Source organism: Falsihalocynthiibacter sp. S25ZX9, from assembly GCF_041205405.1.
Classification (GTDB): Bacteria; Pseudomonadota; Alphaproteobacteria; order Rhodobacterales; family Rhodobacteraceae; genus Falsihalocynthiibacter; species Falsihalocynthiibacter arcticus.
Window position 1 is genome coordinate 1 of sequence record NZ_JBGFCD010000019.1, and the last position, 56707, is coordinate 56707.

Here is a 56707-nt window from a genome sequence, read left to right on the forward strand (position 1 = left end):
TCACTGCCAGGCGGATGATCTGCGGGCTCGTCTTGAAGTACTTGAATGGGTCGCGTTTTGTCATCCTGCGACGCTAGGCGTTCACCCTGCCCGCCTCAACCGGTTTTCTTCTGACAGTGCCGCGCAATCCATTGTTTAAAGTCCGTCGTATCCGTATGTGGCCAGGAATTTCGCATGACGCTTAATATCGCTTCGTGTGATCCCAATTTGCGCCAGTTCTTCGTCTGACATTGCGCGGAGGACGGATTCCATTCTTCCAATCTGTAGAATGGCCACGAACCTCGCCAGGCAATAGTATACTGTGGATGCGCTACCTGCGAAGAACGAAGCGAAACCGCCTGCAGCGTGTCGCAGTTGCGGCCAGAGGTTCGGAATGCCTGCGGTGCTCACGTTGTTTTTCATTGGGTTAGTCCTTTTTCGGTTTTAGAGTGCCCGCTTGGAATTACCCAAGTGAGACACGCCTATGACTGCCGGTTTACCGCCCGCGAACGCGTATGGCCGTATGCGGCCTCGTATGCAATTTCCTTGATCGACAGCCGAGAGATGCCGATGTCGGCAAGCTCGCGGTCGGACGAGCATTGAAGTTCGCGCAGTGTCCGAACGTACACACTGTGCTGCGCACGGCGCACTGCTGCTGCTTTTCTGCTGGCTTCAAGCCAGTCGCGAAGCCGAATTCCGGAATGAAAAAGGTCTGCTGTATGGGTCATCTCTCATGCTCCTGTACTCAGTGGTGCGTTTGGTGCGCTGTTGGTAGCGCTATCGTCACCGTTCAATTGGAAGGTAGTGAAATGCTGCGCATGCACAATAACTCATTACAACATGCTGCTATGCAGCAATAGCATAGGTGCGTGCGGCGCAAACTTAGGCGGTTTGCTAGTGAGGCAGGCAGTCGAAACCTTGGGCCGACGCCGTTGCTCGAAAATTGACAGCGGTTGCCGAAAATCTGGGCGAGTAATGTATATCAGATCGATAAAGATCCAAAATTCGTCAACCCTTACGGAGATTTGTTTTGGCAACGGAGGTAGTTCGATCACACGGGTCACGATCTGAGAGGGCCCTTGAGTAAGCCATAGAGTGAGGCCTTTACTGAAATCGTACTGTTGCTCGTGAAAACGCAGAACTACAAATACCCCACCGGCAGGTCGCCCTCGCTTCCTACGGCTAAAATCCTCCCCCCAACTGGGGACGATGGTTAAAGACAAATTCGAACACGTCTCAGCGGGGCCAGTACTGCTGCCCTTTTATGCCGCACAAAGTCCCCGCCACTCGGCGAGAGCGGCGGCGCGCGCAAGCTTGAAATGGTCTCTTTGGGAAATGCTGCGACCCTGATTGAAGTTGTTACAAACGGAAGCATGTACGGCTACGAATTTCTGCAAACTTCGCATACGACGAAAGCGGTGCATGGCACGTTCTCGTCGTCGAAAAGGTAGGTGTGAATTCTTGGCTCGGTTATTCTTCCAACGCCCCGTTTCCTGTCTACTGGCATTTCCGATGACCTTCATCGCGGCACCATAGGAACGTAACTTGTCAATGACGATGACTTTCGGTTGGCCGTACCGTTTCATCACTTTCTTCATGAATTTAAGGACCGCAGCCCTATCTCGACGTTTGCTCACATAACTTTCCAACACCTCACCTTCGTGGTCGACAGCCCGCCAAAGATAATGTCGCTCACCGTCAATCTTGACCAAAACTTCGTCCAAGTGCCATTGCCAGTTTGAATAAGAGCGTAGTTGTTGGACCCGCCGACAGCGGATTTCTGTAGCGAACATGGGACCGAAACGGTTCCACCAAAACCGAACTGTTTCGTGGCTCACATCGATCCCTCGTTCGTGGAGTAAATCTTCCACGTTTCGAAGTGAGAGTGGAAATCTGACGTACAACATCACCGCAAGACGGATAATCTCAGGGCTCGTTTTGAAATAGCGAAAAGGAGAGCGTTTTTTTTCATGACACAACGCTAATTGGTAGCCCTGCCCTTCTCAAGCCAGTTTCCTCTGACACCGCCTGTTAGAGACTAGGGGGCGTTCAAATGCTCAAACAGTCGCGCCACAGCTTCTGCGCCGGGATCTATATGACCTTGTAGCTGTTCGGCATTAATGTAAGCCGCGCGTCCTGCCTTTGCTTTCACAATCGTCGATGTGTGAATTGCCCCTTTGCGGGCGGCTTCAGCCGCTGGTGCAATACCGACTGAAAGCGCGTCCAAAGCTGGCTTAAGCGCATCGACCATTGTCCGGTCACCCACTTGTGCCCCCCCGATATGCTGCATCCGTTTAAGTCCCTCTTTCAAAGCCTCAACCATGGGCAATCCGCTCGAAACGGCATCGCCCGCCGCTGTAAAGAAAATTGCGAGTAGCACTCCCGACGAGCCGCCCATCGTTTGACTGAGTTCTTGTCCGATTGCCCGATAAAGCTGTGTGTGATCGGCAAGTGGCAGACGATCTAGAGCTCCAATGAGTGCGCGAGCGGCTCCCGAAAGTGTGGACCCTGTGTCGCCATCTCCAGATTTTGCATCCAGTGCGTTCAGATCGGCCTCGGCTGAAATCAGTGTCTCACAACACTTTGTTAAAAATTCGGCTGTTTCATCGTGCTTGGAGGGAACCGGTTGGATCGGCGTTAGACCATCCGGCAATTCGATCAAAGGAATTTGCTTCAATTCCATACATCCGGGCCACGCGGCAGGGGTGCAAGGAGCCTTCAACAATTCTTCCTCCTCAGGACTAACCGGATAGACGGAAACCGAGAACCCGCGCATGTCTAGAGAAGTCATCATTGACGCCGGGCCCACGATAAACTTCAGTTTTTTGGAAATTGAGCAATTCGCTAATTCATTTGCCAGAACCGACATCTCAAGAACAGAAGAACCACCTAGATTGTTAAGCAAAACCACATGGGGTTTGTTCTCCAAAAGGGGTGCTAACTTTTCGATAATTGCGGCAACGGATTGCTTAGCATCAACGTATGAAATTTGTTCAACACCCGCTTCTCCGTGGATACCCAGACCCAATTCAACCTTACCCAATGGAATTCGATCTTCTTTTGGGGAGCCTGGAACAGTGCATGTGTCTAACGACATTCCGAGCGATTTAGTGCCTGCAACCACGCGTTCGGCCGCTTTAGTTATAGTCTCCAAAGGCTGACCTGATTCGGCCAACGCACCAGCAATTTTGTGGACAAACAGCGTCCCTGCCACACCACGGGGCTGCGCCAAATCCGGTAGTGCAATATCATCATCGACGATGACCATATTCACTTTGAGGCCAAATGCGCGGGCTCTTTCTGCTGCTAATCCGAAGTTTAAGCGATCACCAGTGTAGTTTTTGACAATAAGTAGACAGCCCGCGGGGCCCGTCACGGCGAGTATTCCTGCGAGCACAGCATCAACTGAGGGTGATGCAAAAACGTCGCCACAGACCGCCGCCGTAAGCATCCCCCGTCCTACAAATCCTGCATGCGCTGGTTCATGCCCTGAGCCGCCCCCCGAAACCAATGCGACCTTTGATTTTCCCCAGTCGTTCCGAATAACAACCCGAATATGTGGATACCCATCCAACCGTGCTAAAGCACCGCCAGAACTCCGGATCACACCGTCGATCGCATCCGTGACCGCGTTTTCCCTTTGGTTGATAAATTGAGCCATGGTTTTCTCCCTCAAGCAACCCGAGCGCCATTGGCGTCGAAGTAAAATGGTTTGTTAGGGCTAATTTTTACAATATCGCCATTCTTTAAGTCTGTGTGAGCATCGGTTACCGTGATCAGCGCGTGGTTCTTGAATGCCAGATGCAATCGCGTCTGATCACCTAAGTGTTCAACCCGCTGAACGAAGCTTTCTTCGCCATCGCCTTGCGTGATCTGCTCTGGGCGCAAGCCAATCGTCACTGCATTTTCCGGAGCGCCACCGAAGACATCGGCTGGCAACACATTGATCCGAGGCTGGCCCAAACGACTGGCCGCATATACGCTCACTGGGTTCTCGTAAATTTCTCTTGGTGATCCGAACTGCACCAACTTTCCCGCATCCAATACGCCAACATGGGTGGCCATGGTCATCGCTTCGATTTGGTCATGTGTCACATATAAAAAAGTCGCTCCAGAATTTGCCTGAATGCTCTTCAACTCAATACGTAAATCTGACCTTAACTTTGCATCCAACGAACTGAGTGGTTCATCCATCAAGTAGACCGAAGGATTTCGGACAAGAGCGCGGCCAATCGAAACCCGCTGCATCTCTCCGCCGGACAAGGCCGTTGCTTTGTTGTCTAGCTTGTGAGAAATCTGCAAAACTTCCGCCACTTCTCCGACCTTGCGGTCAATCTCCTCGGCCGTGAGGTTCATGAGAGGCGACTTCAGAGGAAACGCCAAGTTCTGTTTGACGGTAAGATGAGGATACAACGAGTATTGTTGAAAGACCATTGCCACATCGCGTTGCGCGGGCGTCAAGCCAGTCATCGAATGGCCTCCAATACTGATGAATCCACTGTCTGGCGCATCAAGCCCTGAAACCATACGAAGTGTCGTCGTTTTTCCTGCACCCGTTGGCCCCAGTAAAACGACGAACGATCCATCTGGAACCGTCATATCGACGTTGTCTAATGCGACATCATCCCCGAAACTCTTTGATACATTCGTGAGTTGAACTTCAGCCATGATTCAGCACCTTTTCATTTGCCTGTGATTTGAGGGCACGGCCTGTTTCAGCATCAAAAATTGTGATTGTGCGCGCATCAAAATTCAGGCCGGTGGTTTGACCAACTGAGATTTTTTCAGTGCTGGCAACACGCGCTTTCACCATACCATTGGCTGTAGCGAGACTCACAATTTGTGTGGTCCCCAAATATTCGGTGGCCACAACGCGGCCTCTGTACTCAGCGTTGTCATTCAATTTTACATGCTCTGGACGCACGCCCAGTGTCAGGTTCCCCACGGCACCATCAATTTGCTTGGGTATTTGAAATAGTGTGTCGCCCAGAGAGACTTGATTGGCATTTGAGCCAACCATACCGCTAAAATCGAGGAAATTCATTGACGGTGATCCGAGGAATTGCGCGACAAATTTGGTAGCGGGCCAATCGTAGATTTGCTGGGGCACGCCAAATTGTTCCACGACTCCGTGATTCATAACAACGATTTTATCACCCATTTGCATGGCTTCCAATTGGTCGTGGGTCACATACACAGTCGTCGCATTCATGCGATCATGCAGCGCGCGCAACTCCTCTGACATATGTTCCCGAAACTCAGCGTCCAGAGCTCCCAGAGGCTCGTCCATGAAGAATGCTTTTGGATCGCGAACAATTGCCCGTCCAAGAGCAACCCGCTGACGGTCTCCGCCAGACAAGCCGCCCACCGGACGCTTTAGGATGTCGGTAATGCCGAGGATTTCTGCGACCTCGCCAACTTTCCTTTTAACGGCCGCTTTTGGCATGCCTTGCGATAACAGCGGGTAGCTTATGTTCTTGCCGACATTCATGTGCGGATACAAAGCGAACATCTGGAACACAAAGGCGATATCTCGTTGGCTGGCAGGTTTCATGCCCACCTCTTCACCGTCGATATAAATCTCGCCAGATGTAGGAAGTTCAAGACCAGCCATCATACGGAGCGTTGTCGTCTTGCCGCAACCAGACGGGCCAAGCAGCATGAAGAACTCACCGTCTTCGATGGTGAAGGTTGAGGATTTCACGGCGTTAAACGACCCGAAGTCTTTGCGCACGTGTTCAATACGTATTTGTGCCATAGGTTACTCCGGAAAATGACTGACGACGATGAACATCACCGTGCCGATAAGCGTGACAATGAAGGAGTACGTGAAGAGCCAGAGGTAAACCGGCTGCATCAACATCACGACCCCTACCGCGATTAAGATAGATGCGAGCATCTCCCAAGGTCCCCGACGGAACCCCATAAGTCCCTTGATGAAGTTGCTCATTTGCGAACTGCTCCGAATGTAATGCCACGCAACAAGTGCTTACGCAGAAGGATTGTGAAAATCATCACGGGGATCAGGAACACGGTGGCGCCAGCGGCGACAGCAGGCCAGTCTTTACCACTCACCCCGATAATAGTTGGGATAAAGGGCGGTGCCGTTTGGGCGGTACCGGACGTTAACAAGACCGCAAAAGCGTATTCGTTCCATGCGAAGATCAGGCAAAAGATCGCTGTCGATGCAATGCCAGTTGCCGCTTGTGGAAGAACCACTTTGTAAAAAGCTTGAAACCGAGTGTATCCGTCAATCAGCGCAGCTTCCTCATATTCGATCGGAATCTCATCGATAAACCCCTTGAGAAGCCAAACAGAGAGCGACAGGTTCACTGCCGTATAGAGCAGGATCATTCCAAGGTGCGTGTCATTTAAGCCAAGATTACGGAACATCAGAAAGATCGGAATAGCGACGGCGATTGGCGGCATCATCCGTGTTGATAGGATGAAGAACAGCAAATCATCCTTGAACGGGACCCTAAAGCGGCTGAATGCATAGGCTGCAGCCGTTCCGAGGATCATACATAGGGCGGTAGACCCAAACCCAATAATGACCGAATTCATAAACCGCTGTCCATAACGCGACGGTCCAGAGATTACTGACCCCCGATCACGCGCAATTTGCTCGTACCAGTTTTTCGGTTCACCGGCCTCTTCCAACATACCTGCCGTAGCACGCGTACGTTCGGTGAATAAATTCACATACCCTTCCAGCGTTGGTTCAGAGAAAACCTTTGGTGGATAAGAAATTGAATCCGCCGGTGACTTAAAGCCTGTTGCAATGATCCAAAGCAGCGGCATGAGAGTGATAATGGCATAGCCAACGACCAATGCGCCCGCGAACCATTTCGTCCTCGAGGACGGTTCTGTTACAGAAAAACTCATCTGTCTTTTACCTTATTGAGCGCTTTCACGTAGATCGAAGCGAGGCCGAACACGGTGACAAACAGGATGACGGCATAAGCCGAGGAATAGCCGGTGCGCCATTTTTCAAAGGCCTCTCGTTTGAGGTCGATGGACGTCAACGTCGTGACATTACCTGGACCACCGCCTGTGAGCTGCACCACAAGGTCGAACATTTTGAAGTTTTCGATCCCTCGGAACAAGACGGCCAACATGAGGAACGGCAGCACCATTGGAATGGTGATCGTCCAGAACTGGCGCCATTTGCTGGCGCGATCACATTCAGCCGCCTCATAGATGCTATCTGGGATGGATCGCAGTCCGGCCAAACAAATCAGCATAACAAAAGGCGTCCACATCCAAGTATCCGCTATGATGATAGACCAAGGGGCAAGATGCACGTCTCCGATCATTGAGAAACTCGCGGGGTCACCACCAGTGAAGAAAGTGACAACATAGTTGAACAGTCCAATTTGAGGTTGGTATAAAAACGTCCAGAAGTTACCGACGACAGCGGGCGACAACATCATGGGAAAAACAATGATCGTCGTCCACATATCGTTGCCCCTGAATTTTTTGTTGATCAAGAAGGCTAAGAAGAAGCCAATCAGGACCTGTAGAACGATTGTCCAAAGCAAGAAGTGGGCCGTAGCTTGCATCGTGTTCCATACATCGCTGTCACTGAGAATGCGCTGGTAATTGCGCAACCCGACCCATTCAACGTCATTGTTAGGACGATTCACGCGAAAGTTTGTGAAGCTGAGACGGATCGTCCAAATGAGCGGAAAAATATTGACCGCTAGAAGGAGGAAGATTGTGGGAGCGACAAAAATCCAGGCAATAGTGCGATCAGATAAGCCTCTTATCTTTCTCGCAACCGTATCAGGCGTGACCTGTGCCGCTCTTTCGATCGGTGAGTGTGTCATTTGAATATCATCCTTCATCGCGGTTTTCAGAGCCGTTTCATTCAGTTCTACCGCCGATGTGTGGTTTTAAGTAATGTTTCCCTAGCCAAGGACCTGTCGATGGCCCAAAGACGGACCTATGGCTAGGGAAGCGTCAGGCCAGAAGGCCCGACAGGGAGTTAACCTAGAGCTTACCTTCGTCTTCGAAGGTTTCTGTCCAGTCTTTGACAAGACCATCAAGTGCTTCTTGTGCTGAACCTTCGCCAGCGATGACGTAGTTGTGCAAGCGCGCCTGCATAGCAAGCAACAATTCAGCATATGCTGGTTCAGCCCAGAAGTCCTTCACGATAGCCATCGAGTCTAGGAACGTCTGCGCGTAGGGCTGACTATCCGCAAAACCTGGATCTTCAACAACTGCCTTCAAAGCAGAGTAGCCACCGAGCTCCCACCATTTCGCCTGAACTTCAGGCTGGGCGAACCATTGAATGTACTCAAGGGCTGCGTCTTGCCTATCAGAATACGCTACAACCGAAATCCCTTGGCCGCCCAGCTGAGCGAATTGACCTGCGGGACCAGCTGGATTCGGGAAATAACCGGACCGGCCGCCACCAACATTGGGATCAGCTTCTACACCGGGCCAAACGAAGGCAAAACCCATAGACATTGCAACCTGACCCGAACGATAAGCATCAATGTTTTCACCCATATACCAGTTTGAGGCGCCTGGAGGTGTTCCCACGTCGTATAGCTCTTTGTAGAATTCCAGCCCTTCAACGGCACCTGCAGAGTTCACAAAACCTTCAAGCTCATAAGGGGACTCTGGATTCTCGTATTGGAAACCATAATTGTAAAGCGCGTTAGTCGCACCCATTGTGATGCCTTCAGACCCACGCTCTGTGTAAAGCGCGGCTCCATAAACTGTGGTGCCGTCAATATCGCGCCCCTGAAAAAATTCAGCAATATCTTTTAACTGCTCAAGAGTGGCTGGAGCGTCAAGCTTGTAGCCATTTTTCTCCATAAATTCGGCTTGAAGCTCTGGACGTTCAAACCAATCTTTGCGGTAGGACCACCCAACAACGTCACCAAATGCTGGCAGAGCGTAATAGTTTGGCGTGCCTTTTGGCCACTCAGAGTAGCCCGTCACGGTTGCGGGAATAAAATCATCCATCGTGATGCCGCTTGCATCAAAAAAATCGTTCAGCTTGATGTAGTGCCCATTCTCAGCACCGCCGCCGATCCATTGACTGTCTCCGATCATGAGATCGCAAAGCTTTCCGCCAGAGTTCAGCTCATTGAGCATGCGGTCAGCGAAATTTGGCCAAGGCACAAATTCAAAATTCATTTCGTGGCCGGAAGCCTTCTCAAAATCTTTACTAAGCTCGATCAAAGAGTTTGCTGGATCCCATGCAGCCCAACAAAGGGTCAGATCCTCGGCAAACGCTGCTGACGACATTGTACCAGCGATGATTGCGGATACAGCCGTAGTGGTGAATTGCTTTCTCATTTTTGAATTTCCTCCCATTAGTGTGGTCGCAACCCCCTCGTCACGACTCAACGTCCACAATCCCTAATGAGGTGCGCACCTCAAGTAAAGACATTTTTGAGGTTCGTACCTCAAAGAGCTTGATTATCGGGCAACACCACGCGTATATCTGCAAAGAATACAGAAATACGGAGCAAGTTCTTCATGCGACCAACAACCAAAGATCTTGCCGCTGAAGCGGGTGTCAGCCTTGCAACTGTTGACCGAGTATTGAATGCGAGGTCGGGTGTTAGAAAAAAGACCATCGACGCCGTCAACGAAGCGATCAAGCGTATAGGGTTTGAGCGAAACCAGTTGGCCGCAACACTTGCCAGAAAACGAGGATACAGGTTTGGTTTCGTATTACCAAAAGACGGTGATGAATTCCTCAAAGAAATTGTGGACCGAATAACAGAAATCAACGAAGCCTTCCGAGCGGAAATGATCGAGGTTAAGGCGCTTCGGGTGGATGAAAAAGATCCGCATAAAACGGCTAGGTCCCTGTCTCGGTTAAAACCTGAAGACTACGACGGTGTTGCTATTATGGCCCCTGAATTCCCCCAAATTCGCGATGCTATACGACGCATGCGAGAGCGTGGAATTCAAACGATTCCATTCATATCAAACCAGAATAACGAAGAAAAAGAGGACTTTGTTGGCATTGATAACCGAGCAGCCGGTGCGACGGCTGGTCGTCTAATGGGGCGCTTTTTATCGGGAAAAAGCGGAGCAATCGCTGTTGTCACTGACACCATGCAATCGCGTGATAGCTTAGAGCGCCGCCTGGGCTTTGATGCTGTGATCAACAGAGATTACGCGTCGTTCAAAGTTCTTCCTTCATTAGAAACGCACAGTGATCCAGCCCGCATTCATAATGTTATCGAAACAATTTTCACCGCGCATTCCGACCTCGTCGGTCTATACATCATGGGCTCAGAAGCCAGAGAAGTGCTCGAAGCTGCTCAGATATATGGACGGGGGAAAGGGCATCTTCAGATTGCACACGAACGGACCCCGTCGACAGTAAACGCCTTAGTGAACGGTACATTGGATGCTGTGGTCACGCAGGATCCGGGACATCTGGTACGGAGCGCGGTACGCATCCTGCGTGCGAACTGCGAAAACCGAACAACCCTCGCATCACAAGAGAAAATTAGAATTGAAATTCTATTGGCCGACAATCTTTAGGTGAAGCGGTGTTGTCAGACAAACTTGAGCACGCCGCAAAAGGCACATCAAGCCAATCATCATGCGGCACAGAAATTGAACCCCTCCGTGAGAGCTGTTGCACGTTTTGGTTGAAGGATTGCCTGCTTTCGAGATGCCTTTGGTGGTAGAAGTGGTTATAGATTGGACTGTGATAACTGCCGCTAAAAGTTGTGTGGTTCCCCTAAAGAGCCTGCCAACGACTGGATCAAGCGATGAGCGTTGGTATCTGCTGGCGACAATAGTCATGGATCTCTCCGCTTTTAGTCAGCCAAATTTGATCTCGTTGGGACGCAACATGGAGAAGTGCCCGTCGTAAATGCCGTAAGCGAAACGGCTGACCGACGAGGTATGGATGTAGAGCAATACCCATCACAAGGGGTTGATGTGTTGACTGTTCTAACATCTCATCAAAGTTATCAATGATCATATCGGCGAAATCAGCCGCGCTATCTTTACGCGCCACAATGGACGGGATGTCGTTGATTTCTTGCGGGTAGGGAATCGACAAAAGGCGCCCGTTTGAGGTTTGCATCCAAATCGGTTGATCATCCATGGACCAGTTGAGCGTGTATCCATACCCCGCCTCCACCAACAGCTCCGGCGTATCGTGACTTTCGGAGATCCAAGGTGACAGCCAACCTTTAGGACATGTACCTTCGCCCTTTTTCAGTATCGCAGTGGCCTCTGAAATTAGCGCGGCCTCACCCTTGTGACCAAGAGTATTTTGACGTTCAGAATTCGTGCGCCCATGCCCGACGACCTCATCTCCACGCTCGCGAAACGCCGTCATGAGATCAGGCGCGTACCCATACATAGCGCTGTTCGCAATCACGGTGGCAGGCAAGTCCAACGCATTGAACATGTCAAGTATCCGCCAAGCACCGACGCGGTTTCCGTAATCACGCCACGCGTAATTCAGGACGGCAGGCTGAGGACCACCGGGCGCCAGTTCGGCACCAAGACCCTCTCCGAAAGCAAAATGTTCAAGGTTAAGCCCAATATAAACAGCAAGCCGTTTACCATCTGGCCAGCTATAGTCCGCGCGTTTGGGAATTGGGGAGTAAGAGTAGCGCCCGTGATCTTTCAACATTATTTAAAGTTCCGCTTCCGCGAGGCCAGCTTTGTGCAGCAATATTTCGGCGCTGTCATTCCAAACATTCGTGCTCACAATTTTTCCGTCGCGAACAACAAACTTGTCCATGTACCGATTGGTCTCAAACGATGTTCCATCTTTCCATTCACCAAAAAGATACCCCGTGTTGTAGACGTGGACGTCTCCCGTCTCCGCATCTAACGCTGCATCAGTACGCAAGAACCGCTTTTTAACCCATGCGTACCGTTTGGCATTAAAAGCAGTGCTTTCAACTGGCCCAGAAAAATTACGCCCTCCCGTGAAAACCAAATGAAAGTCATCGCTGACATAGGCCGCCGCCCCCTTGGGATCGGGTATCATCGAGCGCTCAAGGTAGTTTTCCACGATGGTTTTGGCAGCAGCTATTACATCAACTTTAATATCCATGTCGTCCTCCTTTTGAAATTTAGGGCACCAAGGGCTTTACCCCCGCAACGGTGCTGCCGGATAAATTTGAATATGCCTCTATTCGGGTAAATCGTCTTCTCGACTAAATGAGTATACGCGCTATTTTTGTTGCAGCGACGACTCCATCCACCAATCGGACTGGGCTATCTTCACCAAAAATCGCAGGAATTCCCACCATTCCCGCACATCCAAGAACCACGCTTTGAACACGGTCTTCGCTCACGGCGCGGTTAATTTCGGCAATAACCTTTGGGTTGGCCGTCTCAGGGTCGGTTTCCAAATCGAGCACAGGAACACCACTGGCGCGCACTTTTGCAAGGTGCCCCGTGAGGCCATAACTTTGTATATTGCTTTCAAGCACCGGCACCGACACATCTAGAGTTGTGACAACAGAAAACCGCTCCCCCGCAAGGGCGGCAAGGTGATACGCAGCTTGACCAATGCCAATGACCGGACAGGCGGCGATTTTGCGAGCTTGAGAGAGGCCGGTATCATCAAAACAACCGATGATAATCGCTTGCGCGCCTTTTGCCACGGCCAGACGTACAAGTTTTAGCAAGGGAGGAATGCTGGCTTCCCCGTCTCTCGGGCCTTGAATAGCGGGAGGTCCGTCATGGGACGTCCAGCCTTCAATTGCCACGTCTAGAGTTGCGGAACGCGCTATATCCACCATCGCGTCGGTCATGGTTTCAGTGCTGTTTGGGTTAATAATAACGATCATACCATTCCCTTGCCCGCGTCGGTTCCCGCTTTTGCGCGCCTCCGCTTCCCAAGGAGCGCAAGGCCAAGGAATACTCCAATTATGGCGAGCGAAAACAGGGTTGTTAACGTGCCCAACGCATAGAGAACAGGGGAGGTGACATTCGTTGTCATCCCGTAGATTTCCAACGGCAAAGTGTTGTAGCTCCCTGCGGTAAGCAAAGTGCGCGCGAACTCATCATAACTTAGCGTGAAGCCAAAGAGAGCCACGCCGATCAAAGACGGCGCGATAATTGGCAGCACCACGTGTTGGATCGTTTGCCATGGGGTTGCGCCCAGATCGCGCGCGGCTTCCTCATAGCTTTTATCAAAGCGATTGAAGACCGCGAACATGATCAGCAGTCCAAAGGGCAGTGTCCACGTGAGCTGAGATCCAAATCCAGACGTCGCCCAATGCACCGTTAAGCCGGATTGAGAAAACAGCAACCCGACCCCAAGCGAAATAAGGATAGACGGGATCACGAGGGATGTAATGATGAGATAGAAGAGAATAGACGACCCGGGGAAGCGCTTGCGAAACGCCAGTCCTCCCATCACCGAAACAACCACAGTTGTCACCATAACCATCATCCCAAGGGCAATACTGCGGCGAAAACTACCCCAGATATCACCGACGGATTGTTGCTCAAAAAGATCTCGGAACCAATAAAGCGAAACCCCGCGCATTGGAAAAGTGAGACCACCACCTTTCCCCTGAAAGGACAAAATTCCGATGGTCATTGTTGGGCCGTAAAGGAACGCGAGAAACAGTATAAAAAACGCTGTTAGCACGTAGAAAGAGCGGGAACGCGGTTCCATTTAGAGCTCCTTTCTGATGTCGACAAAGCGCAACATTATGCCAATCACTATGAGAACGGTGAGCAGCAGAACAATTGCGGTTGCCGATGCGGATGGATATTGCAGAAGCGAAATATCGTTTGAGATCAGACGGCCGACGTTGGCCGACTGGCTGCCGGACATAAACCGGACCGTGATGAAATCTCCCATGACTAGGGTCACAACGAAGATCGTGCCGATCATAATACCAGGCTTGGTAAGAGGGAGGATGACGTTCCAAAGGATCTGCGCACCATTTGCGCCTCCGTCCCTCGCCGCCTCGATCAAAGACTTATCTATGCGCATCATCGTGTTGAAAATTGGCACGACCATGAACAGGGTATAGAGGTGGATAAAGGCGAGGATCACGGCAAAGTCGCTAAACAATAACCAATCGACCGGCTCATCAATCACACCCCAAGACATGAGCGCCGAGTTTGCGATTCCATTGCGCCCAAGAAAGGGAATCCAACTTATCATCCGAATAATATTGCTGGTCCAGAATGGAATCGTGCATATTAAAAACAAGGCTATTTGCCACGTAAGCGTTCGAATGTGGAACGCCAGATAGTAAGCAACTGTAAATCCGATACTGAATGTGAAGATCCAGGTAATCAGCGCGTATTTAAAGGTGTTGAAAAATACGCGATATGTGACGGACGAGCCAAATAGGAACTCATAATTTTCAAAGTCAAAAGCTGGGATAATTGAAAATTCGGTCGCGCGCCAAAAGCTAACGATTGCGATCATAATAATCGGAGCCACAAGAAATACCAGCAAGATGAGCACCAAGGGAGACACCATAAGCCATCCCGTTAAGGCCTTGCTTTCGCGCAATTTTAACATAATTCTCCAAATTTCGCAGAGATGGGTTGCGCAACGAAATTACCGCGCAACCCAGTTATTTTAGGCCGCGATGAACTCATTCCATTTGCGCACCATGTATTGATTTTCGTCCATTACGGAGTTCCAACAAGCCACGGCACCCATCCGTTCTGTGAACGATCCGCCATCACGTATGGCGCCTGCATCAGCCAATGTGTCCCCGAATGGCGATGTAATGATGTCGGTAGATTTTTTACCTTCGAACCAATAGCCCCACTCATTTTCAGACATAAATTGCTTGGAGGTTTCAGGAACAGCGGAGTAGTAACCTTGGCGCATCAAGAAGCCGCCAACCCAACCGGAGAGGTACCAGTTGATGTATTCGTAAGCCGCTTCCAATTCCAAGCCGGAAAGTGCGGCAGAAATACCCAAACCACCGCCCCAGCTGCGATAGCCTTCTTCGAGCGGTTGATAAACGCAATCAATGCCCTTGGATTTTACAGCTGTAATCGCCGGAGACCACATGGATTGAATAACGACCTCGCCAGACGCCATTAGATTTACACTCTCGTCAAACGATTTCCAAAAGGCGCGGAACTGGCCGTTTTTCTTGGCTTCCGTGAAGATAGCGAAAGTAAGGTCGATCTCTTCTTTGGTCATGTTGCCTTTGTCGGGGTATGTATATTCACCCATGGATTCCACAACCATCGCCATATCCATAATACCGATGGAGGAGATGTCGAGGATGGACGCCTTGCCCTTGAATTCAGGGTTGAGCAACTCAGACCAATTATTGATTGGACGATTGATCAAATCTGGGCGGATGCCAAGTGTGTCGGCATTGTAAATAGTAGGGATCAAAGTCATCCAACCGGATTCTTCTTGCACAAAATCGGTACCGTTTTGGCCGGAGGTAAAGCCAACGGTATGCGGCGCGGTTCCTTGGGCGATCACGCTTTCGGGTGTCAACTTACCCGAGCGGAACGTGCCAACGATCTTGTCGTAATTCGCAAGTTTTGACGTGTCCATGGCCTGCAAATTGCCGGCAGCCCAGACCTTTTTACAGATGAAATACTCGATATCTGCAATGTCAAAGCTGTTGGGCTGCGTCGCGGCGCGTTGAGTTACGCTGTCCGTATCAAGAGCTGTCATTTCAAGAGTGAAGCCGAGGTCTTCTTTGACCTTTGTGGCCACTTCATTGAGGTTGGAAACCCCTGTACCAAACTGACGTATTGTGACGTCTTTGATGTTTTGAGCCCAAACCATAGGTGCGCCCATTGTTGCGGCACCCGCGGCGATTGCTGTTGAGGCGGCGCCCTTTAGCAGGGTACGGCGGCTCAGGCCGGATCGTTTCGTGAAGTTTGTCATATTGCTCTCCTAGTCGATAAAAATACTGTGTTAAGCTGTCAATTTATGTAGGTTGTTTTTGTCCCATGTCAGACCAATTTGATCGCCGGGATTTTGCGGGTTCTCGAAGAAATCACCCTCGGCCACAAGAGCTGTAACTTCTTGATCTCCAGCAATTTTTGCCATGATAGACACGTGGGCACCTTGATACTCAACCGCCATCACATTGGCAGATAGAGTCCCCTTTTCGGCCGTTGTTACCGCAACTTCATCTGTGCGAATTGAATAGCGGCCTTCGGGAAGTGCGATAACGTTGTGTCCGCCGATAAACTGCGCAACAAAACTGGTTTTTGGGGCTTTAAATACTTCACGCGCGGGTCCGGCCTGCTCGATAACGGCGTTATTCATCACGACGATTTCATCCGCCAACGCCAGTGCTTCATCTTGGCCGTGGGTGACATGAACAAAGCTAATACCAAGTTCTTTTTGGAGCCTTTTTAACTCAGTGCGCATTCGAACTCGCAGGAAGGGGTCTAGTGCCGACAATGGCTCGTCTAGGAGCAAAGCCTGAGGCCGAGTGATCAAAGCCCGCGCTAGGGCGACGCGCTGTTGCTGGCCACCAGAAAGCTGATCAGGAAGTCGATCACTAAGCACACTGAGATCAACTAACTCAAGCATCTCACCGGCTTTTGTGCGACGTTCCTTAAGGTCGACGCCCTTCATTTTTAGACTAAAAGCGACATTATCCACGACACTCAAATGAGGAAAAAGAGCGTAGCTCTGGAACATCATAGCTGTGCCGCGTTTGGCTGGCGGCAAGCGCGAAATATCGCGCCCTGCAAGCAAAATTGAGCCTTCACTTATACTCTCATGTCCAGCGATCATACGAAGAGTCGAGGATTTCCCACAACCGGACGGACCAAGAAGGCATGTGTAACTGGAAGGTTTAAAATGATGGCTGATCGCATCAACAGCCACAGTTGGACCGTAACGTTTGGTAACCGATATCAACTCGAGATCTAGGACAGGCTTATTCATAATTCCCCCGTTGCGTTGACTTATTTGAAGACTGAGTCGCAGGTGAAATCAAACGTACCCGCACGCCAAAAGACCGAGGCGGTCCACTTTGCCCGATATTTGGTCAGTTTATCTGATATGCGCCCATTTTATGAACACAACTTGAATTAAGTTTGTATACAATAACAATCCACTTCGCATTCAATGTGTGATTCTCTTGTCTACAGCCTGGAGGTCTGCCATGAGTTGAATTGAAGGAAACAAACTATGCTACCGACCTCAAAGACAACCTCAGCGGCTCCAGAAAAAAGAAGTTCTAGTGATCGCGTTGCAAAGGCGCTTGCCCTCGCAATTCATGAGCACCGTCTCGCTCCAGGAACAAAACTTGGGGAAGATGAGATTGGGGAGATTTACAACGTTTCTCGGACTGTGGTGCGCTCAGCATTACAATATTTAGCGCATATCCAGCTTGTTGAAATTCAACGTAACCGTGGTGCACATGTTGCAAAGCCGAGCTTGCGAGAAGCCCGCGAAATATTTGAAGCGCGGGAATTGTTAGAGCCTCGGACCGCGAGTTCTGCCGCCCTGAACGCAACTCGAGCAGATGTCGCAAAATTAAAAAAGCACATCACAGAGGAGCATGCAGCCCTGGATGCCGGAGACATTGGCCGCGCACTTTACCTATCTGGCCAATTCCATATTGAAATTGCACGGATTGCTGGTCAGGCGACCATTGCCGATTTCGTTGAAACTCTGATTGCAAGATCGTCGCTCATCATTGCGCTTTATTGGCGGCGACAAAGTGCGTTGTGCGAGAGCCACGCTCACAATGCCTTGGTTCAATCGATCCAAGATCATGAAGCCACGCGGGCCGAAGAGCTAATGCGAAGCCATTTAGTTGATCTTCATTCTGCGCTCGACCTGCGCGAAAGCCCCAAACAAATGAAAAAATTGCGGGATGTTCTAACACCATGAGATGTTCAGTCAGGCGAAGGCCGAACGCATCTCTGCTAGGCCATTATCACCGCCCTTAATTGCGCGAACCCGCCTCAAATCAGTCGCCGCCAAGTGTATCCAATGCTGCGCTTGTGCCACGGGTTTGATAGGTGCCAACCCCCATCTTCGCGACGATACCGCCGTTCAGTACGATGGTCTCTCCCCGCAGAATTGTGCGTGTGGGCCATCCCGTAATACGCATCCCCTCATAAGGTGCGTAGTCGCAACCGTGATGCAGATTGTCCTGCGAAATAACAGCTGTTTTGGTCGGATCCCAAAGAGTGATGTCGGCGTCTGCACCGATGACAAGTGCGCCTTTCTGAGGATAGAGACCACAGAGTTTGGCAGGGTTCGTTGAGGTCAGCGCAACAAAGCGCTCCAGCGGGTGGTGTCAGACGAATTCGAACTCGTCTCAGCTAAGCCAGTAGCCCTGCCCTTTATGCTGCGCAAAGACCGCGCCACTCAGCCAGAGCAGCGGTGCGGTTCATCTTGAAATGATCTCTTTGGGAGAGGCATCGGTCCTGGTTAAAATGGTTGTGGATGGAAGCGTGGACAGCAACGAATTTCTGCAAGGTTCGCATGCGCCTGAAGCGGATCATTGCCCGCTCCCGTCGTCGAAACGGCAAGTGCGAGTTCTCGGCGCGATTGTTTTTCCAACGACCCGTTTCCTGTTTCGCCGCGTTACCAATTACCTTCATCGCGGCGCCATATGAGCGAAGTTTGTCAGTAACTAGCACCTCGGCTCTGCCATGACGTTTCATGGTTTTCTTGAGGAATTTCAACGCGGCCTTATGATCCCGACGCTTGGTGACATAGCTTTCCAGCACTTCTCCTTCATGGTCAACAGCCCGCCATAGATAGTGCAGTTCGCCGTTTGTCTTCACAAAAACCTCATCGAGGTGCCACTGCCAATTCGAGTAACATCGCATCCGGCTGACCCGCTTTCTACGGATCTCAGCTGGAAACATTGGGCCAAATCGGTTCCACCAGAAACGGATGGTTTCGTGGCTGACATCGATGCCTCGTTCATGCAAAAGATCTTCCACATTTCGAAGCGAAAGTGGAAATCGAACGTAGAGCATCACTGCTAGACGGATGATTTCAGGACTCGTTTTGAAGTAGCGAAAAGGGGAGCGTTTTGTCATGGACGAACGCTAGTCGCTGGTCCTGCCCGCCCCAAGCGAATTTCCTCTGACAGTGCCCGGAATGGGGCTTGGTTCGTGGAAACCATCAGGGCCAGCGGTCAAATGTGCCGCGCTAACAGGCCGGACACAAGACTGCATCTGACAATGTATCAATCACCGAAAAGGGCTTGCAAAGCTGGAGCCATCCACACAGGACAAAACGGACGTCTGCGGTTAGGGTTTCAGACCGCTACTTTCAAAAGTATTGGCTTAATTCCAAAATCCGCTACCAGTTGTCCCAAGTGAAGTTTCACGTACGCACTGCTAGATCAGATTCCCCAATAGATTCGCTCAATTGATCGGTTGCAAAGTCCAAAAAGGCCCGCACTTTTGGAGCGACGATTTTGCTCTGGGGATAAACAAGATGGATAGGTTCTGCAGGAGGCATGAATTCTATGAGCAGTGGCACAAGTTGGCCTGAGCGCAACTGTTCAGCAACCATATACGATAACGCCATAATAATTCCCTCTCCGGCTTCTGCCGCTGCCAGACCCGTTGCAGCGTCATTCACTTCCAATCGGGGACTTAGGTGAACATGCCCCCGTGTTTTGCCGTGTTTATAGTGCCAGTCATGGCTGGACATGATCCCAGTGAACCCGATGATGGAATGCAGTTTCAAATCAGATGGGTCGCTGGGAATGCCTCTGCGATTCAGATATTCAGGGCTGGCAACGAAACACCGTCGAACCATTCCCAAACGCTTTGCCATGAGACTGGAGTCTGGCAAATCGCCAATTCTGATCGCGACATCAATCCCCTCTTCGACAAGGTTAGTCACGCGGTCGACCGCGATCAAAGACACTGAAAGCCTCGGATGGGAGGCCAGAAAGGCACGAACGACAGGGGCTGCGATCATCCGACTGAATGTCATCGAGGCAGATACAGTCAAATGACCCTGCGCGACACCCGCTTCGCCAACCGCCATTTTTTCTGCGGCCTCAATCTCGGACAAGAGCTGACGCGTTGCAATGAGGAAGCGAGTGCCCGCGTCGGTAAGCGTCAATTGGCGTGTCGACCGTGTCAGCAACTGAACACCCAACCTTTCTTCTAGCGCATTCATCGTGCGCGTGATGGCAGGTGGCGACATACGAAGCCGGTCGGCCGCTTGCACGAAACTACCACTATCGTTGATTGCGGCAAAAACTTCCATTTGAAGGACACGATCCATTTATTCCTCTTTTTGCAATAATGAATTTACAATTATCAGAATTATTCCAGATATCAAGAAGCGCTATCTGTTGTTCAGACGCCGCTGGAACCCTTCCTGTTGGCGGCCTAGACCAGAGGACACAGATATGAAACTAAATACAATCAAGCCGAGCTTACTGTCCGGCCTCATCACTTTGGCGCTGTCAGTGCCATTCGTTACCACGACCTCAGCAGAAGAAACGTCCGCATCCCTTGCCGCGTTCAATGACGCTGGCAATACTGCCGTTCGCCACAACACTGTGACCATTGACGGGCAGGACATTTTCTACAGGGAAGCCGGGAATGCGGATGCGCCTGTCTTGCTCTTGTTGCATGGTTTTCCGACGTCGTCCCAACAGTATCGTGATCTCATTCCCGAATTGGCAGACAGTTACCGCGTGATCGCGCCCGACTATCCTGGGTTCGGTCGCAGCTCTATGCCTGATCCGAGTGAGTTTGAGTACAGTTTTGCCAAATATGCGGACCTGATGGACGGGTTTACAGACGCTTTGGATCTCACATCCTACAGCATGTACTTAATGGATTATGGTGCACCTGTCGGGTATCGTCTGGCGTTGCGCGAGCCCAACGCTATCGAAGCAATGATCATTCAAAATGGCAACGCTTACGAAGAAGGTTTGCTTGGATTCTGGGACGTATTTCGAACTTACTGGAATGATGCCTCTGATGAAAACCGTGAACCCTTGAGAGGGTTCCTAAATGTTGGCGCGACAGAATGGCAATACACGCACGGTGTGCCCGAAACCCATCTCAGTCGCGTTAGCCCTGATGCTTGGATGCTTGATCAAGCGTATCTTGATCGCCCGGGAAATCAGGAAATCCAGCTGGACCTGTTTTACGATTACCGCACGAATGTCGACCTGTATCCCGACTTTCAGGAATTCTTCCGGACATTCCAACCGCCGACGTTGATTGTTTGGGGTAAAAACGACCAAATCTTTCCGACCGAAGGCGCGACACCTTACCTGCGCGACTTGCCTGATGCAGAACTTCATCTGATTGACGCGGGCCACTTCATTCTTGAATCCCATGGGCCAGAAGTTGCCGCAGCGATCCGAACCTTCCTGTCCGAAAATCTGTCCAACTAAACAATCGCGGTGCAGGTTCTGTTGCCTGCGCCGCCTGTCCTGCACACCGGAGGTCAACATGTCCAAACGCCCACCTTTGCCCCCATTTACAAAAGAAACCGCGATCCAGAAAATTCGTCTTGCCGAGGATGCATGGAATTCCGGAGACCCTGAAAAAGTATCACTTGCTTACACAATCGATAGCACATGGCAAAATCGCGTAGCCTTTCCGAAAGGTCGCCGCGAAATCAAAAGCTTTCTGACCGAAAAATGGTCGCGAGAACATCAATACCGTCTGATCAAAGAGCTTTGGGCCTTTACCGATAACCGAATTTCCGTTCGTTTTGCTTATGAATGGCAAGGAAATGATGGCGCGTGGTTTCGGTCTTTCGGAAACGAAAACTGGGAGTTTGATGCCAACGGGTTAATGCAAACTCGCTTCGCCAGTATCAATGATCTGCCAATTGCAGAAAGTGCGCGAAAATTCTTGTGGCCGCAAGGCGCTCGCCCAATCGGTCATCCCGGGTTGTCAGACCTCGGCCTGTAGAAGCCTCAAATTGAAAGGATCCACAAAATGGGACATAAATTCGCCGAACTCGCTTTCACGAAGACTGTGAAAAACTTCCAGTCCGAGCAAGGATCACGTCCGTCGTACGCCCGAATGGAAGTCGGTGACGACTACAACGATGTTCTTGGGCCAAACGAGGCCCAGTTTATTGCCACCCGCGACAGCTTTTACATGGCAACCGTCAGCGAAACGGGCTGGCCATATGTGCAACACCGCGGTGGTCCAACTGGTTTCGTGAAGATCATTGACGGCAAGACTCTGGGGTTTGCTGACTTTAGAGGCAACCGGCAATATGTGAGCGCCGGGAACCTCCGGCAAAACGACCGCGTGTCTTTGTTTTTTATGGACTACCCGAACAAAACCCGCCTCAAACTGTTGGGCAGAGTTCGCACACTCGAGGCTTCTGAGCGGGGCACCCTGCAAAAACTATCGCTGGACGATAGGCATCAGGCGAGAACGGAACGTGGTTTTTTGATTTCGCTCGAAGCATTTGATTGGAACTGCCCTCAGTATATAACCCCCCGCTTTACGCAGGCCGAGGTGGAAAAACACATCATGTCACTTCAATCCACAATTGCGGAACTTGAGGGTAAACTTGCGGCTCAAAGCCCGTAGGATTGAAGGCTACTGAATTCTAATTTCTCAGAGAAAGATGCTACTTTGCAAGCGTTCAGGTGGTGGTGTCAGACCAATTCGAACCAGTCTCAGTATGATCCTGATTGCCGGAACTTATGCTGAACAGAGTTGGCGCCACTCGGCAAGAGCGGCGGCACAGTTGAGCTTGAAATTATCTCTGCTGTAGAAAGTCCGCTGCTGGTTGAAATGGTTGTAGACGGAGGCATGAACGGTGACGAATTTCTACAAACTTCGCATGCTGCGGAACCGCTGCATGGCTCGTTCTCGTCGTCGAAATGGCAGGTGCGAGTTCTCCGCCTGATTGTTCATCCAGCGGCAAGTTTCCCGCTTGTCGGCATTGCCGATATCTTTCATCGCAGCGCCGTAGGATCGGAGTTTGTCTGTCACCAAGACATGGGGACGTCCGTGGCGCTTCATTGTTTTCTTAAGAAATTTCAATGCCGCTTTGCGATCTCAGCGCTTTGTGACGAAGGATTCCGGCACTTCACCCTCGTGATCAACCGCCCTACAAAGATAGTGCTGCTCGTCGTTGATCTTTACGAAAACCTCGTCCAAATGCCATCGCCAGTTTGAATACGACCGCATCTGTTGGACACGTTTCCGGCGGATTTCAGCGGCGAACATCGGGCCAAATCTATTCCACCAGTACCGAACCGTTTCGTGGCTGATGTCGATGCCGCGCTCGTGCAGCAGGTCCCCGACGTTTCGGAGAGATAGTGAAAAGCGAACATACATCATCACCGCCAGGCGAATGATCTCCGGGCTGCTGTGAAAGTACTTAAAGGGATCACTTTTGGTCATGAGCAGAGGCTACAAAACCGCCCTGGCCGTCTCAAGCCAATTCTCTCTGACAACACCTTGCATCCGACTGACCCGCCGTCTACGGATCTCAGCTGCAAACATTGGGCCAAATCGGTTCCACCAAAACCGAACCGTTTCGTGGCTCACGTCGATCCCTCGTTCGTGGAGTAAATCTTCCACGTTTCGAAGTGAGAGTGGGAATCTGACGTACAACATCACCGCAAGACGGATGATTTCAGGAGACGTCTTGAAATAGCGAAAAGGAGCGCGTTTTTTCATGACACAACGTTAATTGGTAGCCCTGCCCTTCTCAAGTCAGTTTCCTCTGACAGTGCCCTCTGTTGGTAAAGTCAGAACAAAGCCAAAGGCAATAAGTTTGAGAGCACATGGAAGGGCGACATAGGCGAAAGTCAGTGTTGACAGAGCTTCTGGGCTATTGCTTTGACCAGGGGTAAAGCCGCTTTGTTCCAGAAGCGGCAATACGGTGAAAGCCGCCAGTGCGAGCCCAAGTTTTCCGGCAAATGACCAAATGCCAAACGCCGCCGATGCATTCAGCCCGGCCTTTGTCAAAGCAACGGAAAACATAGTGGGCAGGACGACCATGTCAGCCCCCAAGGCGGCACCAGACGCAACGCAAATGATCGCAAATCCAACCGCATTCCCTGGCGCCAGAAAACCCGCGCCAACGAAGCCAGCAATTGCAAGCGGCATCGCGATCGTCAAGATCGTCTTACTGCCGAAGCTTTGGCTAAGTGCTGCCCAAAGCGGGACGCTTAATCCGGCGCACAGAAAAAACAGAACCAAGAAACCACCGGCTTTTCCGCTAAGTTGCAGACGATCTTCGACAAAAAACAGGAACAAGGTCGAGGTCAACGCCACAGGCATGCTATTGGCCAATGCCAGCGCCAAAAGCTTCAAAGCCCCGGCTTTGGCTAGGCCAGACACAGAAATGCCCTCCCCTAAGATTGGGGTGCGGCGCCAGATCGGAAAAGTTACAATCGCGGCGAAAACAGCGATGGCACCCAGCAAGAAACCAAAGGCTGGGTATCCTAAACCCTTAGCTCCCAATCCGACAAAAATAGCTGGGGCGATCGCTGCAATCACAACGCCGCCCAGCATCCCGCCTTCGCGAAAGGCGGCAAGCGTCAACAATTCGCGCGGGTCAGGACGTTTGGCCAGTGTCGCACTTCGGCCATACAACAAGATAATCCCAAGGCTATAGGATGAGAAGAGCAGGATCAGGATGGCCACTAATTCTGTCGTCGCCATGGGGCCCGGGGTGATCGAGAAAAGCAGCGGAAAGCCAATTGCAAGCCCGCCTGCCGCAAGCATGGCAAACATCGTTTGCGCGTTTGGCCAGCGATCAATGGCCCAGCCAATCAACGGATCCTGAACCAGATCAATCAGGCGGATCAACAGCAAGACTGTCCCGATCACACCCAATCCGATACCAAGATTGATCGACGCAAACCGTGGTAAATGGATGTACAGAGGGATGCCAGCCGCGGCCAGCATCAATGCGTAAAGGCTGACGCGCGGGTAAACCATCATTCACCTTTTAACTTGCGGGTAAAGGCCTTGGACCGGGTGTTTTGGCCAACAAAAATGGCCATAAATTGTTGCTTGAGCTGAGGGTGCGTAAGGGTGCACACACGCATGCCATTGCGCCAGAACCCGATCTGGTCCTGCCCACGCGACACTGCCAGATACTGATCCCCTTTGCTGACATCATCAAAGCACTGGCCAAGCTGCTCGCGCAGCGGCAACGGGTGCCCCAAACGGTCCAGCTCTTTAAGGGTTGATTCAACCAGATCTTTCTTGGTCAGATTGCGAAGATAATTCAGCTCGATTGCGAAATCTTGGCTCCAATCCAGCGGCGCACCGTCTGTTGTGTAAAGACGGGCTTGATAGAGCGGGAATCCCATGAACCGAAGAGTCGCCTCACCGCGAACTTGCAGCGTTGAAAGAACGGTTTTCACTGTCGACGCCTGCAAAAATGTCGGAACCGCCAAAACAACAAGGATCACAAGAGCCCTAAGCATGCGCCAGCTCCACTTGCACCACATTTGTATGGCTAACGGCAAACGAGGCCGCGCAAATTTCCATGCAATACTGCCAGTTTCGAAAGAAAGAGTCACCATACCCCAGTTCGGTGATTTTGCAATTCTGCGAAACCAGGCTTTCTGACCAAATTCTACAGGTTTTGGCATAGTCCTGGCCAAAGGCGAAACTGTCTCGGACCTCAAGGCCAACGTTTTTGGCCTGTTGGGAAATCACCCTGTCGGATAGCAAAATGCCCCCAGGAAATGCATACTGGCGGATATATTCGGACGAGGTTTTGTAGGTCTCAAAAAAACTGTCTTTGACGGTGATCGCCTGTAATACGACACGCCCGCCTTCGGCCAGATTGCGTTTCCACACATCGAAATAGCTGGGCCAATATCTTTCCCCGACAGCCTCGATCATTTCGATGGAGACGATGTTGTCAAATCGCCCATCGATGTCTCGATAGTCACGCAACTGGATGTCTGCGCGTCCTTCCAGACGGCAGACGGCATAGCTGTGCTGGCTTCGCGAAATGGTGACGCCAGATAGGATGCAGGCAAGCCCGCAATTCCGCCCCCAACAATGGCGATTTTCTTTCGGGGGCCCTCAGTTTGATCTAGCATTAGAACCTCTTTATCTTCTTGTATTTAGAGGGATACGCTGGGTATCACGGATTGGATCACCTATCCCTTGCAAAAATACTTATCGAATAAGGTGATCCGGATGGTTCGCGCGCGTGCCTGATCTATAATGATGGAACACAAACAATCTCAAACGGTGGTGTCAGACTAATTCGAACTCGTCTCAGCTAGGCTAGGATCCCTGCCCTTTTATGCCGCACAAAAGCCGCGCCACTCAGTAAGAGCCGCGTTGCGATTGGCTTTGAAATGAACTCTTTGCGATAGACTGCGATCCTGATTGAAGTGGTTGAAAACGGATGCGTGAACGGAAACAAATTTCTGCAAACTTCGCATTCGACGAAAGCGGTGCATCGCTCGCTCTCGTCGTCGGAACGGCAAGTGTGAATTCTCAGCGCGATTGTTTTTTGCAGCGTCCTGTTTCCTGTTTCGCCGCGTTACCAATCATCTTCATCGCGGCGCCGTATGAGCGAAGTTTGTCAGTGACTATAATCTCAGGCTGGCTGTACCGTTTCATCGCTTTCTTCATAAATTTAAGGGCTGTGCCCTCATCGCGGCGCTTGGTGACGTAACTTTCCAACACCTCACCTTCATGATCAACCGCTAGCCATAAGTAGTGACGTTCGCCGTTTACTTTCAAAACAAACCTCATCTAGGTGCCACTGCCATTGAGGCCAGGATCGCAATCGTTCCACTCGTTTCTTCCGTATCTCAGATGCAAACATTGGCCCAAACCGGTTCCACCAAAACCGAACCGTTTCGTGGAGTAAATCCTCCACGTTTCGAAGTGAGAGCGGAAACCGAACGTAAAGCATCACCGCTAGACGGATGATTTCAGGGCTCGTTTTGAAATAGCGAAAAGGGGAGTGTTTTGTCATGGCCCTAAGCTAGTTACTTACCCCGCCCCGCCCCGCGCAAGTCAGTTTCCTCTGACAACACCATGCTCCCTCTTGTCGAGATGGTTTTGAAATAGGTCCCGCCGTGTCGTCTTCTTGGCCATGTGCGGATGTATATGGACCCCGCCTTTCAGAAAGTGGCAAACTTAGTCGATGTAGATTGTGCTGGTTTCAGGACCGGAGTGATCATTTTGTTCCGCGCCGTTTCGGGAGACTTCAATAACTCCAACACCAGATCGGCGGCGCTCTCCCCGATTTCTTTCGACATCGGGTCAATAGTGGTCATTGTCGGCACGCAGACCTCAGCAATATCGTATGCCCCAAACCCAGCGATTGCGATTTGATGAGGAACAGCTATGCCGCGGCGTTGACACTCGGACAACGCGCCAAAACCCACAAGATCAGACACGCAAATCACCGCATTCGCATCAGGAAACCGTTCAAGTAATTCGCTCATCGCTTTTGCACCCTTTTGCATAGGACCTTGCGGCGCACCAGAACCGACCAAAAGATCAGTCGGCAATCCATGGCTCGCCATAGCCGCTTGAAAACCACGGCGCCGATCTTGTCCACGCGTGTCGCTTTCAGAATCGCCACCCATAAACGCAATACGCGTGCGCCCTTGCTGAACGAGATGATCTACAAGTAGCTGCATCGTATCTGCATTGGAAAACCCAACTACATGGCCAATTGGGCTATGCGGATTGTCCCATGTTTCAATGACAGGCACACCGGCCCCTATCAACATTTGACGGGCCTTGTCGGTGTGGTGTCCACCTGTGACGATTATCGCTTCAGGGCGACGGCGCAGGAATTGACCGATCAGCTGCTCTTCGCGCTCCAATTCATAATTAGTATGTCCTAGCAGCACCTGGTAGCCCGCTTGGCTAAGCTTGTTGGTCAGCGCCACAACGGTCGCGGCAAAATTGGCATTATTAAGGGACGGAATTGTCACCGCGATAAAATCACTGCGCTTGGTGCGAAGGTTCGCGGCTGTCATATCAAAAACGTAGCCAAGCCGGTTCGCCGTTTCGTGTATTTTTGCCCGAGTCGCAGCCCCCACAGAAGCCTCTTCCTTGAAAGCGCGACTGACCGTCATAACGGACAAGCCAGTAGCTCGCGCTACGTCTTTCATAGTTGGGCTACGCTTCATAGAGCTTCCTTATATGTGATCGATACCACTTCTGGCGAGTTCATCTCGGACTTGCAACCAAATCATGCGCTAACAAGCCTTGGTGGCAACATGGTGGTGGATCCGACCCTTAAAGAACCGCGGCAGCAATGCTTCTGTCGCTTTTTTACCCTCCGTCCTCGCGGGCGAATTCAACGCAGTGGTCACGGCGGTGAGATCATCGTAATCGATCTCCATGATCAAGGGGAATTCTGGCGCGCCAGGATCGGCCTCCTCGGTGAACGTTACACGCACTGCTCGTGCACCGGGGAATGCCTGCCACTTAGGCAAGAGTTCATCCATTATAGCTGCGCGAAACGCGTCCGTCTTTCCCGCGTGGATTGTTCCTTCAAACATTGCAAATCTCGTGATCATTCTGCCAACTCCTCTGGGCCATTGAAATATTCCATCAATGCCGCTTGATCCTCGCCGCCCAATCCGGCGGCCGTCAGCAGGCGGTGCACTTCGGCGCAAACGGCGGTCATCGGCATGGCGGTGTTGGTACGCCGCGCCAAATCTTGGGCGCCATTCAGATCCTTGACCATATTGTCTATTCGGCCTGTACGACGATAATCTTTGGCGACGTAACGGGGCATGTATTCTTGCAATATTGCGCTATCTGCGCGCCCACCTTTTAAGGCGATCGGGATTTTTGCCGCATCAACACCGGCATCAAGTGCCAATTTTGTAGCCTCAGCCACCGCCAGAAAGTTGAGCCCGCATAGAACCTGATTGATAAGTTTTGTTGTCTGCCCTGCTCCAACGGGCCCCATATGCGTGTAATTCGAAGCGACATGTTTCAGCACATTATGCGCGTCCGCGACGTCTTGCGCATCGCCGCCCGCCATCAACGTCAACTCTCCGATCAATGCCTTGGGTGCACCTCCCGATAGCGGACTATCGACCCAGCGCAACCCTATCTCTGATGCCTTCGCGGCAAGGTTCTTTGTTGCTTCGGGGTCAATAGAGGACATATCGATAATCAGTGTGCCGGGCTTAGCACCCTCCGCCACGCCAGCTTTGCCAAACACGGCGATGTCTACGATGCGCGGCGCATTAAGGCTGGTGATGACATAATCACTCGCAGCAGCGGCCGCGGCGGCAGACTCTGCGGCCACGGCGCCATGTGCGACCAATTCCGCGGCTTTGTCGGCATCTAGATCAAAGACTGTGAGCTGATTGCCGGTTTGTGCCAAACGGGTGCCAATCGCACCGCCCATGGCTCCTGCGCCAATTAATGCGACCTTTACTGACATTTTGTATCCTTATAAAAATGGGCGACCAGTTCGGCTACGATCGCATCCGGGCTCTGGGCAATATCGACTCTAACTGCGTTTTCATCCGGTGCGGGTGGTTCAAGAGTTGATAACTGACTGTCAAGCAAGGCAGGCGGCATAAAATGATCTGTACGCGCAGCCATCCGGCCCGCAATCACATCGCGAGTGCCGTCAAGATGCAGAAATGTGACGGCACCACGTGCAGCTCTGCGGATGATATCGCGATAGCTACGCTTGAGAGCAGAGCAAGCAACGACCAACGGAAGCTTGTGATCTACAAAGGTGCGTCCGACGGCAGCGAGCCATGGACCACGATCAGCATCGTCCAAAGGAATACCCGCTGCCATCTTTGTAATATTAGCAGCTGAATGCAGATCATCGCCATCTATAAAATCCGCACCCAACTGGACGGCAAATTCCGCCCCAATCGAAGACTTTCCGCAACCCGCTACACCCATGACCACGAAGCGTTTCATCATAGAGAAGCAGTGATGCCGCCATCCACAAACACTGTCGTGCCATTCACAAAAGAGGACGCGTCGGAGGTCAGAAAAATACACGCCCCAACCAGTTCTTTGACATTGCCCCACCGTCCTGCCGGCGTACGCTTTTCTAGCCACGAGGAGAATTCGGGATCTGCTACAAGAGCCGCATTCAAGGGCGTATCAAAATATCCAGGAGCCAAAGCATTGCATTGCAATCCATGCCGCGCCCAATCTGTCGCCATCCCCTTTGTGAGGTTCCCAACTGCCCCTTTCGTCGCCGTATATGGTGCAATTCCGGGGCGCGCGAGTGCGGTCTGAACGCTTGCGATATTCACAATTTTACCCTTACCACGTTTGATCATATGGTTCGCGCATGCCTGACCGACGTGAAACACGGATGCAATGTTGGTTTGCAGCATTTTTTCGAACATATCAGCTGGAAAGTCTTCAAGCATTTCGCGGTGCTGCATGCCTGCATTGTTTACTAGGATATCAATCGGGCCGGTTTCTGCCTCAAATTTATCAACAGCCGCGCGTACTCGAACATGATCCGTAGCATCAAAAGCAAGCACCTCAACTACCGCGCCGTCTTCCCGCAATCTCGCTGCAGCAGCGTTTAACTTGGCGGTGTCGCGCCCGTTCAGCACGATCGACGCGCCCGCAGATGCAAGGCCGCGCGCAAGGGCAAAGCCTATTCCCTGAGACGACCCCGTTATCAGAGCTCGCTTACCTGTCAGGTCAAACAATTGAAGGCCCATTTTTCGAATCCCTTTTAATATCAGTACCCAATTTATGTTATCGATAACAAATTTTGTCAATAGACCACTTAACAAACGAAGTTACGACTGGACGGCTCCAATTGTCTGATCTATGTTATCGATAACAAATTCAGTCGAACCGCAGGAGTGCACAATGACAAAACCAGATATTCTTCAGGTTGGTTACTATCCGGACTGGGACCAAGAACCGCTGGATGAAGCATTCAACATGCACAAATATTTCGAAGCTGATGACAAAGCTACATTCCTTGCCAAGGTAGGTCCAAGCATCAAAGGCATCGCAACGCGTGGTGAACTCGGGACCACGCAGGCCATGCTCGATGCGTGCCCCAATCTCCAAGTAGTTTCGGTTTACGGCGTTGGCTATGACGCGGTCGATGTGGCTGCCTGCACTGCACGCGGTATCCATGTAACAAACACGCCCGATGTGCTGACAAGCGACGTGGCCGACCTTGGCGTAGCGATGATGCTCGCCCAGTCGCGCGGCATGATCGGTGCATCCCAGTGGGTCCGTGACGGGTCTTGGGAGGCAAAGGGTCTGTACCCGTTGCAATCGCGCGTTTGGGGCAAAAAGGCCGGAGTCCTGGGCCTTGGGCGGATCGGGTTCGAGGTCGCTAAACGGCTCTCGGGTTTCAATCTCGACATCGCCTATAGTGATGTCAGCGCCAAAGGCTACGCGCCGGACTGGACGTTTATCGCAGATCCGATTGCACTCGCGAAACATGCGGATTTCTTGTTCGTAACCCTCGCTGCATCCACTGACACGCGCCATATCGTTGGCAAAGAAGTATTGGATGCCCTTGGGCCTGATGGCATGGTCATTAACATCTCACGTGCGGCCAACATCGACGAAGAGGCACTGTTAATTGCGCTGGAAAACAAGACCGTCGGTGCCGCTGCATTGGACGTGTTTGAAGGCGAGCCGGCCTTGAACCCACGTTTTCTTGCGTTAGACAACGTGATGGTCCAACCGCACCACGCGTCTGGCACCTTTGAAACACGCAAAGCAATGGGTAAGCTGGTGCGTGACAACCTGATTGCGCATTTCGCAGGCAATCCACTTTTGACGAAGGTAAATTAGGATGAAATCGCTTGTCATTCACGCAGCAAATGATCTGCGCATCGAAGACCATGACATCACCCCACCCGCCAGCGGCGAGGTACAGATCACCATGGCCATTGGAGGTATTTGCGGCACCGATTTACACTATTATAACCACGGTGGGTTTGGCGTCATCAAGCTGCGCGAGCCGATGGTACTTGGACATGAAGTCGCCGGACACATCACAGAACTAGGCATTGGTGTTGAACACCTAAAGCTTGGCCAACTTGTAGCCATTTCCCCGTCGCGGCCCTGCAATACATGTAAGTTTTGCCTAGAGGGCGCGCAAAACCAATGCCTGAACATGCGTTTCTATGGCTCAGCCATGCCATTCCCGCATATCCAAGGCGCGTTCCGCCAAGTGTTGAATGTTAGTGACAGCCAATGCGCAGTCGCAGACGGCATAACTCCGGGCGAAGCCGCAATGGCTGAACCACTTGCCGTTTGCCTGCACGCGACGCGGCGGGCGGGCAACTTGGTCGGGAAGTCAGTGCTGGTGACTGGCTGTGGCCCTATTGGCATCCTGTCCATCCTATGCGCCCGTCGCGCCGGTGCGGACCTGATTGTGGCAACAGATCTGAGTGATTACACACTACAAATGGCGCGCGCTGCGGGAGCAGATAAAGTTATCAACATGGCGCAAAATCCCGATGGATTGGCAGAGTTCACACCGGACAAAGGCACGTTCGACGTCTTGTATGAATGCACGGGTGCGGCCCCCGCGCTGGCGGCAGGCATTCACGCGATGCGCCCGCACGGCACGATCATGCAGCTTGGGCTTGGCGGGGACATGACCCTACCGATGATGGCTATCACGGCTAAAGAGCTGTCACTCAAGGGGTCGTTCCGGTTTCATGATGAATTCCAAACCGGTGTCAGTTTGATGCAAAAAGGGTTGATCGACGTGAAGCCGCTGATCACGCACACCGTCAGCATTGATGATGCTGTTGCAGGGTTCAAGCTGGCGTCAGATCGCACGCAGACGATGAAAGCACAGATTAGTTTCGCTTAAGGTCCAGCCATTCATAATAGGCGGAGTGGTCTTTCTCGCCGCCGTTATGGACTTCAACAAAATCGCGAAACCCTGCTGTGATCGTTTCTGAAAGTGGCAAAGACAGACCCGCTGTATGTGCCAAGGTCATCGCGTTGTTGAGATCTTTAAGTTGCGCGACAGAGCGACCACCGGGGGTAAAATTACCCTCGACCATGCGTGCACCGTGCAGATCAAGGATACGACTATCGGCAAACCCGCCACGCAGGGCGTCGCGCAACGCAGCCTTGTCACACCCCCCTGCCTCGGCCAATCGCATAGCCTCAGCCACCGCGCCAATCGTGGTTGCGACGATCAATTGGTTGGCCAATTTCGCGACCTGCCCTGCGCCTACTTCCCCCAAATGCGTTGCCCGACCAAGCAAATTAAAAACAGGGGTTGCACGTAGGAATGAAGCCTTTGAGCCACCAACCAAGATCGCGAGACTTGCGGCCTCGGCACCCGTCACGCCGCCTGACACTGGCGCATCCAGGTAGGCCAACCCGATACTTTCGCTTTGCCTTGCCAGTGCCCGATCTGTGTCAGGATCAACGGATCCCATATCTATGATTAGCCCACCTTTCGCCGCAGCGTGCATCGTAAGGTTATCCAAAACTGCGCGCGTTGCAGGACCATCCAATAGCATGGAAATCACGCACTCCGCACCTTTTACAGCTTCCTGCGGAGTTGCACGGACATTACATACATCCCCAAGGGCCTTCGCCTTGTGCTCACTGCGATTCCACACGGTCACGTCGTGCACAGCGGCCAAATGGCGTGCCATGGGCGCACCCATTAATCCGGTGCCGAGAAACGCAATTTTCATATGTCAGCACCGATTGAATTCAGCGCCGCCACTGCGACCTCAATGTCTTGCTGACCTGTGCCCGACCCGACACCGATCCCTCCCAGCACAACGCCATTTACAATAATCGGCAAACCTCCGGGTAAGCCAGTCATGTGGCCGCCTGTCGCGACCCCAATTGCTGGGCGTACGCTCTCCGGAATATTGGATGAAGCTCCACCGGTCGATGCAGCTGTCAACGCCTTAGCTTTTGCCGACTTGCGGCTCAGAAACTTGGCACCCGTCATCCGGATTTCCGCAATCAACTGCCCGCTGGCATCGACAATAACAATACATTGCGGCTGGCCCATCTGTTCAGCGGCTTCCACACCCGCTGTAAGCATCCCCATCGCTCCCCGATGGGTGAGCAATTTGGTGTCCATAGTTGCAATCATAATAGCCTTCTTTCGTTTTGAAGATGCGAGCAGTTATCGATAACACTTACCCAGACTAGGAAATAAAACACAAATGTCATTTCACAAAAACCATGGCAAGTGTGTGACCGCAATGTCTGGGTCGCATCGGTCAAGTTTCTCGCAACTAGGACGAACTGGTTCAGTATCTGAACTGTTTACTTTTCTCGGACCATCACAATGACAGAATCATACGCTACGCGCCCGTTACAGGTTTGTTGACATTTGGCAGGCCGCCCAGCTTCGACAATGGCTAAACCCGTACCGCGTGGGGCGCTTGGTCTCGTGGTGACATTGAACCCACCGCGTGCCGCATGGATAGCCAAGTAAAAACGCCGATTGTTGCATCCCCGCCTAGCTTTTCCTTTCAAACCTTGCCTCGGAGACAGGTAAAGACACATACTTTTCACTTTACCAACTTGCCCGAAGGTGACTCCACCTGATCGGATTGAGGCGATCAGGTTCCCAGTGCGCCCTCCCCTTAGTTAAAATGAAAACTATGGTTATTGACAGAAAGTTGTTGCAAGTGTTATCGATAACATTCAATATGTGTTATCGATAACATATCTTGGGACATTTGCAATCCCAACTATAGTATTCGATTATTCGACTCTGGCGCCTGATTTAGCCTGTTGAAATTTGCTTTGGGAGGAGCGCATGAGTAAACTTGCCGAAAGGTTATGGAACTCCATTGAAGCCGTAATAGCGGTTCTTATGATTGTCATGATCGCTCTTGTTTTCACAAATGTGGTATTGCGCTACGGCTTTTCGTCAAGTTTGCGGCCTTCAGTCGAGTTATCAAGAATGTGCTTTGTATGGGTAGTCATGCTTGGCGCGGTGGTCGTATTGCGACGTGATGAACATCTCGCAGTGACTGAAATATCAGATGTTCTTTTTCCTCGTGCCGTCCCCTTTCTGCGACGCCTCGGTTGGGTAATTATCTTGTTCGCCGTTGGTATGCTGTTTTGGGGGTCGTTCCGCCAAATGATGGCCAATTGGAACAATATTTCACAACTTACTGGGCTGCCTTCAGGGCTCTTCTATGCAGCCGGCGTTATTTCTGGTGGCTTGATGGCCTTCGTAGCAGCCGTGCGAATTTTCTATCCCGATGCGTTCGCCACTAAAGATGGACCCACACTATGACTCTGGCAATTTTCCTCAGTGTTCTGCTGTTCTCGATCATGCTTCGATTGCCCGTCGCGTTCGCACTGTTGTTGTCGTCTATCGCGCTCATGTTTTACATGGATACGTTCAGCGTTGATATTCTTGCACAGTCGCTGATCAACGGTGTAGATAGTTTTCCGCTGCTAGCGATTCCATTCTTCCTTGTGGCGGGCGAGGTTATGTCCGTTGGTGGCCTCTCGACGCGTATTGTGCGGATGGCGACGATGTTTGTTGGGCACCGTAAGGGTGGCTTGGGGTACGTTGCGATTTTCACTTCGGTCTTGTTGGCCGGTCTCTCTGGATCGGCTGTCGCCGATGCCGCCGCTTTGGTTAGCATTCTGTATCCGATGATGAAACAAGCCGGATATCCAGAAGGACGCTCTATGGGCTTGCTGGCGTCTGGTGGTATCATTGCCCCAGTTATTCCACCCTCACTGCCACTGATCTTGGTCGGTGTTGCGGGCGGAATTTCGATTAAGGATTTGTTCTTGGGTGGGATTGTCCCTGGGCTACTGATGGGGCTAACGCTTATTCTGGTCTGGTCTATTCTTGTACGTAACGAGGATCTGCCTGTTGCACCCAAGGCCCCGTTGGCCGAAAAAATGGCCTCGTTGCGTGAAGGCATTTGGGCACTCCTGATGCCTGTTATCATCATCGGCGGTATTCGGTTTGGAGTCTTCACCCCCACAGAGGCTGCGGTTGTCGCTGCGGTTTATGCGCTCGTTATCTCCACGTTTGTTTATCGAGAGATGACTTGGAGCAAGTTTTATTTGGTACTGAAAAATTCTGGACGCGCAACTGCAATGGTCATGTTTCTTGTCGGCTGCGCTATGGTTGCGGCATGGCTCATTACTGTGGCGCAGTTGCCGCAACAGCTGGCAGTACTGCTTGGGCCATTTATCGATAATCCGCGCACTCTGATGCTGTTGATTATGTTGCTGGTTTTGGCCGTCGGCATGGTCATGGATCTGGCGCCTACCGTGCTTATCCTTGTGCCGCTGCTGATGCCTGTCATTAAATTGGCGGGGATCGATCCAGTCTATTTCGGGCTGATGTTCGTGATCAATTGTTCCATTGGATTGATCACGCCACCAGTCGGCAATGTTCTGAATGTTGTTTGTGGTGTTGGCCGCGTGCCAATGTCCAAGGCTGTCAAAGGGGTGCTCCCTTTCATAGCTGCATATTTGGTGCTCTTGGGGCTGTTCATAGCTTTCCCGGACATCATAATCGTGCCGATGAAATTCATCACCGGCTAAATTGTCCTCGGAGGAGAAAACAAGTGAAATCTTTTATGAAACCAATGGTGCTTGCTGGCACAATGATTTTTGGCGCTACATTCGCTACAGCTGAAACAACGCTAAAGTTGGCGCACGCAGCACCGGAATCCGACCTCCAGCAAACAATGTCTCTGTTCTTCAAAGAGCAAGTCGAAGCACGCACGGACGGCAACGTCATGGTCAACATTTTCCCATCCGGTCAATTGGGCAACGATGCACAGATGATTGACGGAATTCGTTCCGGCATTATCGATTTGGCAATGGTTGGGTTGAACAACTACTCCGGTTTAATGCCTGAGTCCGCAGCTTTCACTTTGCCTTTCATGTTTCCAACCCGCGAAGCGGCCTATCAGGTTCTAGACGGACCGGTCGGTCAAGGCGTACTGGATCAAATGGGTGAATTTGGTCTTAAAGGTCTAGGTTTTCCAGAAAACGGCTATCGCAACATGACCAACAATCGCGGCCCAATAAAAGTACCAGCTGATGTTGCGGGCCTCCAAATGAGGGTTAACAACTCTATCGCGCTCAACGACATGTTCTCGGCCCTTGATGCAAACCCTCAGCAAATTCCAGTAGCCGAACTATACACCGCCTTGGAAACTGGTGTTGTCGACGCGCAGGATCACCCGATTGGTGTGACTCTTTCGTTTAAGTTCTATGAAGTGCAGAAATTCCTCAGCCTGACCCAGCACGCCTATTCACCGTTGGCACTTGCGATGAATAATAATGCTTTTGAAGGTTTGTCAGCAGATGAACAGACGGTTATTCTTGAGGTGGCAGCAGAAGCCGTTGCGATGCAGCGCGAGTTGAGCATCGCGAAAGAAGACGAAATGCTTGCCGCACTGGAAGCCGATGGAATGACAATCAACCGCGACGTTGATGGAAACGCATTTCAAGAGGCGATTAAACCAGTTTGGGAAGCCTTTATCGAAACCAATGGTGACGGCCTTGTGAACGCTATCCTTGAAGCTTCTAACTAAGTCAATTTCTTAATCTTTGGACCCCGCCGACACTCGGCGGGGTCCAATTTGTTTGGAAACACAAACTTTGCCTAGGGTCAGGACTCGTTAAATCCAAAATATCACGATTTCTGCGATGCATATTGAGGAGAAAAAAGTGTGTGCACAGCGGTCATATCGAGTTGATATACGCCTCCAGTCTTTGAGTTTATCGAACATGTTTTCGACCTTATGCCTCTGTTTATGCGAAGCCTTATTGTATTCTATCAGACGCTTTCGGTTCCTCCTTAAGGGAATGCAGGGGGCTATCCCTTTGTCCAGTAAGCCATCCCTGAACCAGTCCGCGTCGTAACCTCGATCAGCAAGGAGGTGCTTGGCCGCCGGGAAATCGGCCAGCAATAGTTCGGCCCCTTTTTTTGGAGGCTGCAAGCGGTACGATGCGCCTTGAGGTGCGTCGCGTCTATCTGCAATTGTTTCGGCGTGTCCTGAGATGATAAGGCTTTAAAATATTATTAAATACGCCTAACCTGCTCCAGCGGATGAAGCGATTATACAGGGTCTTATGCGGGCCGTATTCGGGGGGAGCATCCCGCCACTGCAACCCACGTTTCAGGACATGGATGATGCCGCTCAGAACGCGCCGATCATCAACCCGTGGCACCCCGTGCGAACGCGGAAAGTAGGGTTTAATACGTTCGATCTGTGTTTCTGAAAGCCAATAATTATCCGACATGTTGCTCTCCTGAGTTTGGAAAGCATTGATTCAGAACATCAGATCTAATGCAAGAAATTAATAGGTCCTGACCCTAGACTTGGAACTGTCGGATTATAGCCCTCACCAGGTGGTGTCAGACTAATTCGAACTCGTCTCAGCTAGGCCAGTACCCCTGCCCTTTTATGCCGCACCAAATTGGCGCCATTCGCTAAGAGCAGCGTCGCGATCAAGCTTGAATTGGACTCTTTGCGAAAGACTGCGATCCTTATTGAAGTGGTTGAAAACCGACGCGTGGACGGAGGTAAATTTCTGCAAACTTCGCATCCGACGAAAGCGGTGAGACACTCTCTCTCGTTGTCGAGAAGGTGGGTGAGAATTCTTGGCGCGACTGTTTTTTCCAGCGCCCTGTTTCTTGTCTGACCTCATTTCCGATGATCTTCATTTCGGCACCATACGAGCGCAAATTGTCCGTGACGACGACTTCGTGGTGGCCGTACCGTTTCATAACTTTCTTCATTAATTTAAGGGCCGCTGACCTGCCGCGACTCTTGGTGACAAAGCTTTCCAACACCCCGCCCTCGTGATCGATCGCTTGCCAAAGTCAATGGCGCTTACCGATAATTTTCACAATAACTTCGTCTAAGTGCCATCGCCAATTTGAATAAGTATATAGTTGCCGGGCGAGCCTCCGGCGGATTTCCGAGGCGAAAATTTGACAAAAACGGCTCCACCAAAACCGAATGGTTTCCTGGCTCAGGTCGATACCGCGTTCATGCAGCAAGTCTTCAACATTTTTGAGAGAGAGCAGAAACCTGACATTCATCATCAAAGCAAGGCGAATGATCTCTGAACTGGTTTCGAAGTAGCGAAAGTGAGAGCGTTTTGTCATACTTCGATGCTAGGAAACCACCCTAACCTTCACAACCATTTTTCCTTTGACATCACCCCTGATTTAGATGCTGTCCTTCACGCGTTCCCAAGTTTTATTAAGATGGCTTGCCATAGCTTCACCCAAACGCTTCCCATCCTTGTCCTTCAACGCGCGTACCATTTCTTCGTGATCGGCTACGGCCCCAGCCCAAGAGTCGGGCTCTTGGTTGCCGATGTAGCGAATGCGCTTCAATCTTGCCTGAATGTTCGCCTGCATGTCCTGTAGGGTTTCGTTTTTTGACAGCACCGCAAGTCGCGAGTGAAATTCCTGGTTCATTTTATAATACGGCATCCGTTCGCGGGTACGGTAGCAGTTCATCATAAGGTTGTGCAGATCGACTAGGTCAGCGATCTCGTCGTCGCTTGCGCGTTCACAGGCAAGTTCGCCGGCCAGCTTTTCAAGATTGGCAAGCACTTCCAGCATGGAAAATACATCGGTGGGCGTCAACTTTCGCACCATGCTGCCCTTGGACGGCCGAACTATCACCAACCCTTCGGCAGCCAGAGTGCGCAAAGCCTCGCGAAACGGTGTGCGTGAAACGCCAAGTTCTTCGATGAGGTAGGCCTCATCGATTCGACTTCCTGGCTCCAGTGTACCTTCGATGATTAGGTCGCGAACACGGCTAACCACCTGATCATGGAGGGAGCGGTTGATAATAGCGATGTTCGACCCCATCCCTTAGCCCTCTGTTTTTAAGTATTTATTTTCGGTTACTTGCTGTGTGCTGATAATATCCAAAAATAACTTGATAGTCCATACCTGCTAAATGTATACAAAATACATGTAGCGGAAATGCAAACTCGCGTTCCGCAGGGAGAGGAGACCACCCAATGAAATTGCTTCGCAATGGCGTATCCGCCAGCTTGATGGTTTGTGCCGTGTCACTATCCGCCGCGCCGGTTGCCGCCGAGACCTACATCGTCGCGGTCGGTGCTGCATCGAACAGTCTTCAGGGACGCAGTGCGGCTAAGTTCGCCGAGGACCTGCAGACTAAGCTCGGTGATGCACATACAGTCGAATTCTATGCTGACGCACAACTTGGAGACGAAAAAGAGCTGTTGCAGAAGCTTCGGCTCGGCACGGTTCAGTTCACCTTGATTTCGTCCATCATGACCAACGTGGCACCCGAATTCGCGCTCTTCGACATGCCTTTCCTTGTTCAGGATCGCGCCCACCTCAAGTCGATCGACGCCGAGATCGTACAGAAAGACTTAGCTCCGAAAGCCGAAGACGCTGGCCTTAAAGTGCTGGCAACCTGGGAGAACGGATTCCGCCAGATCACCAACAATACACGCCCGATCAATACGCCAGCAGATCTTGCGGGACTTAAGATCCGTACTCCATCCTCTGAGTGGCGCGTCGCAATGTTTAAGGAATGGGGCGCCAATCCTACCCCGATGTCTTTCTCGGAAGTCTTCGTGGCTTTGCAGACGGGAACGATGGACGGGCAAGAAAATCCGCTGACCAACATCACCGGCGCCAATTTTCAGGAAGTTCAAAAATACCTGAGCCTCACTGGTCACGTCTATTCGCCGACCTACCTGACGTCCGGCCTTGAGTCCTGGAACAATCTGCCTAAGGACGTTCAGTCAGCGGTTAACAGCGTCGCCGCGTCTGTCCAAGACTGGTCGCTGGCGGAAGGTGAAACTGCTGACAATGAATTGGTGGACAAGGTTAAGGCCGCCGGAATGGAAGTTAACGAGGCCGACAAGAAAGCCTTCATCGAAGCGTCTGTGCCGATTTATAAGGCCTTCGCCGACCAAGTCGAAGGTGGTGACGCACTCGTGAGCCGCGCTCAAGCACTGGCCAACTAATTTACCAGTATCACGCCGGCTGGAGCATCCGGCCGGCCACTTCCGCATCTAAGGAGGCTTTCATGATGATCGCGAAATTCGAAAAAGTACTGTTGTGGATCATCGAGACAATCTGCTTAGCACTGCTGGTTTCATTGGCGTTGGCAGTCATCTATTCCACCACAATGCGCTACGTGGGTTTCTCGCCGTCTTGGTACGATGAGATTGCCAGCGTCCTGCTCGCCTGGCTCACCTATTTCGGCGCCACCTATGCGCTCTTCTTGCGCCAACACATGAGTTTCGGTGGCATCGTGACGGCGTTGCCAAAACACGCGGCTGTAGCTCTTGCGCTGTTCTCCGAGTTCCTTGTGATCGGTTTTTTCGCTGTTGTCGCCTGGTACGGGAACGCTGTGTTGGCCGTTGCCAAATGGGATTCGCTGCTCAGCATTCGGTGGATGACCCTCGACATCGTTCAGTCTGTCATCCCGATTTCCGCAGTGCTCATGATCATCGGCACATTGCTAACCATGCCGCGCGCGCTCAGAAATGCTGCGATGGGGATCGACGCCGATCATGCCGAAATCGAACAGGCCATCGCTGACGCGGAACGCGAAAACGCGAACACGACCCAAAAGGACGAATCCAAATGATACTGTTTTTTACCATGATCGCCTTGATCGGGCTTATTCTGATGAACGTGCCGATTGCCGTCGCCATCGGCATCGTCGCCCTAGGTGGACTTGTCCTTACACCAGGCGGCGCGACGTTCTACGATATGGCAATCGCACTATATTCAGGCGCCACGTCCTTCCCACTAATCGCCATCCCGCTTTTCATTCTTGCTGGAAACCTGATGAACACGTCGGGCATCTCGGTGCGGCTCATCAATTTCGTCGCGTCGCTGATCGGGTTTGTCCGTGGCGGCCTTGGCATGGTGAATATTGGCGTCTCGATGGTCTTTGCCGAGATATCGGGGTCGGCTGTCGCAGACGTCGCGGCCACCGGAACCGTCCTGATCCCAGAGATGAAGAAGCGCGGTTATTCCCGGACACTTGCCGCGGCGATCACTTCGTCGTCGGCATCACTGGCAATCATCATTCCGCCGTCAATCCCAATGATCCTCTATGGAGCCATTGCCGAAGTTTCGGTGCTAAAGCTGTTCGTGGCCGGTATCGTACCAGGCGTCCTAGGTGGGTTCCTGTTGATGGCGGTCACATATGTGTTGGCGGTCCGTTATGACCTGCCCCGTGCCGAAGCTTTTGATCTGTGCCACGTCTGGCGTTCCTTCAAAGAGGCCATCTGGGCCTTATTGATGCCGGTCATCATCCTTGGTGGCATCTTTTCAGGAATCGTGACAGCGACCGAAGGCGCGGGCCTAGCAGTGTTGGCCGCGCTGGTTATCGGGATTTTCATTTATCGCGATCTGGATGTTTGGCGCCTTCGTAAGGTCATGCTGGAAGGAGTCAGCCAGACAGGCGTGGTGATGTTGCTTGTAGCAACGTCGGCGGCGCTGGGGCTTTTCCTAACACAAGCGCAGGTCCCGCAACAGCTGGCACAGCAGATCACAGAGATGACAACCAATCCGCTGATCGTGCTGGCGCTTCTCAACCTTCTGCTGCTTGTGCTGGGCATGTTCCTGCATGGCGCGGCGGCAATCATTCTGGTCGTACCGGTCGTGATGCCCTTGGTCAACGCCGTCGGGATTGATCCTGTCCACTTTGGAATTATGGTCACGTTAAATCTCGCCATCGGCCAGCAAACGCCGCCGGTTGCTTCGGTTCTGATCACTTCGTGTTCCATCGCGAAGGCGGGAATTTGGGAAACGTCCCGTACTAACTTGCCGTTCATCGGCGTGCTCGCTTTCATTCTGTTGCTCGTCACTTACGTGCCACAGGTATCTCTCGCTCTAACGGAGATCATCAAATGACCGATCTGAAACCACGTATAGCCATTATTCCAGGGGATCCTTCCGGGATCGGACCGGAACTGATCGCCAAGCTGCTAAACCAAGAGGGCGTGATAGACGCCGCAAACATCCTACTGATCGGCGACGATCATATCTGGCAACAGGGCGCGGAACAGGCGGGCTTGAGCCTTGATCTGCAGCAAATAAACGAAGAGGCCATCACAACGCAGGTGAGCGTGAACTGGCTGCCGATGCAGACCATCGCCCCTTATGACGTGAAGATTGCAAATGTCACCATTGCCAGCGGCGCGTCCAGCCTGCGCTGCCTTGACAAGGCACTTGACCTCGCAATGGCAGGTAAAGTGGACGGGATCCTGTTCGGTCCGTTCAACAAATCAGCGCTGACCAGCGCGGGACTGAACGCGGAGGACGAACATCGCTACATAGCCCGCTATATCGGCTTCAAGGGTTATCATAGCGAGATCAATGTTCTGGACGATCTGATGACGACGCGCGTCACCAGCCATATCGGCTTGAAGGATGTTGCCGAACGGATAACGGCAGACGCGGTTGAAAAGGCGATTGCCTTGGCTGAAGACACGTTTCGTCGTGCCGGAAAAGTCAGGCCGCATATTGCGGTGGCTGCTCTGAACCCGCACGCGGGAGACAACGGCAAATTTGGCCGCGAGGAGATCGACATTCTGGAACCCGTCATAAAGGCCGCGCAAGCGAAGCAGAAGAACGTGACGGGCCCTTGGCCTTCGGACACTGTGTTTCTAAAAGCGCAACGAGGAGAAGTCGACGCGGTCGTCACAATGTACCACGATCAAGGACAAATCGCGATCAAGCTTTTGGGGTTCGATCGTGGCGTGACCGTGGCCGGCGGCCTTCCTATCCCAGTGGCCACACCGGCCCACGGAACAGCTTTCGACATTGCTGGTCAGAACAAGGCGAATGTTGGTGCCACACTCCAAGCGTTCAACCTACTTGTCCGCATGGCCCAAAATCATCGCGCAAGCCGCGCGGAAGCACAATAAGGATCAAATAGTATGACGAAAATTAAATCCGTACGTACGCGCGTTTGGAACTGGACCGGGCCTACGGTACCGCCGTCGGGCAATTTTTGCACCAACGCCTCAGATGCGCTCTGGATCAAGGGCGACGCTATGGCGTCCTTCCGGTTTCACCAGTGGCTGACGGTTGAAATCGAGACCGACGACGGCACCATCGGCATCGGCAATGCCGCCCTTGCACCGTCCGTGGTGAAGAAGGCAATCGACGACTGGTATACGCCACTGGTGATTGGCGAGGATCCATTTGATTACGCCTATATCTGGGAAAAAATGTATCGTCGCACCCATGCGTGGGGGCGCAAGGGTATCGGCATGACCGCGATCTCTGCAATCGATATCGCAATCTGGGATCTGATGGGCAAACTGGTGGGAAAACCCGTGTTCAAGCTGCTGGGTGGGCGCACCAAGGAAAAGATTCCAGTCTATTATTCCAAGCTCTACGCTGGTCCGATCGCCACCATGCAGGCCGAGGCCGAAGAGGCCATGAAGAATGGCTATACCGCCTATAAGTCACGCTTTGGCTACGGTCCTAAGGACGGAATGGCGGGGATGCGCGAGAACTTAAAACGCGTGGAAGCGCTGCGTGAGGTCATCGGATATGATAACGATCTCATGCTCGAATGCTACATGGGCTGGAATCTGGACTATGCCAAGCGGATGCTGCCGAAGCTCGCGAAGTACGAACCGCGCTGGCTGGAAGAACCAGTGATCGCGGATGACGTTGCGGGTTATGCCGAGTTGAATGCGATGAATATCGTACCCATTTCCGGCGGTGAGCACGAGTTCTCGATCATCGGCTGCAAGGACTTGATTGAGAAAAAAGCGGTTAGTGTTTTGCAATACGACACCAACCGTGTCGGCGGCATCACCGCGGCCCAAAAGATCAACGCCATCGCTGAGGCCGCGCAGATCCCAGTGATTCCTCATGCAGGCCAAATGCACAACTATCACTTAACCATGGCCAACACGAACTGCCCGATCAGCGAATATTTTCCGGCGTTTGACGTCGAGGTCGGCAACGAGTTGTTCTATTATATCTTCGATGGTGATCCCGTGGCGGTCGATGGGTTCCTACAACTAGATGACGAAAAGCCGGGACTTGGTATTTCCATTTCCGCCAAGCACCTCAAGCATTTCGAGATCACGGAATGAGCTGGACAGGTATCTGGCCAGTCGCGCCAACGCCGTTCAACGGCAATGGCACCCTCGATCTCGAGGGCATGAAACGCGTCCTTGACTGTTTGATTGATCAGGGGGCAGACGGAATCTGTATCCTCGCGAACTTCTCGGAGCAATTCCTGCTTTCGGATGCAGAGCGCGAAACGCTCTCGCGCCTGTGTCTCGAGCATGTCGCAGGCCGAGTGCCTGTGATCATCACGATTAGCCACTACGCCACTCAAATCGCAATTGAACGCGCGCGGTTTGCCAAGGATATCGGTGCGGACATCGTGATGATGATGCCGCCGTATCACGGTGCACTACTTAAGGGCACGCCCGAGCAGACCTTCGAGCAGTTTGCCGAGGTGGGAAAAGTCGGCATTCCGATCATGGTGCAGGATGCGCCCTTGTCTGGTGTAGACTTATCTGTGCCCCTGCTGGTGAGCATGGCGCGCGAGATCGAGATGGTGAAACTATTCAAGATCGAATGCCCACGCGCCGCAAACAAGCTACGTGCTCTGATTTCCGAAGGCGGAGATGCTATCGAGGCGCCGTTTGACGGCGAAGAAGCGATCACTCTGTTGGCCGATCTAGACGCAGGCGCAACGGGGTCGATGACTAGCGGAATGATCGTAGATCAGGTCAAACCGGTGATCACGCTGTTTCAGGCTGGTAATGTCACCGCATCGACCGAGGCCTATGGCCGCGTTGCCATGGCAATCAATCACGAGAACCGTCAATGCGGTTGGCAAAGCTGCAAGGCGGCAATGGTTGAGGGAGGCGTAATCGCGTCAGAGTTCTGTCGCCACCCGATCCCATCGATGCATCCGGCCATCCGTAGTCGGCTTATCGACCTATTAAGGCCTCTAGATCCGCTGGTACTGAAATGGGGCCACTAGACCGTAAAACAGTGAGGTAAGTCAAATTTGGGTGGTGTCAGACTAATTCGAACTCGTCTCTACTAGGCCAGTAGTGCTGTCCTTTATGCCGCGCAAAGGCCGCGCCACTCGGCAAGAGCGGCGGTTCGTGAGCGCTTAAAATGAACTCTTTGGGAAAGGCTGCGATCCTGATTCAAGTGGTTGAAAACAGATGCGTGGACGGAGACAAATTTCTGTAAACTTCCCATTCGGCGAAAGCGGTGCATGGCGCGTTCTCGTCGTCGAAACGGTAGATGAGAATTCTCCGCTCGATTGTTTTTCCAGCGCCCGAAACCCTGTCTCTGCGCATTGCCAATTTCTTTCATCGCCGCGCCGTAAGACCGAAGGCGATCGGTCACGATGACATGTGGTGGACCAAAGCGCTTCATCACTTTTCTGAGGAATTTCAATGCCGCTTTGCGATCACGGCGCTTAGTGACATAGCTTTCAAGCACCTCACCTTCGTGATCAACCGCGCGCCATAAATAGTGACGTTCACCGTTGATTTTTACGAACATTTCATCCAGATGCCATTGCCAGTTCGAATACGCCCGCAGTTGTTGAATCCGTTTACGACGGATTTCCGAAGCGAAGATTGGGCCAAAGCGGTTCCACCAAAACCGGACAGTTTCGTAGCTAACATCGACGCCTCTCTCGTGCAAAAGATCCTCTACATTGCGCAGTGAAAGAGGAAACCGGACGTACATCATCACCGCCAGGCGAATGATTTCTGGGCTGGTCTTGAAATAGCGAAATGGGGAGCGTTTTGCCATCCGTAGATGCTAGATCAGCGCCCTGCCCGTCTCAAGCGAATTTAATCTGACACTACCCCCTTGTTTCCTCTGACACCGCCAATCCTCCACATTGCGGAGCGACAGCGGGACCCGAGCATACATCATAACTGCCAGGCGGATGATTTCAGGAGACGTCTTGAAGTAGCGAAATGGCGAAGATTTTGTCATCCGCAAACGCTACGAAACCGTCCTACCATGTTCAAGTCAGTTTCTTCTGACAGTGCCTCATTGCTGCTTCTTTCCCTAAGAGCCGACAAAAAAGTTGCCGTGGGTTCATCTTCCAATCTAGTATGTTGTCATCAGGGGGCTAAATGGCGGATTTTATAGAACAAGTTGAGATACGCGGATATGGTGAGTGGTTGTCGCCGCTCGCCCCTGCATCACTTGCTGAGGGCACCCGGAAAGTTGAAAAGATTTGCCTAGACGGTGATGCGATCTTTTGGGTCGAGAGCAGGCCAGACGAAGCGGGCCGTAGTGCCATAATGCGCTGGACGCCCACCACAGGTGTTGAGGACGCAACCTCGCGTTGGTTTAGCGCCCGTACGACTGTCAACTCATATGGAGGTGGGGCGCTTGGTGTAAAGGACGGGGTGTTGGCCTTCACTCAATATCAGGCCGATGCTTTTCCCAAAACACGTGATCAAAGGGTTCATCTGTGCGTTGAGGGCAAGCTTCCCAAACCTATTACACCCCCTGTCGCAGCAACATACGCGGACTTCGAACTCGATCCTGCGCATGGCGTTGTCTACGCTGTAATGGAAGAGACAAGCGTAATTACAAACGGGCAGCCCACGCAATCACTCGTTGCATTGGATCTAGCAGGGGAGCGGCCGCCGAGGATTATCGCGCAAGGGGGCGACTTTTATTCCAGCCCCAGACTTTCACCGGATGGTACGCAGCTTTGCTGGATCACTTGGAATTACCCTTCCATGCCATGGGAGGGAACGCAGCTTTGGGTCACTCAAATTGATCCATCTGGAGCCCCCCGCGATCCCCGCATGATTGCTGGTGCGCCAGCAGAACATATCGACCAACTGTCAAACCCCGTCCTTGCCGATCTTATGCGTTTTTCTGACGAAGCGATCGTAAATCCGGTTTGGTCGCTCGATGGACATCTATATGTCATATCAGACCGTGTGAAAATTGACGGGGATTATTGGGCAAACATTTGTAAAGTCGAAGGGGATACCCTTAAACCTGTAACCCGCGAAACAGGAGAATTTGCGGCGCCTGCATGGAGGTTGGGAGGGACCTCGTTTGGGTTCGCGTCACCGGACAGAATTATCGCATGTGTCACACGAAACGGTACTTGGTCGCTTGTCAGCGTGGACGTGGCATCCGGCGCTGTAAACGCGATCGAAACTGAGTTTTCTTCGATCCAGCATTTGTATGTGTCCAATGGATATGCCGTATTTCTTGCAGGGTCATTTACCAAGCCCTCCGCGATCTATCGGATGGATCTAGAGACCAACGCATTCGAGCTAATCCGACCCACAGCGCCGCCGATAAAAGACGAAGTGCGCGCCTGTATCGCAGAACCGCAGACGATCACATTTCCCAGCGGTCCAGATGGCGAAGCGCAGGCCCATGCCTTTTACTATGCGCCCAAGAACCCCAATTTCAAAGCCCCCGAAGGAGAAAAGCCTCCGCTGATGATCCTTATTCACGGAGGGCCCACAGCTCCTGCAAGTGCTGGGCTTGACATGACAATCCCATTCTTCACTTCGCGCGGGTTCGCAGTGGTGGATGTTAATTATCGGGGAAGCACAGGATTTGGCAGAGCCTTTAGACGGGCTATGTATGGCGCTTGGGGGAAGGTCGACGTCGAGGACTGTGTAGGCGCGGTGAAAGCCCTTGTTCAGGGCGGCCATGTTGATCCTTACAGGGTTGTGTCGCGCGGAGGATCATCTGGCGGTTTTACCACTCTGGCACTCGCGACATTTACGGATCAACTGGGAGCGGCAGCCAGCTATTATGGTATTTCAAATCTTGAGATGATCGCAAAGGTCACAGACAAACTTGAGGCGCGCTACGCAGAATTATTACTGGGGCCCTACCCTATGGCCTCAAAGCTTTTCCGCGCGCGCTCGCCGCTATTCCACGTGGGACAGATCGATTGCCCCATTATTCTTTTCCAAGGCACCGAAGATCCGGTTGTTCCACCGCAACAGGCACATGTTCTGATTGACGAGTTGAACGCACGAAAGTTGCCGCACGCATTTGAGTTTTATGATGGTGAGGGGCACGGGTTCGGTCGGGCATCTTCGATTGTCGACGCGGTTGAAAAGGAGCTGTCTTTCTACGGAACATTTCTTGGGTTTGTGCCTGCTGAACCCTTACGCGAGCCGCGGATTCATAATTATGACTCCGACGCAACAAGGTGATCGTATTTACCCAGAGCAATATTTGACAAAATAACACATGCCCAAGGAGATGCACATTTGACGAACCAACATCGTAGCAAAAACTTGCACCAGTCAATAGATGCCTTTCGTCGGCGTCATCCCGACAAGCTCAGCCTAAACAAGCCAGTATCAGTCGGCACCCCGGCAGCTTGGTTCTTGGGCCCGAAAGGCGAAAACGAAGCGGTATTTCGCAAATTGTTAGACCAGGCAATCAAAGCTAATCTCGAGGCGCGCCGAACGTATCAACCCGAAGACCCACATATGGCGCCCCTTGCCGTTTTCAGTGATGAAAACCCTGCTTACCGGCGATCGACAGACTTAATGGAGGAGAGACTTTCCGAAGTTTTGGCACATCTGCGATCCTCCATTCCGCTTTCCAGCTATCGCAATCAGTCCCACATGTACTGGGACACCACGCTTCCGTCGCTCGTTGGATATATGGCAGGATTGCTCTATAATCAGAACAACGTCGCGACGGAGGCCTCTCCGGTCACAACGCTGCTTGAGATGGCCGTCTGTGACGATATTTGCCGCATGTTGGGCTACAGAGACCCTGAAACCGAGAGCGATTTGCCGCGACCTTGGGGGCATCTTACCTGCGACGGTTCGGTCGCAAATGCAGAGTCTATCTGGGCTGTGCGCAACCTGAAATATTTGCCTCTGGCGTTGGTTGATGCCATTCGACACGATGCAGCGCTTTCGGATGCGCGTAACGTCACGGTTCTGACGCTCGACGGCAAACGCAAGACTTTGATTGATTTGACGAGTTGGGAGCTTCTGAACCTGCCTATTGATGAAGCAATTGGCTTGTTGGTGCGTGTGACCGCTTCGGCTGGGATAGATGCCGATGCGCTTGCAGCCAGCTTAGCAGGGCGGACAATCGCTGATCTCGGTATGATTGATTTTTCGCGCCGCTATTTGCCAGACGTCCCTGCTCCGGTTATTTTGGCGCCTGCAACGGCGCACTACTCCTGGCCTAAAGGTGCATCGCTTGTTGGCCTTGGTCGGTCCAGTGTGCGGCATGTTCGTGTGGATCTTGACGGGCGGATGGACACGGTCGATCTGCGACGCCAACTTGATCGTTGCCTTGCCGAGAAACGACCCGTTCTTCAGGTCGTTGCCGTCATGGGAACAACTGAAGAAAGCGCGGTGGATCCGCTCGCTGATATTGCGGATATTCGTGACGAATACCGGCAACTGGGACTTGAGTTCTCGCTCCATGCAGATGCGGCTTGGGGGGGCTACTTTGCATCCATGTTGCGCCCTTCCAAACTTGAGATTGATATCGCGTCTCGAGACCTCGAAGGCAGCGATGAGGAGGCGCGACTTATGTCGCGGCACCTCGGCGTTCAGGAAGGGCATCGCGGTGCGCAGGAGCTACCTGAATTAGACGATACATTTTTTGCCCACGACCTTGGGATGTCGCCCGGGATGATGATGGGAGGCTATGTAACCAAACAATATGAAGCCTTCGCGCGATGCGATACGATCACAGTCGATCCGCATAAGGCCGGTTTCATCCCCTATGCTGTGGGGTCACTCGTTTATCGAAATGGCGCGATGCGCGACGTTGTCGCCTTTACCGCCCCCGTTGTATTTCACGGCGGCACAGTTCCAAGCGTCGGCGTCTATGGAATTGAAGGTTCAAAACCAGGTGCAGTCGCCGCCGCTGTCTATCTTTCACATGCTGTCATTCCAGCTGATAGATCAGGCTATGGACGATTACTGGCAAAATGTATGTTCAATTCAAAGCGTTTCTATTGTGCGCTTTTGGCTGAATTCGCCTCGGATGACGATGTTACGCTGACGCCATTTCAAAGGCTTCCAGCAGAGCGCGATGGCGGCAACAGTTACGAGATTGCGCAACAATGCGACTATATTGCTCGGCAAATTGTCCCATTGAAAAATGATGCCCTAATTGAGAAGCTTTTCCACGACTCGGAGATGATGGAATTGTTCACCCGCCTCGGTTCGGATCAGACAATTTGCGCGTATACTATCAATTTCAAAACCGGCGAGGGTATCAACCGCGACCTTGGTTTGATGAACGAGCTAAATGCTGCGCTTTTCAACGAGTTGTCGGTGCAAGAGTTCGGGGGGGATAACGTTCCCAAAGCACCGCTGTTTGTGACATCCTCCCAGTTTGGACCAAGCACCTACGGGCAAGATTTCGTAGATCACTTTGCGACGCGTTGTGGCGTTGATCCGGTTCCCGGAATGGATGTCAAATTTCTGACGTCGACCCAGCAAAACCCCTTCATGACATCAACCGCTGACGGTGATCTCACTCCTATGCTTGCCAAGACCCTGAAGGACAAAGCCAAAAAATTAGCAGCAGATTTACGGCGCAAGTACGGCCTGTCGGACCCAGTCTAGCGCTTTCACCCCAAATATGCTCTGAAAGGATGCCGCACATGGATAATATGACTACAAAGAGGCCATCAAATTTCGTCACAAACCACCCTCATCAACATGCTTTGATTTTGGTTGGCGATAAGGACGTTTTTGGGGTTCATATGACCCAATATCATCACGAAGAGCACAAGTATCAGCTCGTTATCAAACTCGAACTGCCGCCCGAGGCCAAATCAACATACGATGAGGCGCGCGAGATGTATCCGCTTGATACATTTGTCCTTTGCAACGATGACGCGGATTCTGCCCAGTTTATGATCCCGGAGATTCCATCCGGCCGCCGCCCGACATTCAAGGCGAACATCTTTCAGGGGCTTCCAGCCTTCACAGACGAAGAAGAAGCAGACCCGCACTTTTTCCCATGGGACAAAAAACGCTTAAAACCAATTATCGCGAACATTGATGTGCGTGTTGAGCGCATTGTGACTTATCGCCCGTTTTCCCATCATCTTAAGCAACCCGACTATGCGACCTACCTACTCTGGGGAGAAGGGGATGAAGCACATATGACCAACTTGCAAACCGCATCGTTGAGCTCTGGCAAGTTTGAGGTGCCAATGTTTGGCCCAGACTATGATCACATTATGAGCTTGGCAGAAGCGCCGCTATGGTTGGACAAGCCGCTTCTTGAGGCGGGTATTGTGGTGTCGGCCCCTGATCTACGTCTTTGCGATCCAAAAACCGGAAATCGAACAATTCCTAAAGACGTGCCCTTTAAGGAAGGGGAGGCAATCTCGGTACTTTACCGCGGCATGGGGCCAGTTCGAAAAGTCAAAGCCGGACCTACATTCTTGGCTGCGACCGCAGTCTGTAACAGCCCAGGAGTGCTTGAAGAACCGTCGCTCATTATGAGTGCATCACCAAAGGATCCTAAAAAATGAGCACAATTCCACAGTTGGACGAATTCGCCCGTGAAGAAGGAAACGAAGAGCTTTGGCATCAAGTTTTTCAAATCGGACATCCGGTCCTAGCGAAAAAGCAAAGGCGCTATTCCATGTTGCCGGGCCGAACGCGATGCAAGATGTGTTACGCGCCATTGAACGGTTTTGGTGGCTGGATTACCAAACGAATGGGCCTAGAGGCATCGTCGCGAAATCCGCTATTCTGTAACGCATGCGATGGATTTTTGAAGGCGTTCCCGGGCGGTGCAGAGGTTGATCTGGCGATCATGTTCTGTGATTTGCGCGGCTCGGTCGAGATTTCCTCTCGCATGTCCCCCAAAGAATTTAAAGAATTGATCGTTTTTATGCGCGAAACAATCATTCCGGTTCTTTGGCGTTCAGAGGGATTTGTACTGCAGTTTCAAGGCGATTCAATAATTGGCGTTTGGCCTCCTGGTTTTAGCGGTGAGGATTATGTGAAGAAGGCAGTCGAAGGCGCTTTTAAAATGACCGAGACATTGAAGAATGCGACCTTTAAGGGCGAGAGCGTGCCCGTGGGGATCGCCTTGCACTCAGGACGCGCCTATCTGGGCACTGTTGCATCGGTTGGCAATGACCTGCAAGAAATTAGCGCGTTCGGCTATGATGTGAACGTTGCCGCACGACTTTCCGATGCCGCACAGGCTGGCGAGGTTTTGATCAGCGAAGCGGCGCTCAATGCGGCTGGCCGACAGAACGAAGCCGTTGACCTGCAAAGTTTCGATCTCAAGGGCGTTGAAATGACGGTTCAGGCAGGTCACCTGATAAAGCAATAAATTTGAGGGGACAGGTATTACAGATGTCTTGCCCGCGCCCTCATGAGACAGATGGAACTGTTATGTTGTCATTCGATTTTAGCTGGTTGTGTAGAGTTGTCTGATTTTCAATTAGGCGCGACGTAATAAGCATGGTGAGCGCCAACGCAAAGTCTGGGTGGTCTTCAAAAACCTTCATGACTGTCGTCCGGTTGATCCATGATGTTTCAACTTGCCCGACTGCGCTCACAGTTCCAGTGCGAAGTCCTTCGCCCGAAAACAGGCCGATTTCGCCGAATATCTCGCCTGTTTTGATAGTTTGCTCAACGCCTTCAACTCTGACTTCGCCGTCGATTATGACATAAAGTCGGTCCGCTAGATCGCCTTTGCTGAATATTTGGGACCCGGCCTCAAATTTCTCAAACGTCATGAACGGCATCAGTATGTTTATTTCGGGGGGATGGCTGAACGTATTGGCTATCCTGCGCCGTAGCATAAGCTGCTGCTGTAGGCGCCAAATGTTTATCGGAAACAGTAATCCGTGCAAAACAAGAATGGGCGTCAATCCAGCGACAACTGCATAGATGATAAAGAGGATGTTAGAAGCTGCAGCAATCAACCGAAGCGCCAAAAGGGTCTGCATACAAAATGTCAGGAAGACCAGCGCCGAGGCGGCAAAGCCGATGAGTTCGACAGTTTGAAATGACATCGTTCGATACTCACATTGGGATTGGGGACTTCTTTTCAGAGGCAGTTATACAACTAAGAAACTGGTTGGTTGGAATATTTTGAATTAATGGGCAATTTCCGGGTGGGATCTTGTAAGCGCCGCGTAATTGTCCGCATGACCGCCATGCCAAAGCGCGGGTCTTCGAACTGCAACCGCATCAGTTGTTTTTCAGTCAAAGCGTAGACCTTGGCTTGTTCGATACAGCTTGCAGTTGCGGTTCGCGTGGCAGCATCCGTGAAGAATGCAATCTCTCCGAAAATATCGCCAGCCACCATTTCTACTCCTAATTCCTCAATGGAGATCCGCCCTGTTTCAATGAAGTAGAGGTAGTCGGTTCCGTCACCTTTCCTGAATACAGTCTCCCCTTCGGCAAAGCGCAAGCGCTTTCCATATGTCTTAATAATAGAGAAATCGAACTGGCTCTTTGCGCTTTTGAAGTCGACCTTCCCGCGCAACGAAAGAACCTGCCAGAACCGATAAAAATTGATAGGCAGCAAGATCAACTCCATGGCCAAAAGTGGCCATAGATGAAGCGTAAAAGAATACAGCACGAAGCAAATAGAGGAAAAAATCGCTAATATGCGCAGCGGCAACATTGTGCCGACAGAGTAACTCGCCACGGTCAGAAATGAGGCTAACCAACCGACCACTTCTATCCAGTTCAGATGTGCGAATTGACTCATAGTTTCCTTTCCGCAAAGTTTGGCGAGAACAGTCCTCTGCTTTTTCAAGCTTGAACTATGAGGGCTAAAGCAGTTGAAGATAAAGAAAAAAGCGCCAACTATTCTGAAATTTCGTATTCAAAAAGCGCTTCCCGCGCGGTTTTTTGAGAGTTTGCATTGAGATATGCCTTTCATCTGACTAATGATGTAATGAAAAATCAGCAGGTGCGGATGTATAATGGAAGACTTGCTCTTAACTGACTATCTGGTCTTTGCAGCGGCTGGAATGTTCGTCTTTGGATATTTGGTCATCAATCAAGTGGTTTTGCGGACGATGCTACTTATCGGAACCGTCCTCTATATTTGGTATTATGCAATCGTCGATAGTACGCCGCTTTGGCCTGCAATCTGGGCAAGCGTCGCGACAGGGACTGCAAATACTTTGGGGCTGCTGGGTTTGATGTACAGACGCTCTGCTAGGGCAATCCCCAAGGAATTCCGTGACATTTATCTCCACTTCAACAATCTGCCCCCTGGAGATTTCAGAAAACTGATGCGTGCGACAAGCCGGGTCGTTAGGCCCGCTGGATTCAAGCTGACCACTGCTGGCACAAAGGTCGCCACGCTTTACTACATCCTTGATGGTGAGGCTCATATCGAAAAAAGAAACGGAAGTTTTTCGATTCCGCAAAACTCATTCATCGGGGAAGTTTCTTTTTTGACAGGAAACTCGGCCTCGGGCACTGCAGTATTGTCCCGAGAGAGCACTGTGCTGGAGTGGAATGTGAATGTACTGAAGCGCCATGCCGCGCGTGATCAACGTTTCAGGCTTGCGCTAGATGCATTGATTTCTTTGGATCTTGCAAGAAAAGTATCACAATCGGTGCTGTCTGACAAATTCGAACTCGTCTCAGCTAGGCCAGTGTGACTGCCCTTTATGCCGCGCAAAGACCGCGCCACTCAGCCTTCGTGGCTAATCTCGATCCCTCGTTCGTGGAGTAAATCTTCCACGTTTCGAAGTGAGAGTGGAAATCTGACGTACAACATCACCGCAAGAAGGATAATCTCGGGGCTCGTTTTAAAATAGCGGAATGGAGAGCGTTTTGTCATGGCCCAAGGCTAGTTACTTGCCCGGCCCCACTCAAGTCAGTTTCCTCTGATGGTGTGGACGGCTCCACCCACCGGCATCGTAATGTGCCATGTTGGTGCTTTTAGGAACCAACAGAGATAAGGTGCCATCCACATGAAGATTACAACACTCGGGATTGATCCGTTGACCGGCAGGTGATTGCATCGCAATCGCTGAGAGGGGCGCCAAGTCCGTTTTTCAACTTCACGGCGTTGATGCCGACGGTACGATTGTTTTGCAAAAGAAGCTGCGCCGTGGCGCTGTTCTGAATTTCCTGTCGAAACTGGAACCCTGTCTGATCGGGATGGAGGCCTGTGCCTCATCGCACTATTGGGCGCGGGAAATCACGGCGCTGGGACATGAAGTGCGGATGATCCCGCCCGCCTGCGTAAAGCCGTATGTCAAAAGACAAAAGAACGATGCGGCGGATGCAGAAGCCATCTGCGAGGCTGTCACGCGGCCGAGTATGCGCTTCGTGCCGGTGAAGACCGAGCAGCAGCAGGGTGTTCTTGTGCTCCACCGATCTCGTGACCTGCTGATGCGACAGCGCACGATGATCCTGAATGCGATCCGCGCCCACTTCGCCGAGTTTGGGGTTATCGCCGCGCAGGGGGCTCGAAAGGTAGCTGAACTTGTCAGTCGCCTTCGTGATGATGACAGCCTCGGATTGCCTGAGACAGCCCGGTCCGCCCTTCTGGCTTTGGCGGCACAACTCGAGGGGCTGGCACAAGAAGTCCGTAAAATTGAGCGATTGGGTGATGAAAGGTTTCTGCATGCCCAAAACTACCAAATACTCCAGAAAATGAGAATCCTCTAGTTATGCTGAGGTCTCTTGTGTAGTTTTGTCAGTAAAATTGAACGGCCACTACCAACAAAAGATTGCGGCAGAAGGCCCCGCTTTTTCGCTCAACCTGGCGCGTATGAATTTGAGCGATATCGGTGTACTTAGCGACAGGAATGCTAAACGCTCGCTGGAAGCTGCTGAGCGCATACCATAGAAGTAGTGGACAAAGAAAAACCCCGCCCTTGGGGAAATGCGG

General features: G+C 51.8%; 54 protein-coding genes and 7 pseudogenes. 22 read left to right on the top strand and 39 right to left on the bottom strand.

Annotated elements, in window-relative coordinates; genetic code table 11:
• Positions 1-461: 461 nt before the first annotated feature.
• The 9 genes from AB9F29_RS18205 to AB9F29_RS18245 all read right to left on the bottom strand — a co-directional run bounded on the left by AB9F29_RS18205 (position 462) and on the right by AB9F29_RS18245 (position 9291).
• Entirely contained in the window at positions 462-707 is a 246-nt protein-coding gene (locus AB9F29_RS18205) for a DUF1127 domain-containing protein (protein WP_369756701.1), read from the bottom strand.
• 534 nt (positions 708-1241) lie between these two features.
• A complete protein-coding gene (locus AB9F29_RS18210; protein ID WP_369756702.1) occupies positions 1242-1958 on the bottom strand; it encodes an IS6 family transposase in 717 nt (238 codons plus the stop codon).
• Positions 1959-2017: 59 nt separating this feature from the next.
• The gene (locus AB9F29_RS18215) at positions 2018-3640 is read right to left on the bottom strand and encodes a dihydroxyacetone kinase subunit DhaK (protein WP_369756703.1); all 1623 of its coding nucleotides are present in this window, start codon (positions 3638-3640) and stop codon (positions 2018-2020) included.
• 11 nt (positions 3641-3651) lie between these two features.
• Positions 3652-4647, bottom strand: a complete 996-nt coding sequence (locus tag AB9F29_RS18220; protein ID WP_369756704.1) for an ABC transporter ATP-binding protein — start codon at positions 4645-4647, stop codon at positions 3652-3654.
• The gene (locus AB9F29_RS18225) at positions 4640-5737 is read right to left on the bottom strand and encodes an ABC transporter ATP-binding protein (protein ID WP_369756705.1); all 1098 of its coding nucleotides are present in this window, start codon (positions 5735-5737) and stop codon (positions 4640-4642) included. The genes AB9F29_RS18220 and AB9F29_RS18225 overlap by 8 nt, the downstream gene beginning before the upstream one ends.
• A 3-nt stretch (positions 5738-5740) precedes the next feature.
• Positions 5741-5929 carry a hypothetical protein gene (locus AB9F29_RS18230; RefSeq protein WP_369756706.1) on the bottom strand — a complete coding sequence of 63 codons (189 nt, stop codon included), beginning with the start codon at positions 5927-5929 and terminating at the stop codon, positions 5741-5743.
• A complete protein-coding gene (locus tag AB9F29_RS18235) occupies positions 5926-6864 on the bottom strand; it encodes a carbohydrate ABC transporter permease (protein WP_369756707.1) in 939 nt (312 codons plus the stop codon). Before AB9F29_RS18235 ends, AB9F29_RS18230 begins: the two co-directional genes overlap by 4 nt.
• The gene (locus AB9F29_RS18240; RefSeq protein WP_369756708.1) at positions 6861-7808 is read right to left on the bottom strand and encodes a carbohydrate ABC transporter permease; all 948 of its coding nucleotides are present in this window, start codon (positions 7806-7808) and stop codon (positions 6861-6863) included. Before AB9F29_RS18240 ends, AB9F29_RS18235 begins: the two co-directional genes overlap by 4 nt.
• Before the next feature lie 163 nt (positions 7809-7971).
• On the bottom strand, positions 7972-9291 hold the full coding sequence (locus AB9F29_RS18245; protein ID WP_369756709.1) for an ABC transporter substrate-binding protein: 1320 nt from the start codon (positions 9289-9291) through the stop codon (positions 7972-7974).
• 183 nt (positions 9292-9474) lie between these two features.
• On the opposite strand from AB9F29_RS18245, the gene AB9F29_RS18250 reads away from it, so the two are divergent.
• Positions 9475-10497 carry a LacI family DNA-binding transcriptional regulator gene (locus AB9F29_RS18250; protein ID WP_369756710.1) on the top strand — a complete coding sequence of 341 codons (1023 nt, stop codon included), beginning with the start codon at positions 9475-9477 and terminating at the stop codon, positions 10495-10497.
• Between the two features lie 226 nt (positions 10498-10723).
• On the opposite strand, the gene AB9F29_RS18255 is transcribed toward AB9F29_RS18250, so the two are convergent.
• The 7 genes from AB9F29_RS18255 to AB9F29_RS18285 form a co-directional block, all read right to left on the bottom strand.
• A complete protein-coding gene (locus AB9F29_RS18255) occupies positions 10724-11608 on the bottom strand; it encodes a polysaccharide deacetylase family protein (RefSeq protein ID WP_369756711.1) in 885 nt (294 codons plus the stop codon).
• A gap of 3 nt (positions 11609-11611) precedes the next feature.
• Positions 11612-12037, bottom strand: a complete 426-nt coding sequence (locus AB9F29_RS18260; RefSeq protein WP_369756712.1) for a nuclear transport factor 2 family protein — start codon at positions 12035-12037, stop codon at positions 11612-11614.
• A 103-nt stretch (positions 12038-12140) separates the two neighbouring features.
• The gene (locus AB9F29_RS18265; protein WP_369756713.1) at positions 12141-12779 is read right to left on the bottom strand and encodes an aspartate/glutamate racemase family protein; all 639 of its coding nucleotides are present in this window, start codon (positions 12777-12779) and stop codon (positions 12141-12143) included.
• The gene (locus AB9F29_RS18270; protein WP_369756714.1) at positions 12776-13615 is read right to left on the bottom strand and encodes an ABC transporter permease; all 840 of its coding nucleotides are present in this window, start codon (positions 13613-13615) and stop codon (positions 12776-12778) included. The genes AB9F29_RS18265 and AB9F29_RS18270 overlap by 4 nt, the downstream gene beginning before the upstream one ends.
• Entirely contained in the window at positions 13616-14479 is an 864-nt protein-coding gene (locus AB9F29_RS18275) for an ABC transporter permease (RefSeq protein ID WP_335586757.1), read from the bottom strand.
• Between the two features lie 60 nt (positions 14480-14539).
• Positions 14540-15826 carry a PotD/PotF family extracellular solute-binding protein gene (locus tag AB9F29_RS18280; RefSeq protein ID WP_369756715.1) on the bottom strand — a complete coding sequence of 429 codons (1287 nt, stop codon included), beginning with the start codon at positions 15824-15826 and terminating at the stop codon, positions 14540-14542.
• Between the two features lie 30 nt (positions 15827-15856).
• Positions 15857-16843 (bottom strand): ABC transporter ATP-binding protein, encoded by a 987-nt coding sequence (locus tag AB9F29_RS18285; RefSeq protein ID WP_369756716.1) that lies wholly within the window; start codon positions 16841-16843, stop codon positions 15857-15859.
• A 246-nt stretch (positions 16844-17089) separates the two neighbouring features.
• Between AB9F29_RS18285 and AB9F29_RS18290 the strand changes: the two genes are divergently transcribed.
• Entirely contained in the window at positions 17090-17797 is a 708-nt protein-coding gene (locus tag AB9F29_RS18290) for a GntR family transcriptional regulator (RefSeq protein WP_335586754.1), read from the top strand.
• Between the two features lie 79 nt (positions 17798-17876).
• Here the strand turns inward: AB9F29_RS18290 and AB9F29_RS18295 are convergent, their stop codons facing one another.
• From AB9F29_RS18295 to AB9F29_RS18305, 3 genes are all read right to left on the bottom strand, one after another.
• Positions 17877-18200: an amidohydrolase family protein gene (locus tag AB9F29_RS18295; RefSeq protein ID WP_369756753.1), complete on the bottom strand. Its 324-nt coding sequence runs from the start codon at positions 18198-18200 to the stop codon at positions 17877-17879.
• 55 nt (positions 18201-18255) lie between these two features.
• On the bottom strand, positions 18256-18963 hold the full coding sequence (locus AB9F29_RS18300) for an IS6 family transposase (protein ID WP_369756717.1): 708 nt from the start codon (positions 18961-18963) through the stop codon (positions 18256-18258).
• A 289-nt stretch (positions 18964-19252) separates the two neighbouring features.
• Entirely contained in the window at positions 19253-20170 is a 918-nt protein-coding gene (locus AB9F29_RS18305) for a LysR family transcriptional regulator (RefSeq protein ID WP_369756718.1), read from the bottom strand.
• A 127-nt stretch (positions 20171-20297) separates the two neighbouring features.
• On the opposite strand from AB9F29_RS18305, the gene AB9F29_RS18310 reads away from it, so the two are divergent.
• The 3 genes from AB9F29_RS18310 to AB9F29_RS18320 are packed head-to-tail and all read left to right on the top strand — an operon-like array spanning position 20298 to position 22461.
• The gene (locus tag AB9F29_RS18310) at positions 20298-21299 is read left to right on the top strand and encodes an alpha/beta fold hydrolase (protein ID WP_369756719.1); all 1002 of its coding nucleotides are present in this window, start codon (positions 20298-20300) and stop codon (positions 21297-21299) included.
• 58 nt (positions 21300-21357) lie between these two features.
• Entirely contained in the window at positions 21358-21825 is a 468-nt protein-coding gene (locus tag AB9F29_RS18315) for a DUF1348 family protein (protein ID WP_369756720.1), read from the top strand.
• Positions 21826-21852: 27 nt separating this feature from the next.
• Positions 21853-22461, top strand: a complete 609-nt coding sequence (locus tag AB9F29_RS18320) for a pyridoxamine 5'-phosphate oxidase family protein (protein ID WP_369756721.1) — start codon at positions 21853-21855, stop codon at positions 22459-22461.
• 114 nt (positions 22462-22575) lie between these two features.
• Here AB9F29_RS18320 and AB9F29_RS18325 read toward each other — a convergent pair.
• The 11 genes and pseudogenes from AB9F29_RS18325 to AB9F29_RS18375 form a co-directional block, all read right to left on the bottom strand.
• Positions 22576-23283 (bottom strand): annotated as a pseudogene (locus AB9F29_RS18325) (IS6 family transposase).
• 72 nt (positions 23284-23355) lie between these two features.
• Positions 23356-23562: pseudogene (locus AB9F29_RS18330) on the bottom strand (IS6 family transposase); the annotation flags it as partial.
• Between the two features lie 36 nt (positions 23563-23598).
• Positions 23599-24831: an MFS transporter gene (locus tag AB9F29_RS18335; RefSeq protein ID WP_335586986.1), complete on the bottom strand. Its 1233-nt coding sequence runs from the start codon at positions 24829-24831 to the stop codon at positions 23599-23601.
• Complete coding sequence (locus tag AB9F29_RS18340) at positions 24831-25325, bottom strand: hypothetical protein (protein WP_369756722.1); 495 nt, start codon at positions 25323-25325, stop codon at positions 24831-24833. Before AB9F29_RS18340 ends, AB9F29_RS18335 begins: the two co-directional genes overlap by 1 nt.
• A pseudogene (locus tag AB9F29_RS18345) lies at positions 25318-25878 on the bottom strand (class I SAM-dependent methyltransferase); the annotation flags it as partial. The gene AB9F29_RS18340 and the pseudogene AB9F29_RS18345, both read right to left, overlap by 8 nt.
• Before the next feature lie 281 nt (positions 25879-26159).
• Positions 26160-26845 (bottom strand): annotated as a pseudogene (locus AB9F29_RS18350) (IS6 family transposase).
• Between the two features lie 148 nt (positions 26846-26993).
• Positions 26994-28016 (bottom strand): LacI family DNA-binding transcriptional regulator, encoded by a 1023-nt coding sequence (locus tag AB9F29_RS18355; protein WP_369756723.1) that lies wholly within the window; start codon positions 28014-28016, stop codon positions 26994-26996.
• A 69-nt stretch (positions 28017-28085) separates the two neighbouring features.
• A complete protein-coding gene (locus AB9F29_RS18360; RefSeq protein ID WP_369756724.1) occupies positions 28086-28409 on the bottom strand; it encodes a hypothetical protein in 324 nt (107 codons plus the stop codon).
• Positions 28406-29290, bottom strand: coding sequence for an NAD(P)-dependent oxidoreductase (locus AB9F29_RS18365; protein ID WP_369756725.1), 885 nt, complete (start codon positions 29288-29290; stop codon positions 28406-28408). Before AB9F29_RS18365 ends, AB9F29_RS18360 begins: the two co-directional genes overlap by 4 nt.
• Positions 29281-29790 carry a gluconokinase gene (locus AB9F29_RS18370; protein WP_369756726.1) on the bottom strand — a complete coding sequence of 170 codons (510 nt, stop codon included), beginning with the start codon at positions 29788-29790 and terminating at the stop codon, positions 29281-29283. Before AB9F29_RS18370 ends, AB9F29_RS18365 begins: the two co-directional genes overlap by 10 nt.
• The gene (locus tag AB9F29_RS18375; RefSeq protein ID WP_369756728.1) at positions 29787-30554 is read right to left on the bottom strand and encodes an SDR family oxidoreductase; all 768 of its coding nucleotides are present in this window, start codon (positions 30552-30554) and stop codon (positions 29787-29789) included. The genes AB9F29_RS18370 and AB9F29_RS18375 overlap by 4 nt, the downstream gene beginning before the upstream one ends.
• Before the next feature lie 154 nt (positions 30555-30708).
• On the opposite strand from AB9F29_RS18375, the gene AB9F29_RS18380 reads away from it, so the two are divergent.
• Both AB9F29_RS18380 and AB9F29_RS18385 read left to right on the top strand, forming a co-directional pair.
• On the top strand, positions 30709-31656 hold the full coding sequence (locus AB9F29_RS18380) for a 2-hydroxyacid dehydrogenase (protein ID WP_369756729.1): 948 nt from the start codon (positions 30709-30711) through the stop codon (positions 31654-31656).
• Position 31657: 1 nt separating this feature from the next.
• Positions 31658-32689, top strand: a complete 1032-nt coding sequence (locus AB9F29_RS18385) for an L-idonate 5-dehydrogenase (protein WP_369756730.1) — start codon at positions 31658-31660, stop codon at positions 32687-32689.
• Here AB9F29_RS18385 and AB9F29_RS18390 read toward each other — a convergent pair.
• The gene (locus tag AB9F29_RS18390; RefSeq protein ID WP_369756731.1) at positions 32676-33533 is read right to left on the bottom strand and encodes an NAD(P)-dependent oxidoreductase; all 858 of its coding nucleotides are present in this window, start codon (positions 33531-33533) and stop codon (positions 32676-32678) included. The genes AB9F29_RS18385 and AB9F29_RS18390 overlap by 14 nt on opposite strands.
• Positions 33530-33946, bottom strand: coding sequence for a heme-binding protein (locus tag AB9F29_RS18395; protein WP_369756732.1), 417 nt, complete (start codon positions 33944-33946; stop codon positions 33530-33532). The genes AB9F29_RS18390 and AB9F29_RS18395 overlap by 4 nt, the downstream gene beginning before the upstream one ends.
• Before the next feature lie 675 nt (positions 33947-34621).
• Between AB9F29_RS18395 and AB9F29_RS18400 the strand changes: the two genes are divergently transcribed.
• From AB9F29_RS18400 to AB9F29_RS18410, 3 genes are read left to right on the top strand one after another with little or no spacing between them, the layout of a single operon-like run.
• On the top strand, positions 34622-35107 hold the full coding sequence (locus AB9F29_RS18400; protein WP_369756733.1) for a TRAP transporter small permease: 486 nt from the start codon (positions 34622-34624) through the stop codon (positions 35105-35107).
• Entirely contained in the window at positions 35104-36384 is a 1281-nt protein-coding gene (locus AB9F29_RS18405) for a TRAP transporter large permease subunit (RefSeq protein WP_369756734.1), read from the top strand. Before AB9F29_RS18400 ends, AB9F29_RS18405 begins: the two co-directional genes overlap by 4 nt.
• Positions 36385-36407: 23 nt before the next feature.
• Positions 36408-37385: a DctP family TRAP transporter solute-binding subunit gene (locus AB9F29_RS18410; RefSeq protein ID WP_369756735.1), complete on the top strand. Its 978-nt coding sequence runs from the start codon at positions 36408-36410 to the stop codon at positions 37383-37385.
• A gap of 87 nt (positions 37386-37472) precedes the next feature.
• Here the strand turns inward: AB9F29_RS18410 and AB9F29_RS18415 are convergent.
• The 3 genes and pseudogenes from AB9F29_RS18415 to AB9F29_RS18425 all read right to left on the bottom strand — a co-directional run bounded on the left by AB9F29_RS18415 (position 37473) and on the right by AB9F29_RS18425 (position 39685).
• Positions 37473-38097 (bottom strand): annotated as a pseudogene (locus tag AB9F29_RS18415) (transposase).
• A gap of 162 nt (positions 38098-38259) precedes the next feature.
• Positions 38260-38968, bottom strand: a pseudogene (locus AB9F29_RS18420) (IS6 family transposase).
• 63 nt (positions 38969-39031) lie between these two features.
• Complete coding sequence (locus AB9F29_RS18425) at positions 39032-39685, bottom strand: GntR family transcriptional regulator (protein WP_369756736.1); 654 nt, start codon at positions 39683-39685, stop codon at positions 39032-39034.
• Between the two features lie 155 nt (positions 39686-39840).
• On the opposite strand from AB9F29_RS18425, the gene AB9F29_RS18430 reads away from it, so the two are divergent.
• From AB9F29_RS18430 to AB9F29_RS18455, 6 genes are all read left to right on the top strand, one after another.
• Complete coding sequence (locus tag AB9F29_RS18430; protein WP_369756737.1) at positions 39841-40824, top strand: TRAP transporter substrate-binding protein; 984 nt, start codon at positions 39841-39843, stop codon at positions 40822-40824.
• Between the two features lie 62 nt (positions 40825-40886).
• Entirely contained in the window at positions 40887-41453 is a 567-nt protein-coding gene (locus AB9F29_RS18435) for a TRAP transporter small permease (RefSeq protein WP_369756738.1), read from the top strand.
• Positions 41450-42730, top strand: coding sequence for a TRAP transporter large permease (locus AB9F29_RS18440; RefSeq protein ID WP_369756739.1), 1281 nt, complete (start codon positions 41450-41452; stop codon positions 42728-42730). Before AB9F29_RS18435 ends, AB9F29_RS18440 begins: the two co-directional genes overlap by 4 nt.
• Entirely contained in the window at positions 42727-43746 is a 1020-nt protein-coding gene (locus AB9F29_RS18445; RefSeq protein ID WP_369756740.1) for a 4-hydroxythreonine-4-phosphate dehydrogenase PdxA, read from the top strand. Before AB9F29_RS18440 ends, AB9F29_RS18445 begins: the two co-directional genes overlap by 4 nt.
• Before the next feature lie 12 nt (positions 43747-43758).
• Positions 43759-44934: an L-rhamnonate dehydratase gene (locus tag AB9F29_RS18450; RefSeq protein ID WP_369756741.1), complete on the top strand. Its 1176-nt coding sequence runs from the start codon at positions 43759-43761 to the stop codon at positions 44932-44934.
• Entirely contained in the window at positions 44931-45839 is a 909-nt protein-coding gene (locus tag AB9F29_RS18455; protein WP_369756742.1) for a dihydrodipicolinate synthase family protein, read from the top strand. Before AB9F29_RS18450 ends, AB9F29_RS18455 begins: the two co-directional genes overlap by 4 nt.
• A gap of 83 nt (positions 45840-45922) precedes the next feature.
• Here the strand turns inward: AB9F29_RS18455 and AB9F29_RS18460 are convergent, their stop codons facing one another.
• Positions 45923-46630 carry an IS6 family transposase gene (locus tag AB9F29_RS18460; RefSeq protein ID WP_369756743.1) on the bottom strand — a complete coding sequence of 236 codons (708 nt, stop codon included), beginning with the start codon at positions 46628-46630 and terminating at the stop codon, positions 45923-45925.
• A gap of 332 nt (positions 46631-46962) precedes the next feature.
• On the opposite strand from AB9F29_RS18460, the gene AB9F29_RS18465 reads away from it, so the two are divergent.
• The 4 genes from AB9F29_RS18465 to AB9F29_RS18480 are packed head-to-tail and all read left to right on the top strand — an operon-like array spanning position 46963 to position 53167.
• On the top strand, positions 46963-49035 hold the full coding sequence (locus AB9F29_RS18465) for a prolyl oligopeptidase family serine peptidase (RefSeq protein WP_369756744.1): 2073 nt from the start codon (positions 46963-46965) through the stop codon (positions 49033-49035).
• A 57-nt stretch (positions 49036-49092) separates the two neighbouring features.
• Positions 49093-51432, top strand: coding sequence for an aspartate aminotransferase family protein (locus AB9F29_RS18470; protein WP_369756745.1), 2340 nt, complete (start codon positions 49093-49095; stop codon positions 51430-51432).
• A 38-nt stretch (positions 51433-51470) separates the two neighbouring features.
• The gene (locus tag AB9F29_RS18475) at positions 51471-52352 is read left to right on the top strand and encodes a hypothetical protein (protein ID WP_369756746.1); all 882 of its coding nucleotides are present in this window, start codon (positions 51471-51473) and stop codon (positions 52350-52352) included.
• Positions 52349-53167, top strand: a complete 819-nt coding sequence (locus AB9F29_RS18480; protein ID WP_335586748.1) for an adenylate/guanylate cyclase domain-containing protein — start codon at positions 52349-52351, stop codon at positions 53165-53167. The genes AB9F29_RS18475 and AB9F29_RS18480 overlap by 4 nt, the downstream gene beginning before the upstream one ends.
• Before the next feature lie 40 nt (positions 53168-53207).
• Here AB9F29_RS18480 and AB9F29_RS18485 read toward each other — a convergent pair whose 3' ends face one another.
• Together AB9F29_RS18485 and AB9F29_RS18490 are read right to left on the bottom strand one after the other, a co-directional pair.
• Positions 53208-53855 (bottom strand): cyclic nucleotide-binding domain-containing protein, encoded by a 648-nt coding sequence (locus AB9F29_RS18485; protein ID WP_369756747.1) that lies wholly within the window; start codon positions 53853-53855, stop codon positions 53208-53210.
• A gap of 53 nt (positions 53856-53908) precedes the next feature.
• Positions 53909-54559: a Crp/Fnr family transcriptional regulator gene (locus AB9F29_RS18490; RefSeq protein WP_369756748.1), complete on the bottom strand. Its 651-nt coding sequence runs from the start codon at positions 54557-54559 to the stop codon at positions 53909-53911.
• A 217-nt stretch (positions 54560-54776) separates the two neighbouring features.
• Between AB9F29_RS18490 and AB9F29_RS18495 the strand changes: the two genes are divergently transcribed.
• Entirely contained in the window at positions 54777-55466 is a 690-nt protein-coding gene (locus tag AB9F29_RS18495; protein ID WP_369756749.1) for a cyclic nucleotide-binding domain-containing protein, read from the top strand.
• 38 nt (positions 55467-55504) lie between these two features.
• On the opposite strand, the pseudogene AB9F29_RS18500 reads toward AB9F29_RS18495, so the two are convergent.
• Positions 55505-55648: pseudogene (locus AB9F29_RS18500) on the bottom strand (IS6 family transposase); the annotation flags it as partial.
• Positions 55649-55836: 188 nt separating this feature from the next.
• Between AB9F29_RS18500 and AB9F29_RS18505 the strand changes: the two are divergent.
• Positions 55837-56484: an IS110 family transposase gene (locus tag AB9F29_RS18505; protein WP_369756754.1), complete on the top strand. Its 648-nt coding sequence runs from the start codon at positions 55837-55839 to the stop codon at positions 56482-56484.
• Positions 56485-56707 lie beyond the last annotated feature (223 nt).

Bases quoted from the DNA above. Each gene is read 5' to 3' on its own strand.
- AB9F29_RS18490 (WP_369756748.1), bottom strand. From the start codon at position 54,559: ATGAGTCAATTCGCACATCTGAACTGGATAGAAGTGGTCGGTTGGTTA.
- AB9F29_RS18455 (WP_369756742.1), top strand. From the start codon at position 44,931: ATGAGCTGGACAGGTATCTGGCCAGTCGCGCCAACGCCGTTCAACGGC.
- AB9F29_RS18485 (WP_369756747.1), bottom strand. From the start codon at position 53,855: ATGTCATTTCAAACTGTCGAACTCATCGGCTTTGCCGCCTCGGCGCTG.
- AB9F29_RS18280 (WP_369756715.1), bottom strand. From the start codon at position 15,826: ATGACAAACTTCACGAAACGATCCGGCCTGAGCCGCCGTACCCTGCTA.
- AB9F29_RS18310 (WP_369756719.1), top strand. From the start codon at position 20,298: ATGAAACTAAATACAATCAAGCCGAGCTTACTGTCCGGCCTCATCACT.
- AB9F29_RS18365 (WP_369756725.1), bottom strand. From the start codon at position 29,290: ATGTCAGTAAAGGTCGCATTAATTGGCGCAGGAGCCATGGGCGGTGCG.
- AB9F29_RS18305 (WP_369756718.1), bottom strand. From the start codon at position 20,170: ATGGATCGTGTCCTTCAAATGGAAGTTTTTGCCGCAATCAACGATAGT.
- AB9F29_RS18240 (WP_369756708.1), bottom strand. From the start codon at position 7,808: ATGACACACTCACCGATCGAAAGAGCGGCACAGGTCACGCCTGATACG.
- AB9F29_RS18425 (WP_369756736.1), bottom strand. From the start codon at position 39,685: ATGGGGTCGAACATCGCTATTATCAACCGCTCCCTCCATGATCAGGTG.
- AB9F29_RS18320 (WP_369756721.1), top strand. From the start codon at position 21,853: ATGGGACATAAATTCGCCGAACTCGCTTTCACGAAGACTGTGAAAAAC.
- AB9F29_RS18255 (WP_369756711.1), bottom strand. From the start codon at position 11,608: ATGTTGAAAGATCACGGGCGCTACTCTTACTCCCCAATTCCCAAACGC.
- AB9F29_RS18495 (WP_369756749.1), top strand. From the start codon at position 54,777: ATGGAAGACTTGCTCTTAACTGACTATCTGGTCTTTGCAGCGGCTGGA.
- AB9F29_RS18235 (WP_369756707.1), bottom strand. From the start codon at position 6,864: ATGAGTTTTTCTGTAACAGAACCGTCCTCGAGGACGAAATGGTTCGCG.
- AB9F29_RS18340 (WP_369756722.1), bottom strand. From the start codon at position 25,325: ATGCTTAGGGCTCTTGTGATCCTTGTTGTTTTGGCGGTTCCGACATTT.
- AB9F29_RS18260 (WP_369756712.1), bottom strand. From the start codon at position 12,037: ATGGATATTAAAGTTGATGTAATAGCTGCTGCCAAAACCATCGTGGAA.
- AB9F29_RS18480 (WP_335586748.1), top strand. From the start codon at position 52,349: ATGAGCACAATTCCACAGTTGGACGAATTCGCCCGTGAAGAAGGAAAC.
- AB9F29_RS18220 (WP_369756704.1), bottom strand. From the start codon at position 4,647: ATGGCTGAAGTTCAACTCACGAATGTATCAAAGAGTTTCGGGGATGAT.
- AB9F29_RS18475 (WP_369756746.1), top strand. From the start codon at position 51,471: ATGGATAATATGACTACAAAGAGGCCATCAAATTTCGTCACAAACCAC.
- AB9F29_RS18265 (WP_369756713.1), bottom strand. From the start codon at position 12,779: ATGATCGTTATTATTAACCCAAACAGCACTGAAACCATGACCGACGCG.
- AB9F29_RS18375 (WP_369756728.1), bottom strand. From the start codon at position 30,554: ATGGGCCTTCAATTGTTTGACCTGACAGGTAAGCGAGCTCTGATAACG.
- AB9F29_RS18290 (WP_335586754.1), top strand. From the start codon at position 17,090: ATGCTACCGACCTCAAAGACAACCTCAGCGGCTCCAGAAAAAAGAAGT.
- AB9F29_RS18250 (WP_369756710.1), top strand. From the start codon at position 9,475: ATGCGACCAACAACCAAAGATCTTGCCGCTGAAGCGGGTGTCAGCCTT.
- AB9F29_RS18205 (WP_369756701.1), bottom strand. From the start codon at position 707: ATGACCCATACAGCAGACCTTTTTCATTCCGGAATTCGGCTTCGCGAC.
- AB9F29_RS18215 (WP_369756703.1), bottom strand. From the start codon at position 3,640: ATGGCTCAATTTATCAACCAAAGGGAAAACGCGGTCACGGATGCGATC.
- AB9F29_RS18315 (WP_369756720.1), top strand. From the start codon at position 21,358: ATGTCCAAACGCCCACCTTTGCCCCCATTTACAAAAGAAACCGCGATC.
- AB9F29_RS18360 (WP_369756724.1), bottom strand. From the start codon at position 28,409: ATGATCACGAGATTTGCAATGTTTGAAGGAACAATCCACGCGGGAAAG.
- AB9F29_RS18230 (WP_369756706.1), bottom strand. From the start codon at position 5,929: ATGAGCAACTTCATCAAGGGACTTATGGGGTTCCGTCGGGGACCTTGG.
- AB9F29_RS18390 (WP_369756731.1), bottom strand. From the start codon at position 33,533: ATGAAAATTGCGTTTCTCGGCACCGGATTAATGGGTGCGCCCATGGCA.
- AB9F29_RS18380 (WP_369756729.1), top strand. From the start codon at position 30,709: ATGACAAAACCAGATATTCTTCAGGTTGGTTACTATCCGGACTGGGAC.
- AB9F29_RS18355 (WP_369756723.1), bottom strand. From the start codon at position 28,016: ATGAAGCGTAGCCCAACTATGAAAGACGTAGCGCGAGCTACTGGCTTG.
- AB9F29_RS18275 (WP_335586757.1), bottom strand. From the start codon at position 14,479: ATGTTAAAATTGCGCGAAAGCAAGGCCTTAACGGGATGGCTTATGGTG.
- AB9F29_RS18335 (WP_335586986.1), bottom strand. From the start codon at position 24,831: ATGGTTTACCCGCGCGTCAGCCTTTACGCATTGATGCTGGCCGCGGCT.
- AB9F29_RS18245 (WP_369756709.1), bottom strand. From the start codon at position 9,291: ATGAGAAAGCAATTCACCACTACGGCTGTATCCGCAATCATCGCTGGT.
- AB9F29_RS18465 (WP_369756744.1), top strand. From the start codon at position 46,963: ATGGCGGATTTTATAGAACAAGTTGAGATACGCGGATATGGTGAGTGG.
- AB9F29_RS18400 (WP_369756733.1), top strand. From the start codon at position 34,622: ATGAGTAAACTTGCCGAAAGGTTATGGAACTCCATTGAAGCCGTAATA.
- AB9F29_RS18300 (WP_369756717.1), bottom strand. From the start codon at position 18,963: ATGACAAAACGCTCCCCTTTTCGCTACTTCAAAACGAGTCCTGAAATC.
- AB9F29_RS18395 (WP_369756732.1), bottom strand. From the start codon at position 33,946: ATGATTGCAACTATGGACACCAAATTGCTCACCCATCGGGGAGCGATG.
- AB9F29_RS18440 (WP_369756739.1), top strand. From the start codon at position 41,450: ATGATACTGTTTTTTACCATGATCGCCTTGATCGGGCTTATTCTGATG.
- AB9F29_RS18460 (WP_369756743.1), bottom strand. From the start codon at position 46,630: ATGGCAAAACGCTCCCCATTTCGCTATTTCAAGACCAGCCCAGAAATC.
- AB9F29_RS18445 (WP_369756740.1), top strand. From the start codon at position 42,727: ATGACCGATCTGAAACCACGTATAGCCATTATTCCAGGGGATCCTTCC.
- AB9F29_RS18225 (WP_369756705.1), bottom strand. From the start codon at position 5,737: ATGGCACAAATACGTATTGAACACGTGCGCAAAGACTTCGGGTCGTTT.
- AB9F29_RS18270 (WP_369756714.1), bottom strand. From the start codon at position 13,615: ATGGAACCGCGTTCCCGCTCTTTCTACGTGCTAACAGCGTTTTTTATA.
- AB9F29_RS18385 (WP_369756730.1), top strand. From the start codon at position 31,658: ATGAAATCGCTTGTCATTCACGCAGCAAATGATCTGCGCATCGAAGAC.
- AB9F29_RS18285 (WP_369756716.1), bottom strand. From the start codon at position 16,843: ATGAATAAGCCTGTCCTAGATCTCGAGTTGATATCGGTTACCAAACGT.
- AB9F29_RS18370 (WP_369756726.1), bottom strand. From the start codon at position 29,790: ATGATGAAACGCTTCGTGGTCATGGGTGTAGCGGGTTGCGGAAAGTCT.
- AB9F29_RS18435 (WP_369756738.1), top strand. From the start codon at position 40,887: ATGATGATCGCGAAATTCGAAAAAGTACTGTTGTGGATCATCGAGACA.
- AB9F29_RS18450 (WP_369756741.1), top strand. From the start codon at position 43,759: ATGACGAAAATTAAATCCGTACGTACGCGCGTTTGGAACTGGACCGGG.
- AB9F29_RS18405 (WP_369756734.1), top strand. From the start codon at position 35,104: ATGACTCTGGCAATTTTCCTCAGTGTTCTGCTGTTCTCGATCATGCTT.
- AB9F29_RS18430 (WP_369756737.1), top strand. From the start codon at position 39,841: ATGAAATTGCTTCGCAATGGCGTATCCGCCAGCTTGATGGTTTGTGCC.